A 55145-nucleotide genomic window follows, 5' to 3' on the forward strand; every position below is an offset into this window, starting at 1 on the left:
GAGGTCGCCGTTGGACGGCTGGGGCAGGCCGAGGTCGCTGCCGTACTCCTGGAAGATGTTGATCAGGCTGGCCGGGATCGGCCGGGTCTCCGGCGCCACCGAGAAGCTGAGCCCGACGGCGTGGCCAGGCGTCGGGTACGGGTCCTGTCCGACGATCAGCACCCGCACGTCGGCGAAGGGCTGTTGGAAGGCCCGCAGCACGTTCGGCCCGGACGGCAGGTAGGTACGGCCGGCGGCCAGTTCGGCGCGCAGGAAGTCGCCCATGGCGGCGACCTGCCCGCCGACGGGCTCCAGGGCGGTGGCCCAACCGGGCTCGACGATCTCGTTCAGTGGACGCGGTGCCATGGTGGCCACCCTATCGGCCTACACCGACAGCGCGTTCAGCGGATGATCATGCACACGAGCCCGGAGCCGTCCGGCCCGGCGGCCGACCACGACGGGCCACCCGCCACCGGCCACCCGCTCACCCCACCGGCCGGCCGCGCAGCACCACCAGCCGGGGGTCGGCGAGCACCCGGACGTCCGCCCGCGGGTCCTCCCCGTACACCACGAAGTCGGCCGACTCCCCCTCCTCCAGCCCCGGCCGCCCCAGCCACTCCCGCGCACCCCAACTGGCCGCCGACAGTGCCTGCGCCGGGCTCAGCCCCGCCTTCACCAGTTCCGCCACCTCCTCCGCGACCAGCCCGTGCGCCAGCGAGCCGCCCGCGTCCGTGCCGACGAACACCGGGATGCCGGCGTCGTGCGCGGCGCCGACGGTGGCGTAGCGGCGCTCGTGCAGCCGCCGCATGTGGGCCGCCCAGGCTGGGAACCTGCCCTCGCCGCCGGCCGCCAGGCCCGGGAAGGTGGCGATGTTGACCAGCGTCGGGACGATCGCCACGCCGCGCTCGGCGAAGGCCGGGATCAGTTCCTCGGTCAGTCCGGTGGCGTGCTCGATGCAGTCGATGCCGGCCGCCAGCAGGTCCGGCAGCGACTCGGCGGCGAAGCAGTGCGCGGTGACCCGCGCGCCTTCCTCGTGCGCCGCCGCGATCGCCTCGGCCAGCGCGTCGCCGGGCCAGCAGGCGGCGAGGTCGCCGCGCTCGCGGTCGATCCAGTCGCCGACCAGCTTCACCCAGCCGTCGCCGCGCCGGGCCTCCGCGCGGACGTACGCGGCGAGGTCGCCGGGCTCGATCTCGTGCGCGTAGTTGCGGATGTAGCGGCGGGTGCGGGCGATGTGCCGCCCGGCGCGGATGATCCGGGGCAGGTCCTCGCGCTCGTCGATCCACCGGGTGTCGGCGGCCGAGCCGGCGTCGCGGATCAGCAGGGTGCCGGCGTCACGGTCGGTGAGCGCCTGCTTCTCGCTGGTCTCCGCGTCGACGGCGCCGTGCGCGTCCAGGCCGACGTGGCAGTGCGCGTCCACCAGGCCGGGCAGCACCCAGCCGGTCACCGTCCGGACGTCCTCGGCGCCGGGCGGGCAGGTGAAGCTCACCCGGCCGTCCACGACCCAGAGTTCGTCCCGGACGTCCTCCGGACCGACCAGCACCCGACCCCGGACGTGCAGCACCGCGCCATCGCTCATGGCCCGCACTCTACCGACGGGGGTGTTCCCTGTAAGCAGCAAAGATGCGGCAGACTCGTTCCGGCACCCACCACCCCACGCCCGAAAGGCCGCTACCGTGAGCCCCTTCCTCGACCTCCCCCCGCTCAGCGCCGCCGAGTTCGCGGCGATCGAGGACCAGGTGGCCGCACTGCTGCACACCACCGCGGACGTCATCGTCACCCAGGGTGAGGCGCTGCTGCCGCTGGAGGCCGCGATCCGCGGCGCCGCGCACCCCGGCTCCACCGCGCTCAACATCGTCACCGGCCCGTACGGGCAGACCTTCGGCAACTGGCTGCGCTCCTGCGGGGTCGAGGTCGTGGACCTGGCCGTCCCCTTCGACAGCGCGGTCAGCGCGCAGCAGGTCGCCGACGCCCTCGCCGCCCGTCCGGCCGTCGACTTCGTCTCCCTCGTCCACGCCGAGGCCGCCACCGGCAACACCAACCCCGTCGCCGGGATCGCCGCCGCCGTCCGCGAGCACGGCGCCCTGCTGATGCTCGACGCGGTCGCCTCCGTCGCCGCCGAGCCGCTGCTCACCGACGAGTGGGGCGTCGACCTGTGCGTCATCGGGGGCCAGAAGGCCATGGGCGGCCCTGCCGGGGTCTCCGCCGTCTCCGTCTCCCAGCGCGCCTGGGAACGGATCGCCGCCAACCCGGCCGCCCCGCGCCGCTCCTACCTGTCCCTGCTCGACTGGAAGGAGCGCTGGACGGACGCCGGGCGCACCGTGCTCCCGCACGCCCCCGCCCAGTTGGAGATGCTGGCCCTCGGCGCCTGCCTCGACCGGATCGCCGCCGACGGCCTGCCCGCCGTCATCGCCCGCCACCGCGCCGCCTCCGCCGCCACCCGCGCGGGCGCCCGCGCGCTCGGCACCCTCGCCCCGTTCGTCACCGAGGACGCCCACGCGGCCCCGGTCGCCACCACCCTGCGCACCCCGGCCGGCGTGCACGCGGCCGAGCTCGCCGCCCGCCTCGACCCCGCCCTCCCCGTCCAGCCCGGCGGCGGCCCCCTCGCCGCCTCGATGCTCCGCGTCAACCACTACGGCCCCGCCGCCGCCCTGCCCACCGTCCACGCCTGCCTCACCGCCCTCGCCACCGCGACGGACGCGGACCCGGCCCCGGCCCTGGCCGCCGCGGAGGCGGCCTGGACGGCAGCCGTCCAGGGCTGACACCACGGCGCCGTCAAGGCCCGAGCACGCGGAGCGGCCCCCGGGACACTCGGTCCCGGGGGCCGCTCCGCCTCTCCCCCGGACAGGGCCTGGCCGCGCACGGCACGGCGGGTTTCGGCCATGGGCTCCCGGCACAGTTCCCGCAGCGTTCATCTGCGCGGCACGCCGATCTCACCGGGGACCGGCAGGCTCCGGCCAGGGGTGAAGTTGGCTATACAACTTCACCCGAGACGCCGCCGAGGAGGAGACCACCGTGACCGAGCTGCCGCCGTACTGGCTGCGCGACAACTGCCCGTGCGCCGAGTGCCGGGACCCCCGGAACGGGCAGAAACTGTTCCAGATCGACGACCTGCCGCAGGACCTGGCGGTCGCCGCGAGCACCGAGACCGACGGGGGCCTGGAGGTGCTCTGGTCGGACGGGCACCGCTCGCGGTACCCGCTGGAGTGGCTGGGCGCCGAGCGGGACGGCGACGGGCGGACGGAGGAGGGCAAGCGGCTCTGGGTGGCGGCGGACTTCGCGCGCGGGATCCCCGAGGCGCGGTGGGAGGCGTACCTGTCCGACCCCGCCGAGCAGGCCGCCGTCCTCACCGCCGTGCGCAGCAGCGGCTTCGCGGTGCTGCGCGGGGTGCCGGCGGTGGAGCGGCAGGTCCTCGCGGTGGCCGAGAGCTTCGGCTACGTCCGGGTCACCAACTACGGGGAGCTGTTCGACGTCCGGGTCGAGCCGGATCCGAACAACCTGGCGTTCACCAGCGTCGCGATCGCGCCGCACACCGACAACCCGTACCGGGACCCGGTGCCGACGCTCCAGCTCCTGCACTGCCTGGAGAACTCCGCGACCGGCGGCGACTCCGGCCTCGTGGACGGGTTCCGGGCGGCGGCGGCCCTCCGGGAGGAGGCGCCGGCGGACTTCGAGACGCTCACCCGCACGCCCGTCCCGTTCGTCTTCCGCGACCGCCGCACCGAACTGCGCGCCGACCGCCCGCTGATCGAGGTGGACGCCCTGGGCCGGATCCGCGAGGTGCGGTTCAACAACCGCTCGATCGGCACCCTGCGCGGGAGTTCCGCCGAACTGGCGGCCTTCTACGCCGCGTACCGCCGCTTCGCCGCGATCACCCTGCGCCCCGAGCTCCAGCTCACCTTCCGCCTCGACCGCGGCGACTGCCTGATCTTCGACAACACCCGGCTGCTGCACGCCCGTACGGCCTTCCAGCAGGACGGCCACCGCCACCTCCAGGGCTGCTACGCCGACCTGGACACGCTGGGCAGCACCCTCGCCGTGCTGCACCGGCGCGCCGCCGCGCTGGACGCGATCGCCGGGCTGTTCGCGGGCGAGGGCGCCGGGGAGTACCTGGGCGAGGAGGTCACCATGGCCGAGCACATGCTCCAGGCCGCCGCTGCCGCCGAGGCGGCCGGGGCGCCGGACCACCTCGTCGCCGCCGCGCTGCTGCACGACGTCGGCCACTTCCAGGGAGCGCTGCACGGAAGGGACTTGATGGAGGGTCAGGATAACCGGCACAGCGACACCGGCGCCGACTGGCTGGCACGGTGGTTCGGCCCGGAGGTGACCGAGCCGGTCCGGCTGCACGTGGCCGCCAAGCGCTACCTGTGCGCGGTGGAGCCGGACTACCGGCAGCGGCTGTCCGAGGCCTCGGAGTACACCCTCACCGTCCAGGGCGGCCCGATGGACGAGCGGCAGGCCGCCGCGTTCGCCGAACTCCCGGGCGCCGCCGACGCGGTGGCCGTCCGCCGCTGGGACGAGCAGGCGAAGACGGCCGGGGCGCCGACACCCGGCTTCGAGCACTACCGCCCGCTGCTCACCGCGCTCATGCACTGACGGCACCGGCCGGCACGCCCGGGAGGATGGCCGGGCTCGGCCCCGGACTCAGTCGCCCTCCCGGGCGTGCCGCGAAAGCGCCGACGCGGCCAGCGAGTTGTGGATGCTGAAGGCCACCGTCCCGGGCAGGTAGCGGTCCTGGGACCACTCCACCGGAGTGCCGGTCGGGTCCGTCGTGCGCCGCCGTTCGCGCAGCAGCGGGCCGCCGCGGCGGCAGCCGAGGAGCCGGGCGTCCTCGGCGTTGGCGGCCACGATGTCGATGGTGTGGTCGGCGTCGGTGAACAGGATGCCGTGCTCGCGCAGGACTTCGGTGTGCGAGACGACGTCCGCCGGCAGCTCGGCGACGATCTCGCCGACCCGCGGCGGGTAGACGGTCCGCTCGACCATCACGGGCGCGCCGGAGAGGGTGCGCAGCCGGACGGTCACGTACACCTCGGCGCCCGGCTCCAGGCGCAGTTGCTCGCGTTCGGCGGTGTCGGCGGGGCGGCGGACCAGCGAGTCCAGGATGCCGCCGGGCTCCTCGCCCATCGAGTACGCCCAGTGCGTGAAGCTGAGCAGTTCGGAGAAGCTCTGCACCCGGGCGCCCCCGAGCACGACGCGCCGGGTGCCGCGGCGGGAGGTGACCAGCCCGTCGGAGCGGAGGACGGCGAGCGCCTGGCGGACGGTGCCCCGGGAGACGCCGTACTGCTCGGCGAGCGCGCCCTCGGCGGGCAGCCGGCCGGCCTCGCCGTACGCGCCGGTGGTGATGGCCTCGCGCAGGTCGGCGGCGACCTTCCGGTACAGGGCGCCGGGAGCGCGCTCGGCGGGGCGCCCGGGCTCAAGTGCCACGTCAGTCAATGTCCCTCCTGGGGCGGTGTCCTGCGCAGCCGTACCGGCACGGACAGCCCGACCTTATCCCGCTGCGCCTTTGAAGCATCGCACCGAACGGATCACGCTCCGATGGCCGGATTCGACCGTTCCCGCAGCCGACCCCGGTTCTGGGCCGTCCGTTCACCTTCCCGTCATCGGACTCCGGCGTACTTACCTCCGTCAGCGAAGTTGGCTAGTCAACTCGGACGGCCTCGAACGGCTCCGGGCGGCTCCGAACGGCACCGGACACCTCAGAACGGCTCCGAACGGCCACTCGCACGATCCCCCGATCAGACAACCCCACCGCAGCTCACCCCCTTGCAGTACACCCGATCAGGAGACTGACCCGTGTCCGTGCACCGCGCCCGTTCCGCCGCCTTCGCAGCGGTCCTGACCGCCGCCGCGCTGTCCCTCACCGCCTGCGGCTCCGCCGGCTCCTCCACCGCGAAGTCCGGCGACGCCGCGGGCGGCAAGAGCGCCAAGACCGCCACCTCGGTCGCCGACTTCGGCGGGATGGACGGCCTGATCGCCGCCGCCAAGAAGGAGGGGAAGCTGCACGTCATCACGCTGCCTCGCGACTGGGCGAACTACGGCAAGCTGATGGACGACTTCAAGGCGAAGTACGGCATCGAGATCGAGGACGAGAACCCCGACGGCGCCAGCCAGGACGAGATCAACGCGATCACCTCCCGCAAGGGCCAGGACCGCGCCCCCGACGTCGTCGACCTCGGCTCGGCCTTCGCGCTCAGCGCCGCCAAGCAGGGCCTGCTGGCCCCGTACAAGGTCACCGACTTCGACAAGATCCCGGCCACCATGAAGAACGCCGACGGCCTGCACTACAACGACTACGGCGGCTACATGTCGATCGCGTGCGACGCCAAGAAGGTGTCCGCCTGCCCGAAGACCTTCGCCGACCTGCTGAAGCCCGAGTACAAGGGCATGGTCGCCCTGAACGGCAACCCGACCAAGGCCGGTGCCGCGTTCGGCGCCGTCTACGCGGCCGCGCTCGCCAACGGCGGCTCGCTGGACAACATCCAGCCCGGCATCGACTTCTTCGCCAAGGTCAAGCAGGCCGGCAACTTCAACCCGGTCGAGGTCACCCCGGCGACCATCGAGAAGGGCGAGACCCCGATCAGCATCGACTGGTCGTACCTGAACGCCGGCTACGCCGACAAGTTCAGGAGCAAGGGCATCGACTGGCAGGTGGCCATCCCCTCGGACGGCTCCTACGCGCAGTACTACAACCAGGCGATCAACAAGGACGCGCCGCACCCGGCCGCCGCCCGCCTGTGGGAGGAGTACCTGTACAGCGCCGAGGGCCAGAACGGCTTCCTGGGCGGCTACGCCACCCCGGCCCTGTTCGACGCCATGAAGACGGCCGGCACCCTGGACGCCGCGGGCGCCGCGAAGCTCCCGCCGGTCGAGAAGCCCTTCACCACCTTCCCGACCCAGGAGCAGACGGACACGGCCAAGAAGACCGTGACCGAGAACTGGGCCAAGGCGATCGCGGGCTGACCTGACGATGACCACGGCTCCCACCCCGGTGCCGGCCCCCGCCTCCGCCGCCCAGAGCGGCGGGGGCGCCCCCGGCCCCGCAGCAACCACCCCCGCCACCGCCGACGCCACAACGGCCGAGGCCACCGACACCGCGGCCGAGACCGCCGCGGCCAAGAGCACCGAGACCGCCAGGGCCCCCCGCCCCGGCAAGCCCCGGACCGGCCGCGGCCGCGCCTGGATGGCCGCCCTCCCCCTGCTCCTGTTCTTCCTGGTCGGCTTCGGCCTGCCCGCCGTCGCGATCGCCATCGGCGCGTTCACCACCTCGCCCGACGCCCCCGACGGCGGCGGCACCTTCACCACCGACAACCTCACCGGCTCACTGCAGGGCGCCTACTGGACCGCCCTGTGGGGCAGCGTCAAGCTCTCCCTGCTGACCGCGCTGATCGCCGCCGTGGTCGGCCTGCCGCTGGCCCAGGCCGTGGCCACCTCCCGGTTCCGGGTGTTCCGCGAGGCGGTGCTCTCCGCCTCCGGCGTGCTCGCCAACTTCGGCGGCGTGCCGCTCGCCTTCATGTTCGTCGCCACCCTCGGCAACGCCGGCGAGGTCACCAAGAAGTTCGGCCTCACCAGCCACGGCTGGAACCTCTACACCTTCACCGGCCTCTCCGTGGTCTACCTGTACTTCCTGGTGCCGCTGATGGTCATCACCATCACCCCGGCCCTGGAGGGCCTGCGCACCCAGTGGCGCGAGGCCGCGTACAACAACGGCGCCACCGTCGTGCAGTACTGGCGGCACGTGGCCCTGCCGGTCCTGGTGCCCTCGCTGCTCGGCGGCTTCGTGCTGCTGTTCGGCGCCTCCTTCGCCGCGTACGCCACCGCCGAGGCCATGGTGGGCAGTTCGGTGCCGCTCATCTCGATGCAGATCGGCGACGCGCTGTCCGGCAACGTCCTGGTCGGCCAGGGCAACCTCGCCCTCGCCCTCGGCCTCGACATGATCGTGGTCGCCTGCCTGGTGATGGCCGTGTACCTGCCCCTTCAGCGCCGGAGTGCCAAGTGGCTCGCCTGATCAATCGCATCCGTTTCGGCCGCGGCCTCGTCCTGCTGCTCTGCGGCGTCTACTTCGCCGTACCGCTGGCCTCCTCGGTGATCTTCAGCGTCGACGACAACAAGGGCGGCACCACCTTCCGGGCCTACACCGAGCTGCTGAACGCGCCCGGCTTCCTGGACAGCCTGGTGCTGAGCCTGGAGCTGGCCGGCGTCACGGTGGCGGTGCTGCTGCTCCTGCTGGTCCCGGCGATGCTCGCCGCCCGGCTCGGTGCGCCGAAGCTGCGCCCGGTGATCGAGGTGATGTGCTCGATGCCGCTGGTCGTCCCCGTGGTCGCGCTCACCACCGGCATCATCGGCGTGCTGCGCTGGGGCCCGGACTACCTCCAGGACACCCCGCTGTTCCAGACCATCGTGGCAATCCAGGACCCGAAGTTCCCGATCGTCCTGGTCATCGCCTACGTGCTGATGGCGCTGCCGTTCGCCTACCGGGCGCTGGACGCCGGGCTGCGCGGCGTGGACGTCGCCACCCTGGTCGAGGCCGCCCGCAACTGCGGGGCCGGCTGGCTGCGCGCGGTGTTCACCGTCGTCCTGCCGAACCTGCGCAGCGCGCTGCTGAACGCGGCCGTCCTCACCGTCGCCCTGGTGCTCGGCGAGTTCACCACCGCCTCCATCCTCGGCTTCGCCCCCTTCTCGGTGTGGATCAACTCCAACGGCAAGAGCGACGGCCAGATGTCCGTCGCCGTCTCGATGCTCAGCCTGCTGATCGTCTGGCTCGTCCTGCTGCTGATGTCCGCCGCCGGCCGCGGCCGCAAGGGCGCGCGGGCCTGAGGCGCCCCGCCGCACGGCCATCCCGCGCTCCGGCCGCACGGTCCTGAACCACCCCACGCTTTCCAGGAGTTACCAGCCATGACCACGGTTTCCGCCCCCGTCACCGGTGTCGCGCTCGCCCCCGGCGGCGCCACCGTCGAGTTCCGCTCGCTGCGCCGCTCGTTCGGCGCCACCACCGCCCTCGACGGCCTGGACCTGACCGTCCACCCGGGCGAACTGCTCGCCCTGCTCGGCCCGTCCGGCTGCGGCAAGACCACCGCGCTGCGCATCCTGGCCGGCTTCGAGCAGCACGACTCCGGCGAGGTCCTGGTCGACGGGCAGGACATCACCGCGATCCCCGCCCACAAGCGCGACGCGGGCATGGTGTTCCAGTCGTACAGCCTCTTCCCGCACCTGACCGCGCTGGACAACGTCGCCTTCGGGCTGCGGATGCGCGGCGCCGGCAAGGCCGAGCGCCGCAAGCGCGCCCAGGAGCTGCTGGAGCTGGTCGGGCTGCCGCACCGCGCCGAGCACTACCCGCACCAGATGTCCGGCGGCCAGCAGCAGCGCATCGCGCTCGCCCGGGCGCTCGCCCTGCAGCCGCGCGTGCTGCTGCTCGACGAGCCGCTGTCCGCGCTGGACGCCAAGGTCCGCCTCCAGCTGCGCGAGGAGATCCGCCGGCTCCAGCAGGAACTGGGGATCACCACCCTGTTCGTCACCCACGACCAGGAGGAGGCGCTGTCGATGGCCGACCGGGTCGCGGTGCTGCGCGCGGGCCGGCTGGAGCAGTGCGCCACCCCGTCCGAGCTGTACGGCCGCCCGGCCACCGCGTTCGTCGCCGAGTTCGTCGGCACCATGAGCCGCATCCCGTGCACCCGCACGTCCGACGGCGTCGAGGTGCTCGGCCGCCGGCACGCGGTGGACGGCGACCTGCCCGCCGACGGCGAACTCCAGGTGCTGGTCCGCCCGGAGAACGTCACCCTGACCCCGTCCGAGGCCGGCCCGGCCCTGGTGATCACCGCGTCCTTCCTGGGCGCCGTCACCCGGCTCACCGTCCGCCTCGACGACGGCACCGAGGTCAAGGCCGACCTGCCGACCGAGGCCGCCGCCGCGCTGCCGGCCGGCTCGCGCGCCGAGCTCCTGCTGCCGGAGCGTCCGGTGCTGGTGGACCGCCGCACCGTCTGAGAGCCTCGAACCCCATCTGCGTAGCACCATCTGATGAACCACCGAAGGTACCGCCATGCCTGAAGCCCTGACGCCCTCCTCCCCGACGCCATCCTCCCCGACGCCCGGCGCCCCGACGCCCGGCCCCTCGACGACCGAAGCTCCCCGCCCCGCCGCCGTCCTGTTCGACATGGACGGCACCCTGGTCGACACCGAGCAGCTCTGGTGGCAGGCCGCCGCCGAACTCGCCGACGAGCTCCACCACGCGCTCACCGACCAGGACGCCCCCGAAGTGCTCGGCCAGGCCGTCGAGCACACCGCCGCCCACCTGCACAGGGTCAGCGGCACCACCCTCACCGAGGCCGAACTCGCCGCCCGGCTCGGCGAGTCCTTCGCCGCCAAGGTCGCCGCCGAGACCGTCCCGCGCCCCGGCGCGCTCGCCCTGCTGGCCTCCCTGCGGGACGCGCGGGTGCCCACCGCGCTGGTCTCCGCCTCCCCGCGCCAGGTCGTCGACCTGGTCCTCGCCGCCATCGGCCGGGACTGGTTCGCCGTCACCCTGGCCGCCGAGGACACCCCGCGCACCAAGCCCGCACCGGACCCGTACCTCGCCGCCGCCGAACGGCTCGGCCTGGACCCGGCCACCTGCGTCGCCGTCGAGGACACCCCGACCGGAGTCGCCTCCGCCGCCGCGGCCGGCTGCGCCGTGCTCGCCGTGCCGTCCACCGCGACGCCGATGCCCGACGGCGGCCGGATCACCCTGCTCGCCAGCCTGGAACAGGCCAACCTCGCCCTGCTGGGGAAGCTCGGCGCCGCCCGGGCCGTTTGACCGGCATGCCCTATTTCCTGCTCTCCCTCGCCATCCTGAGCGAGGTCTGCGCGACCAGTTGCCTCAAGCTCACCGAGGGGTTCACCCGCCTCTGGCCGAGCGTGGGGGTGGCGGTCGGCTACGTGCTGTCCTTCGTGCTGCTCGGGCGCGCGCTCAAGCACATCCCGGTCTCGGTCGCCTACGCCGTCTGGTCGGGGGCCGGGACGGCGGCGGTCGCCGGAATAGGCGTGGTCGCCTTCGGCGAATCGCTGGGACGCCTCCAGTGGCTGGGGATCGCCCTGGTGATCGTCGGAGTGGTCGTGCTCAACCTCAAGAACAGTCACTGACGGGCCGCCCCCCGCCCGCGGCGCTGGTCAACTACCCTTTCGGAGCGGGAAGTCGGATGTGCCGACCGCCCGCTCCGAGTGGTTCGCTACCGTGGGCCCCATGAGCGACCCACGACCCCACCACTACCGCTTCGTCCACCGCGAGCTCGCCCGCCAGGTCCTCGAATTCGGCCCCCGGCTGACCGTCCCGGACGCCGGCGGCAGCCTCCTGCCCGTCCTCACCGGCATCTGGGACAACCTCGGCCAGACCCTCCCGCCCGAGGACCGGCTGCCCAGCCACGGTCTGGACTGCCAGCACCTGCGGGCCGACGGCCACCCCCTGCTGCTCGTCACCCTCCCCACCCCGACCAGCGCCACCGAGGCCCACTTCGTCGCCGCCGTCCACCCCCAGGGCACCAAGACCGTCCGCTACGTGACCCTGGAGCACGCGCTCAACCCCTTCGACAGCAGCCCCGGCACCGTCCTCGGCGAGTGGTCGTCCGAAGGCCACCTCAACCACGGCGAGGGCCCCTCCCCCGTCGCCGAACTGTTCGTCGCCGCGGTGGCGAAGCTCGTCACCCCGAAGAAGCGCGGCTTCTGGCGCCGCTGACCCCGACGCCGCCGCGCGCCGGCGCATCGTCAAGGTCCCGTCATCGCACCGTGAAGCACCCGTCACAACAGATCGCCCGCGCACCGACTGCGGCTATGCTCGGCCGGTCACGCCATCGACACATCGGGGGAGCAGTGGCCGACTTCACGGTCAGCACCGAGTTCCTCGCCAAGCTGGCCAAGGACCTCAAAGGCTGCGGCGACGAACTCGACCAGGGACTCAAGGCGCTCAAGGAAGCGAGTCGCAGCGGACTGGGCTACGACTTCCTCGACGAGGCCTGCGGACACTTCCAGGGCACGTGGGAGTACGGGCTGAAGAAGGTCCGGGAATGCGTCAAGATCCTTGACGACGGCCTGGAGAAGGTGCAGCAGGGCTACGACAGCACCGAACAGGACACCACCAAGGCCCTCACCCCCCAGGGGCGCTCATGACCGACCCCACGCCCGACTGGTCCGGCCTCGGCTTCAACCCGACCCCCGGCGACACCGCCGCCGTCACCGGCCTCAGCGGAAGCCTGCGCCGGGTCGGCCAGCACCTGACCGACGTCCACACCACGCTCTCGCAGCTCTCCGCCAACCAGGGCCAGTGGACCGGCGAGGCCGCCAAGGCCTTCGCCGGCCAGTTCGGCAAGCTCCCCGCGTACCTCCAGGACGCCGCCGACTCGATCACCGCCGCCTACCAGGCCCTCGACGTCTGGTACCAGGCACTGACCGAACACCAGCCCAAGGCCGCCGAGTTGGCCCGCTCCGCGGTCGCCGCCAAGCAGCAGAAGGAGCAGGCCGAACAGGCGCACACCGCCGCGGCCGCCGCCCCCGACCTCAAGCTCGCCGGCCAGACCTTCCCCGACGACGCCGGCCTCGCCGCCGCCGAACAGCGCTACACCAAGGCGAAGGACCACCTGGACGCGGCAGCCGCGCTCGTCAGCAGCGCCGCCAACGACCTCACCCAGCTCCAGAAGCAGGCCCACGAACTCGCCGGGGGCCACAAGTCCGACGCCCACAAGACCGCGGCCGCCATCCGCAAGGCCGCCGACAGCAAGGCCCCGCCGGAGCCCGGCTGGCTCAGCAAGGTCGGCAACTGGCTCAAGAACCACGGCGCCGACATGCTCACCGTGGCCGCCGGCATCTGCGGCGTCGCGGCGATCTTCTTCCCCGCCTTCGCGCTGCCGGCCCTCCTGCTGAGCGCCGCCGCGGCAGGCACGCACGCGACCAAGTACGCCCTTGAGGGCAAGCTGTGGCCGCCGCAGAAGAACATCGGCAACTGGCTGACGCTGGGCGGCGACGTGATCGGCGCGATTCCCGGAGTGGGCGTCGCGGCCAAGGGCCTGAACGCCACCCGGGGGGCGCGCGCCGCCGGTACGAGCGTGCGCGGCGCCATGAGCGCCGGTACGACCGAGGTCCGGGCCGCCGCCCGCGCCGTCGACCCGGCCAACCCGATCTTCACCACCGCGATCGAGAAGCCCGCCATCAAGCTCGGGGTCTCCAAGGCCACCGCGATGAACGTCTCCGACGGCGTCCAGGCCGCCACCACCTTCGGGCTCAACGTCCCGACGGCGTACGCCCTCAGCAAGGACAGTCCGAGCGACGGCCTCACCAACGCGGTCAACTACACCACCGGCGGCAACAACGTCATCGGGTCCGTCGGAGTCGGCACCGCCGGCGGCAAGGGCTCCGCCGTCATCGGCACCGTGTCCGCCGTCGGCAACCTGCTCGGCATGGGCGGATGGGCGGCCGGCTATGGCCGTTGAGACCACCGGGATTCCGCCGCTCTGGCTCACCCTGCCCGCGGGCTTCACCCCCCTCGACCTCGACGAGGACCTCGGCGACCGGATGGCCCGCACGGCGGAGGGCCTGGACGCGGCCTTCCCCGACGCCCGGCCCGAGCAGAAGCTCAGCACCGTGATCGCCGCCGAGACCGCGCTGCAGGCCCAACTGCGCGAGGGCGCGGTCCACGTCTCCAGCTGCCTGGTCCGGGCCGAGGACGGCGAGCCCATCCACGGCATGCTCACCGTCTTCGTCCGCCCGCAGGACCTCGGCGCGCCCGGCAGCTACCCCGCCCGGGTCGCCGAACAGCTGGCCGAAGCCTGGCCGGACGCCGACGTCGGCGTGGTGGACCTGCCGACCGGCCGCGCCGCGCTCGCCGCCCGCGACCTGGCCGTCCCGGTGCCCGGCGCGGTGTTCGGCGTGCCCGAGTCCACCGTCAACACGGTGCGCCAGCTCGAACTGCTGATCCCGCACCCGTGGAGCCCGCACGTGGTCGCCGCCGTCTTCACCACCGAGGACCTCGACCACTGGGACGAATGGCTGCCGCTGCTGGCCACCGCGTTCCGCGGAATCTCCTTCCACCCGCCCCGGGACGAGAGCGCCGACGCGCTGCCGCCCGACCAGTGGGACAACATCCGGAAGGCCTTCGGATGACGGCCTTCCCCCACGGCCAGGACCCGCGCGACGGGCTCCGCCGCCTCCGCGGCGCACTGGCCCTCATCGCCCTCTCCACCGCCATCCTCATCGGCGTCATCGCGCTGGACGTGTACGTCAACTCGTTCATCGCCACCATCGTGGGCTTCGCCTACCCCGTGGTCATGCTGCTCGCCCTCGCCCTACGACGCGACGCCGACAGCAACCCCGCGTTCCAGCGGAAGGCGTTCGCATGGGGCGCAGGCATCGCCGCCGTCGCCTTCGTCGCGTACCTGTCGGGCTCCGTCGCCTGGACCAACCTGATCCTGGGCTCGGGCCGGACCGTGAAAGCCGTGGTCCTCAACGAGAAGACGACCGACTCGCTCCACGGCTCCGGGCGGGCGTACGCCCTCGCCTCGACCGACCCGGCCGGCGAGATCCCCGGCGGCGACCTCGAAGAGAGCTCCACCCGGCTCAAGCCCGGCGACGTCATCACCGTCCGCATGGACCCGGCCGGCCGGGTCGCCCCCAAACTCCCCGGCGAAGTCGACTCCACCGCCTACCTGTCGACCTTCCTCGGCTGCAACATCCTGATCAGTGCCACCCTGCTCTGGTCCGTGCGCAGACCCACACCGTCGCGCGACTCCTCCGATACCGTGACCCAGATCTCTCCGTAGCCCGCAACCCCGCCGCTCCTCCGCGGATCTCTCCCTTCGCTCCTTCTCAACGCACGGACAGCACGGGGGGATGACGCCATGGCGGATGACGGACCGAGAGCCGGCGGCCCGGAGTTCAAGATCCGGCCGGGGGACCTGAAGGCGGCCTCGCCGACCTTCCAGGCTCAGAGCAAGGCACTCAAGGACGCCCTCGACACGCTCAGGCACAACCTCGCCGGCGCCGGCAGCCCGTGGGGCGACGACAAGCAGGGCAAGGAGTTCGCCCAGGCTTACAACGGCCCGCACGACCACGTGCTCTCCGCACTGGACATCCTGGTCAAAGGCCTCACCAGCATCCACGACGGGCTGAACGCCCACGCCGACGCCGACAACCACGTCCGCATGCTCACCGGCGCCGGCCTCACCTACGGCTACGACGCCACCTTCCAGACCGGCCCGGTCATGCCCCTCGACCTCGTTCTCGGCGCCGTCGGCAGCGCAACCGGACCGAGCGGCAAGGGGGTCGACACCGCGAAGCGGATCACCGACCCCGCCATCCGGCGTCGCCACCGATGACCGGGACCCCGCCCGAAGGCCGTCAGGATCCGGGCGTAGCCTTCCACCCCGTCGTAGGAAGATCGGGGGGATGCCATGGCCAGGGAGAGAAGCCGCCGCGGAACCGTCGCGCTGACGGGCGCGCTGGTGGCGGCGGTGCCGGTGGGGACGTTCGGGCTGGTGCTGCTGAGCACGTACGTCAGCTGGGGCCTGGCGTGGCTGCTCGGGTTGGTTGTCGGGGTCGCCTGGATCGTGGGCGTCGTCCGGCTGGTCGGGGTGGTGGGCTGTTGGGTGGCGATCGTGTCCGTCGCGCTGTGGGGCGGCGCGCTGGGGGAGGTGATCACGGCCCGGGACGCGGTGCTCCTGAACGCCACCGGGGTCACCACCTCCGCCCGGATCACGGCGGCGCACGATCACCCGGAGGCGAAGCACCCGGACTCGACGTACGACCTCGCCGACGAGTGGGGCATGCCGATCCCGAACGGCACGGTGTACGGGGGCCTTCACTCGCACGCGGTCGGCGACCGGCTCACCGTCCGCTACGACCCCAGGGGCGTAGCGGCCGCGCGCACCCCGGACGACATCGACCTCTCGAAGGACCTGGCCATCGCCGGCGGCCTGGACGCCGTCCTGATGGCGGCCGTCGGCGGTCTGGGCGTGGCCGTGGTCCGCAACGGTCGCCCACGTCGGGTCCCGTTCAGCCGGGCGGGCGGAGTCCGGGGCGCCCCCCACGACTCCGCCCACCCGTAGCGCGCTGGACCGACCGCCTCTAACCGAGCAGCCCCGGCAGTTCCGCGACCGAGCCCAGCACGTGCGTCGCCCCGTCGGCGCGCAGCCGGGCCTCGTCGTGGGCGCCGGTGAGCACGCCGGCGACGACGGACGCCCCGGCCCGTACGCCGGTCAGCATGTCGTAGCCGGTGTCGCCGGCGACGGCGATCTGCCGCACCGACTCGACTCCGGTCCGCAGCAGCGCGGTGAGCGCGAGGTCCGGGTAGGGGCGGCCGCGGCCGGCCTCGGCGGGGCTGAGGGTGAGGTCGGCGACGGACTGCCAGCCGAGGGCGGTGAGGATGCGGTCCTGGGTGGCCCGGGAGAAGCCGGTGGTGAGGGCGACCTTCCGGCCCTGGCCGCGCAGTTCGGCGATGGCTTCGGCGGCGCCGGGCAGGGCGGCGCAGTGCCCGGCGTCGACGAGGTCGTGGTAGGCGGCCTCGAAGGCGGTGTTGGCCCGCTGGGCCTTGTCCTCGTCCCCGAAGAGGTGCCGGAAGACGGAGATCTTGGATTCGCCCATGGTGGCGCGGACGTGTTCCAGCATGGGGCCGAAGCCCGGGCTGCCGGCCTCGACGCCGAGCGTCCGGGCGGCGGCGGTGAAGGCCTGTTCGACGAGGCCGTCGTCGGCCACGGTGGTGCCGGCCATGTCGAGGACGACCAGGCGGATATCAAAGGACATGTCAACTACCCTTACAGGTTTGCGAGTTCGGCGGTGGTTTCGGCGATGGCCGGGGAACAGGTCATGCCGCGGCCGCCGGGGCCGGTGACGAGCCAGACGCCGTCGCGGAGTCGTTCGCGGTGGACGACCCGGGTGGTGTCGACGCACTGCGCGTACACCCCGGCCCAGCGGCGGCGGACGCGCGGCAGGGGGCGGCCGAGCAGGTCCTCGGCCACGGCGACCAGGTGGTCGTACGGGTCCTCGACGACGTCGAAGCCGAACGGCTGGTCGTACTCGTGGGTGTCGCCGATGGTGAGGCCGCCGTCGCGCCGCTGGACCATGAGCAGCTGCATCTTGTGTTCGGCGGCGACGTCGGGCTGCGGCTGGGTGTCGCGGAGGCGGTCCAGGGCGGTGCCGGCGAAGGCCGGGTAGTAGCGGAAGCTGTCGCCGTCGGCGACGGAGGTGGTGAGGGTCTCGCCGAGCGGGTCGGTCTGCATCATCTGCAGCCGGACCCTGCGTACGGGCAGCGAGGGGGCGAGTTCGCGGACGAGGCCGCCGAGCCAGGCGCCGGTGCAGAGGATGACGAGGTCACCGGTGTGGATGTCGCCGTGGTCGTCGCGGACGGCGTTCTCGCCGATCACGTCGCGGACCTCGCGGCCGGGCAGGAAGGTGTAGCGGCCGGTGGTCTGGAGGGCGGCGCGCAGCGCGGGCTGGGCGGTGCGGGGTTCGACGGCGGCGTCGCGCTCGCACCACAGGGCGCCGAGGAGTTCGCCGCGCAGGGCGGGGTTGGCGGCCCTGGTCTGGTCGGCGTCGAGCAGCCGGTAGCCGCGGGCGGCGGCGTCGGGCAGGGTGAGTGCCTGTTCGGCGACGGCGAGTTCGGCCTGGGTGCGGATCGCGGTGAGCGATCCGTTGGCGCGGAAGCCGAGGTCGGGGACCCGGGCGCCGATGCCTTCCCACAGTTCGCGGGCGCGCAGCGCGGTGTCCAGTTCCTCGCCCTGCGCGCGGCCGCTGACCCAGACCAGGCCGAAGTTGCGCACCGAGGCGCCGCGCGCCTCGGTCTCGCGCTCCAGGTGGACGACCTCGTGGCCGCGTTCGACGGCCTGCCAGGCGTGCATGGTGCCGAGCACGCCTGCTCCTACGACGATGACTCTCATGCGGCCAGGCTGGTGCGCCCAGGTGTCCTGGGGGCGTCCCGGCAGCGTCCCGCAGATGAATCACCCGAAAAGTTGTACAGACAACCCTGGGGACCGGACAGGGCCTACGGCCGCAGCACCCGCGCCCGCAGGTAGTTGCGCCGCCCGAAGTTCGGCTCGTCCACCGCCGTCAGCTCCTCCACCTGGAACCGGTACAGCGCCGCCGCCCCGCCCCCGGTGAGGAACTGCCGCCGCACCTGCTCGTCCTGTGCGAAGGACGGGTACCGCCCCTGGTAGGCGGCCAGCGCCGCCTCGGCCTGCCGCCCCCAGGCCTCGCTCGCGCCGCCGGCCAGTTGCAGGCCGCGCAGCTGCTCGCCGAAGACCGGCGGCGGCAGGAAGACGGTGGCGGCGGCCCGGGCCTCCTCGGCGAGGTGGTGGCTGTGCCGGGTGGAGCGCTCGCTGACGAAGTACAGGACGAGGTCGTCGTCGTACGCGAAGAAGGCCAGGTTGGCGTGCGGGCCGTGCTCGTGGCCGGCGGTGGCGAGGGTGAGCACCATGGCCTCGGCGAGCAGGCCCTCGACGCCCTTGTGCGGCGACTCGCCCGGCCAGTCCCCCTGCGTGATGTCGAGTCGGTACGGCATTGGCACTCCCTCCGCTGGCACGCCCGGCGCTCCCGCGCCCCGGCACGACTGAGCCGGGCGGGTTCCCCGCGAAGGGGCCCCACGCCCGGCTCACATGCTCTACCCGCCACCCCGGCCAGACAAGGGTCGGACGGGCTACGGGGAGGCTACGGAATCAGCGCTGTCGGGTCTCGCCGCCAGTGCCGCCGACACCCGCCAACAGTGCCGTCGGCACCCGCCGTTCAGTGCTGCCGCGTCCCGTACGCGGCGTGGCGGCCGGCCGTCACCGGCACCGCGCCCGGGCCGAGCAGCGGGCGCAGCGCACCCGTCCGCATCCGGTCCACCAGCGGCCCGCAGCGGCCGGCGAGCGGCGCCAGCACCACCGCGACCAGGAGGCCGACCAGCGCGCCGACGGCCACGTCGTGCGGGTAGTGCACGCCGACCCAGACCCGGGAGGCGCCCATCAGCACCGCGAAGATCCCGGCGATCCAGCCGAGCCGCCGGTCGGCGAACCAGAGTGCGGTGGCGGCGGCGAAGGCGATCACAGTGTGGTTGCTGGGGAAGGACCAGTCACCGGCGCCGGGGCAGGTCTCCAGCGAGACGCTGCCGGGGATCTGGGCGCACGGCCGGACTTCTTCGACCATGCCCTTGAGCACCGAGTTGACGCCGTACGCGACGACGACGATCACCGGCGAGGCGAGCACCTTGGCCATCACGGCCGAGTCGGCGCCGCGCGCCCGCCACCAGGCGTAGAGCATGAAGACCGCGAACAGGCCGAGGCCGAGCGCCGACCAGACCTTGATCAGCTCGTCGAGCCAGTGCGGGGCGGCTTGCGCCCACCCGTTCACCCGGGTGTAGAGGCTGCCGTCGATGCCGCTGCCGTCGTAGACGGCGAGAGCCCGGGAAGACGTCACTTGTCACCTCCGTGACGGTGCGCCTTACGGGCGCGGAACAGTTCGAGAACAATGGGGAGCACGGAGACAACTACTACCAGACCGATGATCGGGAGCAGATATCTGTCGATGCTGGGGATCGACGATCCGAGCCCGTACCCGGCGAGCACGACGCCGACGGTCCAGACGGCGCCGCCGGTCACCTGCCAGAACGTGAACGAGCGGGCCGGCACTTCGAGCACGCCGCAGAGCGGGTTCAGCACCGTTCGGACCACCGGGATGAAGCGGGCGAGCACGATCGCCTTGCCGTGGCCGTACTTGCCCAGCAGTTCCTCGGCCCGCTCGACGCCCTCCAGCAGGCTCTTGCGCTCGGTGCGGCGCAGCAGCGCGCGGCCGCCGCGCTTGCCGATCAGGTAGCCGACCTGGGCGCCTGCCAGCGCGCCGACCAGGGCGGCGGGCAGCACCTGGTAGAGCTCCAGCTGCGGGCCCCTGGTGGCGCCGGGCACGCACAGCAGCCCCGCGGTGAACAGCAGCGAGTCTCCGGGCAGGAAGAAGCCCACCAGCAGGCCGGTCTCGGCGAAGAGCACGACGGCGATGCCGAGTGCGCCGAAGGCGGCGAGCAGCGAGGACGCGTCCAGCGGGTTCACCGCGAGGTGAGCGGCCGGATCGGCGAGGAACTGAAGCAAGGCTGGCGGACCTCCCGTACGTTGGGGGGCGGTTCACAGCGGAACCCGCCCCGACCGTCTACAGTGACGTAGACGGTCTACATGACTGTAGACGAAACCTGGAGGAAGCGCCGCCATGTCCGACGTACCGTCCGCCCGCCGGCCCGCCGGGGAGCTGGAGGCCGAGGTGCTGGCCGCGCTCTGGTCGGCCCGGCAGCCGATGACCCCGCAGGACGTCCAGTCGGCACTCGGCGGGGACCTCGCCCGCACCACCATCGCCACGATCCTCGCCCGCCTCCACGACAAGGGCACCGTGGAGCGCACCCGGGCCGGCCGCGCCTACGCGTACACCCCGACCGTCCAGGACACCGCGGGCCTCGCCGCCCGCCGGATGCACACCGAGCTCGGCCGCGAGGCCGACCGCTCCACCGTGCTCGCCCGCTTCGTCTCCGACCTCTCCGCCGAGGACGAGCAGCTGCTGCGCGACCTGCTCGGCGACGGCGCCCCGGGTCTCGACTCCACCCCGGGCATCGCCCCCGCCCCCGGCCACCGCACCTCCGGCCACGGCACCCCCGGGGCGGCCGGATCGTGATGATCGCCGTCTGGGCCCCGCTGCTGCTGCCGTTCCTGGCCGCCCCGCTGGCCCGCCGCCTCGCCGACGCGCTGCCGCCCCGGGCCGCCGCCTGGATGCTCGCCGGGACGTCCGCCGTGCTGGCCGGCGGCACCCTCTGCTCGCTCGGCCTGCTCGCCGCCGCCGGGCTGCTCCAGCTACCGCCGGTCGCCGCGATCGGCCACCTGTCGCTGCCCTGGCTCACCGCCGCCGCACCCGACGCGCCGGTGGCGGCCGCCGCGGCCGGTCTGGTGCTCGCCGCGCTGACCGCCCGGGCCGTCCGCACCGCCCGCCGCCACCGGCTGGAACTGCGCGAGGCCCGGGCCGCCCTCCCGGCCTGCCCCGCGCCGGACTGCCCCACGCCGACCGAGGGCCGGCATCCGGACACACGCCCCGGGCACGTCACCATGCGCCGGGCACGCACCCCGCAGGCCGTCCTGGCCGGCGCCCGCGCCCTGCTCCAGCCGAGCGAGCACCCGCTCGCCGTCCTCGACGACGAGCGCGCCGACGCCTTCGCCCTGCCGGGGCGCCTGCCCCTCCCCGGCCGGCCCGGCGAGCCCGGCCGGATCGTGGTCACCTCCGGCATGCTGCGCATCCTCACCGGGCCCGAGCGGGCCGCCCTGCTCGCCCACGAGCGCGCCCACCTGACCGCCCGCCACCACGTCTTCCTCGCCCTCGCCGAGCACGCCGCCGACCTCCACCCGGCGCTGCGGCCGCTCCGCGCGCCCCTCGGGTACCACCTGGAGCGCTGGGCCGACGAGGTGGCGGCCGCCCGGGTCGGCGACCGCGCCGTGACCGCCCGCGCGGTCGGCCGGGCCGCCCTGGCCGCCAGCCGCTCCCCCTGGCCGGCCCGGCCCCGGCTCGTCCCCGCCGCCCACTCCGGGCCGGTCCCGCGCCGGGTCGCCGCCCTGCTCCAGCCCCGCCCGGCGACCACCGCCACCGGCACCCGCCTGCGCGCGGTCGCGATCGCGCTGGCCGCCTGCCTGGCGCTGAGCACCGCCGCCTCCCTGGAGGCCACCGCCGACCTGCACCACACCGTCGAGGCGGCCCAGCGCGGCACCGGCGCGGAACGCTGACCGCTGACCGCTGACCGCTGACCGCTGACCGCGGCACGATCCACCGAGCCCGCACCAGGCCCACGCAAGGCCCTCACCAGGTCCCGTGCCAGGCCTCGCACCAGGCCCGCGTCAGGCTCACACCAGGCCCGCACCAGGACCCCCGCTAGTCATCACACCCCGGCATGTCCACGGTCATACCGTCCGGTATGCCGAGTTGGCAGACCCCGTCCCCAGACACTCACCGCCCCCGTACGCTTTCGTCAGCGCGTCGACCCCGGCGCGGCCTCGAACGGCGGCGAGGAGCAACGCGAGTGCGGCAGACCGGACGGCAGTCCCGACGACCAGAACGCCGCACCGCGCCGAGCACGGCCGAGCTGGCCAGGGTCCACGACCGCACCCTCGCCGAAGCCGCCGCCCGCGAACTCGCCCAGCCCCCCTACCCCGACCCCGGCTCCCCCGGCCTGCTCGAACCCCGCCCCGAGATCGGCGACTCCTGGGCCCGGCTGCGCCGCCTCGGGCTCGACCCCGACGCCGGTGCCGCCGCCGTCCACCTCGGCCCCGCCGAGATCGAGCAGCGCCGCCGCACCAGCGGCCTGGACGCGGTCCTGCCGGTGCTGCGCGACACCCTGCTCCAGCCGGTCGGCCAGAGCCCGCTGATCCTCGCCATCGCCGACGCCGACGGCCACGTGCTCTGGCAGGAGGGCGAGCGCGCCCTGCGCCGCAGCGCCGACCGGATCGGCTTCCTCACCGGCGCCCGCTGGATCGAGGAGAGCGTCGGCACCAACGGCATCGCCGTCGCACTGCGCGCCCAGCGCCCGATGCACGTCCACTCCGCCGAGCACTACCTGCGCAGCCACCACTCCTGGACCTGCGTGGCCGCCCCCGTGCACGACCCGGGCACCGGGCGGCTGGTCGGCGCGATCAACCTCAGCGGCCCGGCCCGCAACGTCCGCCCGTACCTGCTGCAGCTCACCGCCACCGCCGCCCGGCTCGCCGAGACCGAGCTGCGCGCCCACCGGCTGGAGGCGCTGCACCAACTGCGCACCCTGGCCGCGCCGGTGCTCGCCCGGGTGGCCGGCCCGGCCCTGGTGGTGGACTCCGCCGGGTGGACCGCCGCCGCGGCCGGGCTGCCGCCGCCCGGCCGGCTGCGGGTGCCGGTCGGCGGCTGGGGGACCGCCGCCGTGCACTGGGTGCCGGGCCTCGGCGAGTGCGCCCTGGAACCGCTCGCGGACGGCTGGCTGGTGCGACCGGTCCGGCCACCCGAGGCGGACGGCTCCGGCACGGTGACGGCCGAACAGTCCGAGCAGGCCGAGGGCGCCCGCCTCCGGCTCGACCTGCGCCGCCAGGACCGCCCGGAGCTGACCGTCCGGGGCGCGGCCGGCAGCTGGTCTCACCCGCTCAGCCCGCGCCACGCCGAACTGCTGCTCCTGCTCGCCACCGGACGCGAGGGCAGCACGGCCGCGCAGCTCGCGGAGGCGCTGTTCGGCGACCCGGGCCGGACGGTGACGGTCCGCGCCGAGCTGTCCCGGCTGCGCCGCTACCTGGGCGGCCTGCTGGCCCACCGGCCGTACCGCATCGCCGAGTCGGTGCTGGTCACGGTGGACGGGCCGGACGACCCGTACGACCTGCTGCCGGCCTCCTCGGCCCCGGCCGTCCGGCGGCTGCGGGCCGGGCTGGCCACGGGGACGGTCCGGCTGCCGGGTACGGCGCCCGTCCCGCCGCCGCGCGGGCCCGCCGGCGCCCCGACCGGGCCTCAGCCGCCGGCGAGCAGCGCGGCCAGCTGGGCGTCGGTCGGGCCGCAGGCGCGCTCCGCCTCGGCGGAGACCAGCACGTAGGTACGGTCCAGCCACGCCCGCACCCGGGGCTTGGAGGCCTCCAGCAGGGCGCTGCCGTGCGGTGATTCGAGCGCCAGGTGCAGCGTCGAGCCGTGGCACGGGCAGTACGCCGGCCACAGCTTGACGTCGCCCTGGCCGCTCAGCGCCTGGAGACCGTCGCGCAGCAGCTCGCGCGAGAACACCCAGTCGGCCTCGTCCGGCCGCCCCAGATGGAAGGTCAGCAGCACCTCGTACGGGCGCGCGGCCTCGAACCGGAACCGGGTGCGCACCTCGCCGACCACCTCCTCGCCCAGCGAGATCCGCAGCATCAGCACCTCCTCCACCGCCGCCGGAGCGGCGGTGGAGCCGTCCCCATCGCCGCCCGTGGGGGTGGCGGCGAGGGGTGCACTGGAGGCTGCGGACAGCGGGTCGGGCGGCATGACGGTCTCTCCGGGACGGCGTGGGATGACCTCAGCCTGAGCCACTTCCGGCCGGGCGGGCAAGGGTTGCAAGGAGGTTGCATCGATCCCCGTCCGGGCGGGTCCGGCCGCCCTCACCGACTTATCAGACGGATCGTCAACTTCCTTCTGTCGAACGGGTGTCCACGAAACGGATCAAAACCGTCCAGGCCGCGACGAGCCGCTGGTACGCTCTCCCCCTCCCGGCGCGGGCCCCACCCGGACCCCGGCCGACCGACCCCGGGCGGCCGATGCCGGCCCGGTGGCAGCGCATGGGAGAATACCGCGACCGCGACGGCGACTTCGGGGAGGGAGGGGTCCGGTGGCTGCGCGCGAGGACACTGCGCGGGACGTTCGGCACGAACCCGAACGGCACGGCCGGCACGGGCGGCCACGCCCGTTCGGCGGCCGGTTCCGGCTGCCCACCCTGCGCTTCTCCGGTGCCGCGATGGCGATGTCCACCGTCGTCGGCATCAGCATCGCCACCACCCTCCTGCTCAACGAGCAGCAGGGCGTGGGCCGGCGGGCCGGGGTCGCGCGCGTCGGCACCACCCCGCCGCCCACCCCCGCCGCGGGCGACCAGGCCGAGGCCGCCGCCGACCGGGCCCCGACCGCGCCGAACCCCACCGCGCCGAACCCCACCGACCTCCCGGCCACCGGCCGACCGCCCGCACCGAGCCCCTCGGCGCACCGCCCGGGGGCGGCGGAGGGCACGGCCGCCGGAGCTGCCTCGCCCAGCGCCTCGCCCAGCGCGCCCGGCACCCGGTCGGCACCCCCGGAACCCGCCGGCGGACAGGCCGCGGCCGAACCCATGGCCGACCACGGCCCCGGCACCCGGCCGGCCGGCACCGGCGAGCCCGCCACGCCGGCCGACGCCGCCGCGCCCTCGCCGTCGGCCCAGCCCGTCGCGCCCGCCGCCGAGCAGCCGGCCGACCCCTCTTCGCCCTCCCCCTCGCCGACCACGCCGCACGCGCCCGGACCCCGCCCGGCCGCCCCGGCGCAGCCCGCACCGCCGCCGCCCGGCGCGGTTGCCCCGGGCACCGACGGCCCGACCGCCGGCACCCCTGACCCGGACACCGACCCGGGCACCGACCAGGCCCTGACCGGCGTCGCCACGGTCACACCGCTCGGCCGGGACGGCCTCCGGCACCAGCTCGACCTCACCGCCACCGAGCCGCTCACCGCATTTCAGGCCGAATTCCGCCTCACCCCGGGCGAGTTGGCACCCGGAAGCGGCGCCGCCTGGACCGACCTGCCCGGCGCGGTCGTCACCGCCCAACAGGAGCGCGGCACCCTCGTCTACCGCTTCACCACCCCGGCCGGCATCGACGTCCCGCCCGGCCACTACGCCTTCGGCGTGCGCGGCACCCGCCCCGCCGCCGAACCCCCGGGGCCCACCGGCCCGTCCGGCCCGTCCCTCCCGTCCGGCCCCTCGCTCCCGTCCGGTTGGCCCGCTTCGTCCGGCCCGGTCCGCAAGGTCGCCGCGGCGGAGAGCTGGAGCGCCGCCGCCTTCGGCATCGACCGGCCCCGGGCGGTCGCCGCGCTCGGCGCCTTCGGCCCGGTCGCACCACAGCCGGCCGCGCCGCAGCCGGTCACACCGCGGCCCGCCGCGCCCGAGGCACCCGGGCTCCCGCCGCGCCCCGGCACGCCGACGGCCTTCACGCCCCGCTGACCTCCGGCCGCGCCGTCCCGCCGGCTTGCCACCTCGCAGCCTCGCCACCTCGCCGGGGTCTGCCGCCCACCCCCGTCGTCCGGCCGTACCGTCCGACGATCCGACAGGTCACCGCCCCGGACGGGCTCATCCCGACGCGCCCGTTCGTTACTGTGGGCAGCACCCGGCCCGGCGGTCCCAGCGGCCCCGGCCGGCCGCCGTTCCGCATCCGAGGAGGAGTCCGTGTCCACCGTCCTGACCCAAGGCGGCAACGCCCCGCTGACCGCCGCGCGGGTGACTGTCGAGGTCACCGCGCCCAAGGCGCTGGACGTCTCCGGCCTGCTGCTGACCGACGCCGGAAAGGTGCGCTCGGACGACGACTTCGTCTTCTTCAACGCCCCGCACGGCCCCGGCGTCAGCCACCGCCCGGCCGCCGCCGGAGCGCCGGACGCGATCACCGTCGACACCCTGGCCGTCCCGGCCGGCATCACCAAGATCGTGGTGACCGCCAGCCCCGCCGACCAGTCCTCCACCTTCGCCGGGATGGAGCCGACCGCCACCGTCCGCGACGCCGACACCGGGCAGGCCCTGGTCACCTTCACCCCGCCGCAGCTGGGCCAGGAGACCGCGCTCATCGTGGTCGAGGTCTACCAGCGCGGCGGCGCCTGGAAGGTGCGCGCGGTCGGCCAGGGCTACGCCAACGGCCTGGCGGGCATCGCCACCGACTTCGGCGTCTCCGTCGACGACTCCCCGGCCGCGGCCCCGGCCGCCCAGGCCCAGGCCCCGGCCCCGGCCACTCCCCCCGCGGCCCCGCCCACCCCTCCGGCCGCTCCCCCGGCTCCCCCGGCTCCCGCGGCTCACCCGGCTCCCCCCGTCGACCCGCGGATCGCCCTCGCCGCCACTCCGCCCGCGCCCCCCGTGCCCCCGGTCGCCCCGCCGGCCCCGGCCGCCCCCGCCAAGGTCACCCTGGACAAGGGCCGGGTCAACCTGGTCAAGGGCAGTTCGGTCTCCCTGGTGAAGAACGGCCGCCCGTTCCTCTCCTCGGTCCGGATGGCGCTCGGCTGGGAGCCCGCCGGCCGCGGCCGCAGCGTCGACCTGGACGCCTCCTGCCTCGCCTTCGACGCCCGGCGCAAGAAGCTGGAGACGGCCTGGTTCATGAAGCTGACCGTCTTCAAGGGCGCGATCGCCCACTCCGGCGACAACCTCACCGGCGGCGGAGCCGGCGACGACGAGTCGATCACCGTCCATCTGGACGGCCTGCCGGCCGAGGTCACCGGCCTGGTCTTCGTCGTCAACTCCTTCTCCGGCCAGCGGTTCACCGAGGTCAAGAACGCCTACTGCCGCCTGCTGGACGCCCGGACGGAGGAGGAGCTGGTCCGCTTCGACCTCACCCACTCCGAGCCGCACACGGGCGTGGTGATGTGCAAGCTGGTCCGGCAGTCGTCCGGCGAGTGGGTGATGACCGCGCTCGGCGAGTACGTCGATGCCAAGACCGCCCGGGCGATGGTCGATCCGTCCGCCGCCCTGCTCTGAACCGTCTCGCCCCCACCCCGCTCCGCCCCACCCCTCACCGACCCGCCCTGACGCCCAGGGCCGATCGGCCCAACGTCATGGCCGCACACGCGAATTCACCCTCCTGAGGGATCAAGTCGTCCACCCGCCGACTCGATTTACCTCTAGGGGGGTGAATCGCGCTCTCCCGCGCACTCGTTGAGGGAGAGACCGTGCCACGCTTCCTGTCCCGCCTCGCCGTCGCCGGCACCGCCGTCGCGCTCACCGCCGGCCTGATCACCCCGTCCGCCGCCCAGGCCGCCGCCGAGCCGTCCGGCCGCGTCCGGACGCTCGCCTGGGCCGCGCTCGGCGACTCCTACACGGCCGGCTTCGTCGAGGCCGCCGGCGCCGAGACCGAACCCCGCGACGGCTGCGCCCGCACCACCGGCTCCTACCCCGAGCTGATCCGCCGCGGCCTCGGCCCCCTGGTCGAACTGCGCAACGTCAGCTGTTCCGGCGCCACCGTCAAGGACGTCTACCAGACCAAGGAGGCCCCGCCCGGCCGCCCGCTCCCGCCGCTCGGGACCAACCCCGGCGCCCCCTTCCCACCGGTCCCGTCGCAGATCGACGCCGTCTCCCCGAGCGCCGACGTGATCACCGTCGAGATCGGCGGCAACACCCTCGGCTTCGCCGAGATCCTCAAGGGCTGCATCGAACTCGGCGCCGCGGTCCTCGGCCAGGGCACGCCCTGCAAGGACAAGTTCGACGCGAGCCTGCCCGACCGCTTCGACCAACTGCGCGGCGACTTCGACCAGATGCTCGGCGCCCTGCACGCCAAGGCCCCGTCCGCGCGACTGCTGGCCGTCGGCTACCCCCACCTCGTCCCCGAGGACGCCACCCGCTGCACCTACGGCGACCTGGAGCAGTTCGCCACCTTCACCACCGGCGACCTCGCCTGGGCGCGGACGGCCATCCTGGAGCCGCTCAACGCGATCATCGCCCAGCGGACCGCCGCCCGCGGCGACACCTTCGTCGACCTCTACCCCTCCACCACCGGCCACAGCGTGTGCGACCAGGACCACTGGCTGGACGGCGTGCTGACCAGCATCATCCCGCTGCGTTACGCCCTGGTGCACCCCAACGCCAAGGGCCAGGCCCACGCGGCCGCCCTGGTCGAGGACGCCGTCCTGAACTGACCGGCCGCACCGGAAGCGGCCGAACCCGGAAGCGGCCGAACCGGAAACAGCCGCGCCGGAAGCAGCCGCGCCGGAAACGCCCGCGCATCGAGAACCGATCGAAAACCAGTGGCAGGCCCTCCCGTCGCGGATCATGCTGAGCGGATGCTCATCCGCGAAGCCACCCCCGAGGACTGGCCTGCCGTCTGGCCCTTCTTCCACACCGTCATCGCCGCCGGTGAGACGTTCCCCTACCCCCTCGACCTCTCCTCCGACCTCGGCCGGGAGTGGTGGATGCTCGCCGCACCCCATCGCACGGTGGTCGCGGTGGATGAGGCCGGCACGGTCGTCGGCACCGCCAATATGACCCGTAACCGCCCCGGCAACGGCGCGCACGTGGCCAGCGCCAGCTACCTGGTCGACCCGGCGCACCACGGCCGCGGCATCGGGCGGGCCCTGGTCGAGTACACCCTCGACTGGGCTCGCGCCAACGGCTACCGCGCCATGCAGTTCAATGCCGTGGTCGCCAACAACCACCACGCCGTGAAGCTCTACCGGTCCCTCGGCTTCGACATCGTCGGCACCGTCCCCGAAGGCTTCCGCCACCCCGTCGACGGCTACGTCGGCCTGCACGTCATGCACCGGTCGCTGTAAGGGAGTTCGCTACTCCTCGATCGCCCCGCCGACCCGCCGCAGGTGCTGCCGGAAGCTGTACGACGGGTCGGCGGCGCGGCGCTCCAGGTACTCGTCGAAGGCGGTCTGCCGGCGCAGCGTGTCGCCGGAGGCGATCCGCCCGGCCTGCGCGCGCTCGGTCCCGGCGATCCCGGCGGCCGTATCCAGCACCTCCCCGGCCCGGTCGGCCGGGACGAACAGCACCCCGTCCGCGTCGCCGAACACCACGTCCCCGGCGCTCACCAGGTGCGGCCCGACCCGCGCCGCCACCGCCGCCACCCCCACCGGCGCCACCCTGAGCTCCACCCCCAACCGCACACACGCATCCGCCACCAACGGCGTCGACAACCCCGCGAACTCCTTCAGCATCCCCAACTCCTCTTACCAAAAGCCCAGTTCACGCTGCCTCGATCCTAATCCGGGGTTCCGCCTCACCCCATTGAGTGATCGTCATCTATCCACCCGACGTGCCACTCCGAGCTCACCTATTCTGTTGGCGCGTCCAACCAATCGCCCGCGAGCGGGCCCAGGTCAGCCTCTTCAGCAATCCCCACCGCGACGAGTACACCGAGGTGCACCTGGCAGCCTTCGGCGAACCGCTCGCCCTCCCCGCCCCGTTCGAGTTCGAGTTGGACACCAAGGACTTCCTCTAGAAGTCCCGGGAACGCGACAAACGGCCCGCACCCCCCTTCCACCGGGGGTGCGGGCCGTCGTCGTGCGGGTGCGCGCGGGTCAGCCGCGGGTGGCCATGGCGCGCAGGAAGAAGGTGAGGTTGGCCGGGCGCTCGGCGAGGCGGCGCATGAAGTAGCCGTACCACTCCTGGCCGTAGGGCAGGTACACGCGCATGGTGTTGCCCTCGCCGGCGAGGCGCAGCTGCTCCTCGGGGCGGATGCCGAACAGCATCTGGTACTCGAAGGAGTCGCGCTTGCGGCCGTTCCACTGGGCGAGCTGGCCGGCGATCTTGATCATGTTGGGGTCGTGCGAGGCGATCATCGGGTAGCCCTCGCCGGCCATCAGGACCTTGAGCGCGCGGACGTACGCGAGGTCGACCTCGTGCTTGCCCTGGAAGGCGACCGACTCGGGCTCCTTGTAGGCGCCCTTGCACAGGCGCACGCGCGAGCCGGGGCCGGAGAACTCGCGGCAGTCGGCCTCGGTGCGGCGCAGGTAGGCCTGGAGCACGACGCCCAGCCAGGGGAAGTCCGCCCGCAGCTCGCGCGCGATGCCGAGGGTGGAGTCGGTGGTGGTGTGATCCTCCATGTCGAGGGTCACCGTGGTGCCGGCGTCGGCGGCGGCCTCGCAGATGCGGCGGGCGTTCTCCAGCGCGATCTTCTCGCCGTCCACCGGGAGGAACTGGCCGACGGCCGACAGCTTGACCGACACCTCGGCGCCGGCCGCGAGGCCGGTCTCCTTGAGCGCCTTGAGCAGGTGCTCGTAGGCCTCGGCGGTGCCGGCGGCCTGGGCGGCGTCCTGGGTGTCCTCGCCGAGGTGGTCCAGGGTGACCTTGCGGCCGGTGGCGATCAGGTCGTCGGTGGCGGTGACGGCGTCGTCGAGGACGTCACCGGCGACGAAGCGCTCGACTATCGCGTGGGTCGGCGGGAACTTCTCGACCACGGTGCGGACCTGCGGCGACCGGGAGGCCGCGAGAAGGGCGGAACGGAGCATCGTGACTCCTGGAGCTGGTGCTTCTAAGGGTGGCAGAAGGGGGCCGGGGCGGCGGGCGGCGGGTATGTGACACCGCCGCCCCGGCGGGCGGCGCCCGGCTGCGGGGCCGGGCGTCGCGGGTGACCGAGTGGTCAGGCGACCGGAGTGGTCAGGTGACCGGCGCGGCCACGTGACCTGGACGGTCAGGCGACCGGAACGGTCGGGAGGGGCACTCAGCCCATGTGCGGGTAGCGGTAGTCCGTCGGCGGGACGAAGGTCTCCTTGACCGAGCGGGTCGAGGTCCACCGCGCCAGGTTCTGCTTGGCACCGGCCTTGTCGTTGGTGCCGGAGGCCCGGCCGCCGCCGAAGGGCTGCTGGCCGACGACGGCGCCGGTCGGCTTGTCGTTGATGTAGAAGTTGCCGGCCGCGAAGCGCAGCTTGTGCATGGCGTCCTGGGCGGCCGCGCGGTCCTGGGCGATGATCGCGCCGGTCAGGCCGTAGGCGGAGGCCGACTCCATCTGGGCCAGCATCTCGTCGTACTTGTCGTCCTGGTAGACGTGCACGGCGAGGATCGGGCCGAAGTACTCCTCGCGGAAGTACTCGGACGCCGGGTCCTCGCAGACCAGGACGGTCGGGCGGACGAAGTAGCCGACCGAGTCGTCGTAGGTGCCGCCGGCCAGGACCTCGACCGCGGGGTCGGCCTGGGCGCGGTCGATGGCGGCCTTGTTCTTGGCGAAGGCACGGTCGTCGATGACGGCGGACATGAAGTTCGCCAGGTCGGTGACGTCGCCCATGGTGAGGCCCTCGACCTCGGCGGCGAACTCGTCCTTGAGACCGGCCCAGATCGAGGCCGGGACGTAGGCGCGGGAGAGCGCCGAGCACTTCTGACCCTGGAACTCGAAGGCGCCGCGGGTCATCGCGGTCTTCAGCACGGCCGGGTCGGCGGACGGGTGGGCGACCAGGAAGTCCTTGCCGCCGGTCTCGCCGACGATCCGCGGGTAGGTGCGGTAGCCGGCGATGTTCTCGCCGACGGAGCGCCACAGGTGCTGGAAGGTGGCGGTGGAGCCGGTGAAGTGGATGCCGGCCAGCGCCGGGTGCTTGAGCGCCACGGCGGAGACGTCCAGGCCGTCGCCGGTCACCATGTTGATGACGCCCTTGGGCAGGCCGGCCTCCTCCAGCAGCTGCATCAGCAGGTGCGCGGAGTACTGCTGGGTCGGGGACGGCTTCCAGAGCACCACGTTGCCCATCAGCGCGGGCGCGGTCGGCAGGTTGCCGGCGATCGCGGTGAAGTTGAACGGGGTGATCGCGTAGACGAAGCCCTCCAGCGGGCGGTGGTCGCTGCGGTTCCACACGCCGTCCGAGGAGATCGGCTGCTCGGCCATGATCTGGCGGGCGAAGTGCACGTTGAAGCGCAGGAAGTCGACCAGCTCGCAGGGCGTGTCGATCTCGGCCTGCTGGGCGGTCTTGGACTGGCCGAGCATGGTGGCGGCGGCCAGGGTCTCGCGCCAGGGGCCGGCCAGCAGGTCGGCGGCCTTGAGGAAGATCGCGGCGCGGGAGTCGAAGGAGAGCGCCTGCCAGGCCGGGGCCGCGGCCAGGGCAGTGTCGATGGCCTCCTGCGCGTCGGCCTGGGTGGCGTTGCGCAGGGTGCCGAGCCTCGCCGCGTGGTTGTGCGGCTGGACGACGTGGATCTCGGCGCCGCCGCCCATGCGGCGCTCACCGTTGATCGTCATGGTCAGCTGGACCGGCTCCTGGCCGCCCAGCTCCTTCAGCTTGGCCTCCAGACGGGCCCGTTCCGGGCTGCCCGGGGCGTAGCTGTGGACCGGCTCGTTCACCGGCGCGGGGACCTGGGTCACAGCGTCCATAGAGCGCACGCTCTCCTTCGTTGATGCGGGGGGATGCCGGCGCGGGTCGCACGTCGGCCACAGCACGAACGCTATTCCTGCCCCTGGGGCCACTTGATTGGCCGGAAGGCTAAATTCCCCCGTACGGCGTTGTCCGGCCCGACGAAGGGGTCACGGCGCAATCACGGCGCGGTCACGGCGCGCCGTTGCCGGCCCGTCGCGCCGGAGGCCACCGGGAGCACCGGCCGGTCCCAGTCGATCCGGTGGCCGTGCACCGGGCGGAGCATCTTCTCCGGGCTCAGGAAGGTCCGCATCGCGATCGGCGCGAGCAGCCGGAACAGCGCCCGGCCGACCGGCCCGGAGGACTTCTGGTTGTTGGTGCGCGCCGCGTCGGCCGCGATCTTCTCGACCCGGGGCCGGCGCAGCGCCTCGTAGGCGGCGAAGGCGGCGGTGTGGTCGGGCAGGTCCCGCAGGCAGCGGGCGAGTTCGACGGCGCTCTCGACGGCCAGCGAGACGCCCTGGCCGGAGCTGTTGGAGGGGGCGTGCGCGCAGTCGCCGACCAGCACCATCCGGCCGCGGTACCAGTGCGGGACGGACGGCATGATCTCCAGCCGCGGGAAGACCTCGACGGTGTCGGCGGCGGCCTCGCGCAGCACGTCCCGGGCGGGCAGGTCGTCGGCGTGCAGGTCGCGGACCCGGCGCAGCCACTGCTCCGGGCTGACGGCGCGGACCTGTTCGGCGGTCAGCTGATCGGGCTGCGGGATGTTGCTGAACCAGGCCGTCCCGGCGCCGTCCGGCAGCCCCCAGTAGCCGAAGAAGGCGCGGGCGCCGTTGGCGAAGTGCATGGTCTCGCCGTGTCCGGCCCGGCCGGGCAGCCGGTGCGGGCTGTAGCCGCCGACGCCGAGCAGGCCGGTGTACCGCGCACCGGGTGCGGCCGGGTCGATCAGGGTGCGGACGGTGGAGCGGGTGCCGTCGGTGCCGATCAGCAGGTCGCCGGTGGCGGTGTCGCCGTCGGCGAAGCGGGCGGTGATGCCGTCGGCGCCCTCCTCGGCGCCGACCAGCCGTTTGCCGTACCGGACTTCGATGCCGCTCTCGCGCAGCCGCCGCTGGAGCACCTCGTACAGTTCGGCGCGGCGCATGACCCGGCCGGGCGGCAGGTCGGGGAGGCCGGCGAACTCGGCCAGCACGCCGCCCCGGCCGTCCTCGATCAGCATCGGGCCGATCGGCTGCCCGATCGCGCCGACCTCCGCCCCGAGCCCGACGGTCGCCAGGGCGTCGAGCCCGTTGGGGGCGATCATGAAGGTGCCGCCGATGCCCTCGGCGGAGGACTCGTAGGCCTCGAAGACGACGGCTTCGACGCCGGCCTTGCGCAGGGCCAGTGCCGTCACCGGCCCGGCGATCCCGCCGCCGATGACGAGGGCCCTCTTCTCCCCGTTGCTCGTACTCATTCCAGGCTCCCGAAGATCTCGTGCCAGGTCCGGATGAACTCCGGCTCCTTGAGTCGACCGACGAGGTGCTCGACGAAGCGGCCCTCGGCCTCCAGCGCGCCGACCCGGTGCTCCTCCTCGATCAGGAAGATCCAGGCCACGCCGTCGTCCGAGGCCTTCCGCAGGGCCGCCCGGATGCCCGCCACCTCGGCGGCCAGCGCGGCCCGCCGCTGTTCCAGCAGTTCCACGGCCTCGGCCGGCGGGACCACCATGAGCAGCGACAGCGCGACCCCGAACGCGGGGTACTCGTGCTGCGGTTCGGCGACGAGTTCGCGCATCCAGTCGGTGAGCTCCGCCCGGCCCTCGGGGGTGACGGCGTAGACGGTGCGCTCCGGTCGCTGGGTGTCGCGGACGGTCTCCTGTTCGGCGACGAACCCGGCCTTCCGCAGTTGCTCCACGACCATGTACAGCGAGCTGCGGTTGTACTTGATGTTGCGGTCCTTGCCGTGCTCCTTGAGTCGGCGCCCCATCTCGTACGGGTGCATCGGCCCGGCCACGAGTTCGGCCAGGACCGCGAGGGCCAGCGGGTTCGACACCTTGCGTCGCTTCGCCACGAGACGTCCTCATCTCTTGGTCAGTACTGACTATCCAATCCTGAATAGTCAGAGTCAACTATTTACGAAAGCCGGGCCACGACTCTGTCCGCCCGGCTAAAATCAACCACACGGCATTGTCCGAGCGGATGAAGGAGGCCCGATGACGACCCCCGGCCTCCCCGCCACCCCCGGACTCCCGCCCGTCCCCGGACTCCCGCCCACCTCCGGCCTCCCGCTCCGCCGGCTGCTGATGTCCCTCGGCGAACCCCTGGTCGAACTCCAGGCTGCCCCGCAGGGCCTGGACGTCCCGGTCCGCGACGTCGCGATCCTCGACCCGGAGGACCCGCCGACCGCCGCCCCCGGCGAACTCGTCCTCGCGATCGGCGCCCGCGGCCGCGCCGCCCTCCCCGCCCTGCGCGCCGCCGGACGGGCCGGCGCCGCGGCGGTCGCGGTCAAACTGGACGGCCCCGGCCAGGCGGACGCACTGCGCGAGGCCGCCACCGAGGCGGGCGTCGCCCTGCTCTCGGTCCGCCGCGAGACCCGCTGGGAGCACCTCGACTCGCTGGCCCGCGCGATCATCGCCGGCCCGGACGCCCCGGACACCCCCGGCGCCCCCGAACCCAACGCGGGCGACCTCTTCTCCCTCGCGCAGACCGTCGCCGTGCTCACCAACGGCATCGTCTCGATCGAGGACACCTCCAGCCGGGTGCTGGCGTACTCCCGCTCCTCCGACTCGGACGAGGTCGACGACCTGCGCCGGCTCTCCATCCTCGGCTGGCAGGGCCCCGAGCCGTACCTGTCCAAGCTCCGCGAGTGGGGCATCTTCCAGCACCTGCGCACCTCAGACGCCCCGATCGCGGTCGAACCGCACCCCGAACTCGGCCTGCGCCGCCGCCTGGCGATCGGCATCCGGGCCGGGGCGCAGCCGCTCGGCACCATCTGGGTGCAGGAGGGGGCGCAGCCGCTGGCGCCGCTCGCCGATCAGGCCCTGGTCGGCGCCGCCCGGGTGGCCGCCGCCCAACTGGTGCGCCGCCGACGCGAGTTGTCCGCCGACACGCGACTCACCCGGACGCTGCTCACCGGCCTGCTGGAGGGCTCCACCGGCCCGCAGTCGCTCGCCACCCACCTGGGGCTGGACCTGCGGCGCCCGGCCACCGTGCTCGCCTACAGCGCGCACACCACCGAGGCGCTGCACCGCTCCGACGTCACCGGCCTGATCTCAGTGCACGCCGCCGCCCGACACCGCACCGCACTGCTCGCCCCGATCGAGTCCCGGGTGTACGTGCTGCTGCCCGAACTCCCGCCCGGCCTGCCGATGGCCACCGTGCGCGGCTGGGCGGACGAGGTGGTGGCGGCCGCCCGGGAGCACCTCGGCGTCCCGCTGCGCGCCGCGATCGGCTCGACCGTGGACGGCCTGGCCCAGGTGCCGGACTCCCGCGCGCAGGCGGACCGCATCCTGGACGCGATGGGCCGCGGCGGGGTGGACCTCGACGTGGCGGCGCTGATCGACGTCCAGGCCGAGGTGCTGGTCAGTGAGATGCTCGCGCTGCTCCAGGAGCGCTCCGGCCTGCGCGACCCCCGGCTCACCGCGCTCGCCGCGTACGACCGCCGGCACGGCACCCGGCTCGCCGAGTCGGTGCTGGCCTGGCTGGACGCGCTCGGCGAGGTCCGGGTCGCCGCGGACGCCCTGCACATCCACCCCAACACCCTGCGCTACCGGGTGCGCCGCGCCGAGCAGTTGACCGGCATCGACCTCGCCCAGCCGCAGCAGCGCCTGCTGGCGATGCTGCAACTGAGGCTGCCCGCGGACGAATGACCGCGGGCAGCCTCGACTCTCAGTGGCTCACTCGCCGTAGCCCTGGCCGCGCTTGTGCTCGTTCAGCCGGTGCCACGGGCCGGTGATGGCCAGCTGGATGCCCGGGGTCTGGATGTTGGCGAAGAGGGTCTTGCCGTCGTCCGAGAAGGTCACCCCGGTGAACTCGCTGAACTCCGGCTTCTCGGCGGTGCCGATGTTCAGCTCGTTGCGGGCAACGGAGTAGGTCAGCCCGTCCTCGGTGGCGCCGAACAGGTGCGACACGCCCTCGCCGTCCTCGGCGATCACGATGCCGCCGTACGGCGAGACGGTGATGTTGTCCGGGCCGTCGAAGTTGTCGTGGTCGCCCCAGACGTCGGTGTTGACGCCGAGCAGCACCTTCAGGGTGATGGTGCGGCGGGTCGGGTTGTAGAACCAGACCTGGCCGTCGTGCTGCACCGGGCTCTCCGAGCGGGCGAAGCTGGAGACGAAGTAGAAGCCGCCGTCACCCCACCACATGCCCTCCAGCTTGCGGGCGCGGGTGACCTCGCCGTCCTTGAACTGCTTGCGGACCGAGACGGTCCTGGCGTCGCGGTCCTGAACCTTGACCCAGTCCGCGCCGTAGGTGGTGCCGACCTTGGTGGCGCGGGAGAGGTCGTCGACGAACTTGCCCTGGGAGTCGAAGACCTTGAAGGCCTCCAGCACGCCCGCGTCGGCGGCCAGCTTGCGCAGCTGGTAGCGGCCGTGCTTGAAGCCGGCCGGCGGGGTCCAGCGGAACAGCAGGCCGTTGGGGTTCGAGGCGTCCTCGGTCAGGTAGACGTGGCCGCGCTTCGGGTCCACCACGACGGCCTCGTGCGCGTACCGGCCGAAGGCCTTCACCGGCTGCGGGTCGCGGTTGTAGTCGTCGTCGAACGGGTCGACCTCGAAGATGTACCCGTGGTCCTTGGTGAAGCCGTTCTTGCCGGCCTTGTCCTCGGTCTCCTCGCCGGACAGCCAGGTGCCCCACGGGGTCACGCCGCCCGCGCAGTTGGTGGAGGTGCCGGCGATGCCGACCCACTGCTCGACCGAGCCGTTCCGCTTGGCGTGCACGATGGTGCAGCCGCCGGCCGCGCCCGGGTCGTAGACGTGGCCCTCGGTCAGCGGCACCGGGTACGGCCAGTTGGCGCGGGCACCGGACAGCTCGTGGTTGACGACCAGCAGGTTGCCGCCGCGCTCGTCCTCGAAGGCGGAGGTGCCGTCGTGGTTGCTCGGGGTGAACTCGCCGGTGCGCAGCCGGGTGACGCCGGCGCGGTTGACGACCTTGTACGCGAAGCCCTTGGGCAGCGACAGCAGCCCGGCCGGGTCCTGCACCAGCGGGCCGTAGCCGACGGCGGCGCGCGCGGCACCGGTGTCACCCGTCGCGGACGCGGCCGGCAGCTCGCCGCCGGCCGGGGCGGCGATCGCGCCCGGAGCGCTGGCCAGCGCCTCCGCGCTGCCGGCGATCAGCACGCCGGCCCCGACGAGGGTGGAACGGTTGACGAAGTCCCGGCGGGACAGCGGCATGGCAGCAACTCCTGAGGAATCGGCCGCCGGACCGGGGGCGGGCCCGGTGCCCGGCGGGCGGGGCGTCGAGACGGGGCGTCGACGACCAGCAGACTCCGCCGCGGGGATGAACCCGGCATGAAGCCCACCTCACGCCCAGGCGGCCATTTGCCGACCGATGACCGACACATGACCTCCGCTTTGCCTACGGCACCTGCCGGGGGTCACCCCGACCGCGTCGTCCGCCACTGCTCCCAGGCCGACAACCACAGCTGCTCGGCGAGCCGGTGCTCCTCCCAGACCTCCGGCCCGCCGCCCCGCCGCTCCCGCCAGAGCTGCTCCCAGGCCCGCTGCGCCGGCAGGCTCGCCACCTCGCTGGCGAACACCGTGTACCGGACGACCTCCTCGACGGCCGCCCCGCCCTCCGGCGTGCCGATCAGCCAATGCGTGTACCGGGCAAGCCGGTTGAGGTGGTTGACCATCGCGGTCAGCGCCGTCACCGCCTCCTCCCGGGTCTCGGTGGCGAGCCGCATCTGCTGGCGCACCGCCACCTCCCAGCGCACCTCGTAGGCGTCCCCGCGCGGGCGCCGCGGCGTCCGCCCGGCCCGGACCTGCGCCTCGACGGCGGCGGACTCGGCGACGCTCTGCGCGATCAGCTCCCGGTGCGCCTCCAGCCCGACGGCGGGCGGCAGTTCGCGCTCCTCCACCGGGACCTGCCGGGCCCGCCGGGCGGCCAGCTCGCCCAGCAGCTCGGCCCGGCCGCGCAGGTACGGCTCGAAGTCCGCGATCCCGCCGAGCTCCACGCCGCCGGGCGGCACCCCGCGCCCGCACACCGTCACGGTCAGCCCGCCGATCCGCAGCCGCCCGGCCCAGACCGGTGCCGCCCCGTCGGCGGCCGACGCTCCCGGCCAGAGCACCGGCCGGTCCTCGTGCACCTCCACCGGGTACGGCTCGCCGTCCACCGTGATCCACTCGCGCAGCGCCCGCACCCGGCCCGGCCCGTCGCCCTCGTCGACCCCGAGGTGGTCGTAGACCCGGTCCCGTTCGTCCTCGACCACGTCCTCCAGCTCGGGCAGGTCCTCGCCGTGCTCCGCGCCCGGCCGGTAGGTGCGCACGCTGACGTACGGGCCGGCCACCGAGCTCCAGTCGCCGGACTGCACCTCGACCCAGGCGAGTTCACCGCCGGAGGTCTCGAAGGCGGCCAGCGCCTCGCCCCAGCCGCCCGTCGCGCCGCCCCCGCGCGACAGCCCCGCGACGACGCCGTACACCGGGAAGTCGGCCGCGGCCACCGTCCGGCGGGAGAAGTCCTCCACCGCGGCGAGACGCTCCTCCCTGCTCCTCGGGTCCGGGACGCGCGCAGGGTCCGTCCGCCCGACGTTCCACTCCGGGGGCCTGCCGCCACTCTCCCGCATCATCCTGTGCCGCACCCCCGAGTCCTCGCGCCCGCACCGCCGACGCCACCTTAGTGCCCGGGACCTGCCGGGTCATCAGCTCGGGTGCCGGGCACCGGCGCAGGCCGCGTCGGGACGCCCGGTCGCCAACGGGCACGGGCCGTGTCAGGAGGCGCGGTTGTCAGCCGCCCTCCCTACCCTGGCGGCATGACAGCAGACAGCAGCTTCCCGGCCCGGATCAGCATCGTCACCCTCGGGGTCTCCGACCTCGACCGCAGCGCCCGCTTCTACGAAGGCCTGGGCTGGCGGCGGTCCTCCGCCTCCAGCCCGGAGATCGTCTGGTTCCGCACCGCCGACTCGGCGCTCGGCCTCTTCCCCACCGAGGAGCTGGCCGCCGACGCGGGCGTGCCCGCCACCGGCGAGCCCGCCTTCCGCGGCGTCACCCTCGCGGTGAACCTGGAGTCCCCCGCGCTGGTGGACGCCGCGTTGAAGACGGCGGTCGAGGCCGGCGCCGTGGTGGTCAAGCCGCCGGTCCCGACCAGCTGGGGCGGCTACTCCGGCTACTTCGAGGACCCGGACGGCCACCTCTGGGAGCTGGCCCACAACCCGTTCTTCCCCTTCGCCGAGGACGGCTCCCTGGATCTCCCCTGACCCGCCCGCCCATCAGCCCGCCGAAGCCCCCCCCCCGTCGGCCCGTCAGCCCTTGGACCGCGCCTTGAAGGCCGCCTTGCGCGCCTCCTTGGCCACCGCCCGGTCCAGGTGCAGCTCCCCGACGGCCTCCAGGACGTCCGCCGTGTACGGGTGGTCGACCCGCCAGAGCTCGCCGAAGTAGGACGCCGGGTTGCCGGTCACCGGCAGGTCCGCGATCAGCTCGCGCAGCAGCTCGGCGTCGCCGCCGCTGTCCAGCAGCTGGGCGGCGAAGGTGTCGACCACCGTCCACAGCGCCATCGTCCGCTCCGGCACCGGCACGTCCGTCGCTCCCTTCGAGGTCAGCCAGGCCCGGGCGGCGCCGCCCAGCTCGGGGTCGTCCAGTACGTCGCGCACGGCCGGCTCGGCGGCCGTGCCCAGCATGTTCAGCGCCGAGACGCCGAGCATCCGCCGCATCGGGGCGTACGCGTCGTCGCCGCGCGCCGCCGCCAGCAGCTCGCGCGCCGCCGCCACCGGCTCCCGGCCGGTGATCCAGACCCGCAGCTCCTCGTCCGGCAGCACGTTGGCGGCCTCGCACACCGCGCGCAGCAGCTCGGCCGCGTCGCCCTGGGCCAGCTCGCCGACCAGCGGCGCGTCGTAGCCATCCTCCAGCAGCCACTGCCGGATGCCGTACTGGCCGAGCGGGGTGAGCCGGACGAGACCGAAGCGCGCCGACTCCTCCTCGTCCAGCGGCGCCTCGCCGACGAGGGCGGGCTCCTCGCCCTCCGGGCCCTCCTCCTCGCCGAACAGCTCCGGGTCGATCGGCCGGTACTCCAGCAGGCCCAGCTCGGCCAGGTCGCCCAGCATCGGGTCCAGTGCGACCATCACATCGGTGATGTCGCCCAGCAGCTCCTCGCTCGGCTCCTCGCCCTCCGGCACCACCAGCAGCGCGGCCAGCACGCCCAGCGGCACGGTCTCGTTGCCCGGATCGGCGAAGGCGGTGGTCTCGTACAGCACCTGCAACGCCTCGTCCAGCAGCTCGGCGGCGGCGTCCCGGGCCTCCTCGACCTCGCTCAGGGCGTCCTCGTCCTCCTCCCCGGCCTCGCCGGCCTCCCCGCCCTCGGCGGCCCGCGCGGCCTCCTCCTCCGGCAGCGAGTCGGCCTCCACGGCCAGCTCCCGGACGATCCCGGCGGCGGTCAGCCACAGCTCCAGGACGGTCTCCGGGTCACCCTCCTCGGCGGGCTCCAGATCCGGGCCCGGCACGGCGACGTGCTCACCGGCCGCCGTCGTCCCGATCTCCACCAGGTCCAGGTCGCAGGCCAGCGACCAGGCCCGCATCGCCTCGACCTCCGCCTCCTCCGGCACCTCCCCCTCGGCGGGGGCCAGGCCCAGCAGCTGCGCCGCGGGAGCCCGGTCCTCCTCCACCAGGTCGCCGAACTCGTCCACCACCCGGTGCGGGGCGGCCCAGCGGGCCAGCGCCAGCGCGTACCCGAACATCGGCACGGCCTTCGCCAGGGCGGCCAGCTCCTCCTCGGCGGGCAGCTTCACCGGCGGTACCAGGACCGCCGCGTCGTCCAGGTCCTCGTCGTCCAGCCCGTGCGCGGCGAACGCCCCGTAGAGGTCCTGGAGCTCCAGGTCGGCGGGCAGAACCGGCTCGGCCGCACTCTCCCCCGGCGAAGCCCCGGCGTTCTTCCGACGTCGTCCGGCCATCGTTGTGCGTTCTCCCTCAGCCAGCGGTCCGCCTATCAGCTCAGCGTCCCGATCCACCACCTCAGCGTATAGGCCGGGCACCCCCGATGCCCGGCCTCAAGGGGCGCGCGCCGCAACCGTGCGCCCACCCTTTATCCTTCGCATTGGCACCGTGCACACCCCGCGCGGGCCACCGGGCAATGAAGCCCTTCGCCCTCCCCGCCCGACACCGGGCAGGAGGGGCCCACTCAGCTCACCCGCTCCACCAGGGAGCCCCGCACCGCGGCCACCACCACAGCGCCTCAGGACGGGCGCGCCGGCACACCCCGCCGACCCGGTGGTGCCCTGCCACAGGAGATCCCTTACATGGCGGACCTCTCCCCCGCCGGCTCCGGCCTGCGCACCGCGCAGCTCGACGGACGCCGACTCTCGGAGGCCCTGCTTCCCCTGGAGCTCGCGCCCCGCGCCCAGCTCCAGCTCGCCGCGGTCAGCCGCTGGAACGCGCTGCGCGGTGTCCGCGTCGGCCTCGTCGCCGCCGCCCTGCTGCTGATGCTGATCGGTGCCAACCTGGCGACGCCGATCTACCCGCTCCTCCAGCAGCGCCTCGGCCTCGGCCCGCTCGACACCACGATCCTCTTCACGATCTACGTGTTCGCGCTGGTCCCCGTACTCGCCGTGGTCGGCCACTGGTCCGACCACCTCGGCCGCCGCGCCCTGATCCTGCCCGCCGTCGCCCTGGCCGCCGCCGGCGACGTCGTGTTCGCCACCTCGGGCAGCTTCTGGCAGCTCGCGGCCGGCCGGGCCGTCCAGGGCATCGCCGTCGGCCTCTCCACCGGCGCCGCCGGGGCCGCCCTCGGCGACCTGCTGCCCGACCACCCGACGCTCGCCGCCAAGCTCACCCTGGCCTGTTCCGCCGGCGGCGTCGCGCTCGGCCCGGTGGTCGGCGCCCTGCTCGCCGACGGCGCGGACCCGCTGCTGACGCCCTTCCTGCTGCACGCCATCGCCCTGCTGGCGCTCTGCGTGCCGCTGGCCCTCGTCCACCCGCGGATGCCCGGCCGCAACCGCCCGCCGACCACCCCGCCCCGCATCACCACCCCGGCCCACCTGCGCCCGCGCCGACTCGCCCTGCCGGTCGCCGGCCGCCGCGAGTTCCTGCTCGCCGCCTCGGCCGGCTTCATCTCGTACGCGGTGTTCGGCGTCTACCTGGCGCTCGCCCCGGCCTTCTCCGCCAAGCTGCTGCACACCTCCTCGCACCTGACCGGCGCGATCGTGGCCGCCCTGCTGCTCGGCTCCTCCGCGCTGGCCCAGTTGGTCGTCCCGCCGACCTCCGACCGTCTGGTGATCGCCCTCGGCATGACCGGCCTGGCCGCCGGCCTGGCCCTGGTCGTCGCCGCCCAGTACACCGGCACGCCCGCCCTGCTCTTCATCGGCAGCATCCTCGGCGGCGCCTGCCAGGGCATCGCCTTCCGCTCCCTGTTCACCAGCGCGGCCGCCGCGATGGACCCGGAGCGCCGCGGTTCCGAGCTCTCCGCCCTCTGGGTCATCGTCTACCTCGGCAGTTCCCTCCCCATCGTGATCGTCGGCGCCCTGGTCCAGCACTACGGCCTCCTCCCCGCCGTCAGCGGCTTCGCCGCCGTCGCCGCCCTCCTCTGCGCGGCCCTGGCCCTCGCCGTGGCCCGCAAACCCAGGCAGTCCTGACCTACCGCAGCCAAAAACGCCGCCGCCCGGGACCGAAGTCCCGGGCGGCGTTCGTACAGGGCTACTCAGCCCAAGGGGCCCAGTCACCGGTGTTGATCTCAAGATCAAAGGGCTTGGGCAACCGAACTGGCTCGCCGAACTTCCACTGACCCAGCACCTGGTAGGTCCCCTCGCCGCGGTCCGGCTCGCCGAACAAGGTGACGCCGGGCTGCCGCGGGTCACGGTCGACCAACAGGTAGTACGGGATCCCGGTGCGTGCGTAACCACTCCATTTGGTGGGCTTCACCTGTCGACCGAACATGGGGCGCCGGTCATGGCGCGCGTTGGACGCGGAGGTCACCTCCACCACCAGCTCAAGATCGACCGGGTGGACGTACAACACATCCTTGGCCCGCTTCTCTGCATCGACGTCCCTGCTCACGATCACCATGTCCGGGATGTAACCGCCCTCGATCTCGACCAGGTCCAGGTTGACCGTCCGGACGGCGCGCCATTGGAACTTCGCGTCAGCGATTTTGCCTGCCAGCACCGACTCCTGAATGTCCGTGAGGATCCCCTCATGGAGGTACACCGGGGCTGGTGACACAACGATCTCCCCTCCGATCACCTCAACCCGTGTGCCGTCATCCGGGAGCCGGAGATACTCGCCGAGTTCTCCCCGGACCCACATGGCGTACGGCGAGTCAGGCAGAAGCAACTGCGCGAACGCAACTACCGACATGACTTCGCTCCCTCCGAGGTCGCGGCTCCAGCCTGGCCGCCCGCTGGCAGATATACCACTGCCGCACAAACCTTTCCCCCGAAGGAGAGGTTTGCGCGGCAGCGGGTTGACGGAAAAGCCGTCCGTCAGACGTTGAAGCCGAGGGCGCGGAGCTGGTCGCGGCCGTCGTCGGTGATCTTGTCGGGGCCCCACGGCGGCATCCAGACCCAGTTGATGCGCAGGTCCTGGACCAGGCCGTCGGTGGCGGTCTTGGCCTGGTCCTCGATGACGTCGGTCAGCGGGCAGGCCGCCGAGGTGAGCGTCATGTCGATGGTGGCCACGTCGGACTCGTCGATGTGGATGCCGTAGATCAGGCCCAGGTTGACGACGTCGATGCCCAGTTCGGGGTCGACGACGTCCATCAGGGCCTCGGTCAGGTCCTCCACGGACACGGTGCCGGCGGTGGTGCCGACGATGACGACGCCGTTCGGCTGGTCCTCCGCAGCGGAGGGGGTTTCGTCACTCATGGTCTGTCCTCCTCTGCGGGTCAGTCGTTCACGGCGGGGTGCTGGGCGAGCGCCTGGGCGGTGGCGTCCTTCCAGGCCATCCAGCTGAGCAGGGCGCACTTGACCCGGGCGGGGTACTTGGAGACGCCGGCGAACGCGACCGCGTCCTCCAGCACCTCCTCGTCGCCCTCGCCCTGGCCCTTGCTCTGCATCAGCTCCAGGAAGGCCTCCTGGACGGTCTGCGCCTCGCCGACGGTCTTGCCCACGACCAGGTCGTTCAGCACCGAGGCGCTGGCCTGGCTGATCGAGCAGCCCTGGGACTCGTACGAGACGTCGGCGACCGTCGAGCCGTCGAGCCGCACCCGCAGGGTGATCTCGTCACCGCAGGTCGGGTTGACGTGGTGCACCTCGGCGTCGCCGTCCCGCAGCCCCTTGCCGTGGGGGTTGCGGTAGTGGTCCAGGATGATGTCCTGGTACATCGAGTCGAGCTTCATGTCCTGCCCTGTCCCGTCAGCCGAAGAAGTTCCGGACGTGGTGCAGGCCGTCGATCAGCGCGTCGACCTCGCCCGGCGTCGAGTACAGGTAGAACGACGCCCGCGTGGTCGCCGGAATTCCGTACCGCAGGCAGACCGGCCGCGCGCAGTGGTGGCCGACGCGCACGGCGATGCCCTGCTCGTCCAGCACCTGGCCCACGTCGTGCGGGTGGATGTCGCCGAGGGTGAAGGAGATCGCGGCGCCGCGGTCGACGGCCGTGCGCGGGCCGATGATCCGCAGGTCCGGGACCTCCAGCAGGCGCTCGACCGCGTACGCGGTGATCGCGTGCTCGTGCGCGGCGATCTTCTCCATGCCGATGTCCGACAGGTAGTCGATGGCCGCGCCGAGCCCGACCGCCTGGGCGATCGGCGGGGTGCCGGCCTCGAACTTGTGCGGCGCCGGGGCGTAGGTGGACGAGCCCATGGTGACGGTCTCGATCATCTCGCCGCCGCCGAGGAACGGCGGGAGGTCCTCCAGCAGCTCCTGGCGGCCCCAGAGCACGCCGATGCCGGTCGGGGCGAGCATCTTGTGACCGGTGAAGGCGACGAAGTCGGCTTCCAGCGCCTGGACGTCCAGCACCATGTGCGGGGCGGCCTGCGAGGCGTCGATGACGACCAGCGCGCCGACCGACTGGGCCTTGCGGACGATCGTCTCGACCGGGTTGACGGTGCCGAGCAGGTTGGAGACCAGGGTGAAGGAGACCACCTTGGTCTTCTCGGTGATCAGCTCGTCGATGTCGGACAGGTCGAGCCGGCCCTCGTCGGTGAGCCCGAACCACTTCAGCTTCGCGCCGGTGCGCTGCGACAGCAGCTGCCAGGGAACGATGTTGGAGTGGTGCTCCATCTCCGTGATGACGATCTCGGAGTCGGCGTCCACCCGGTACGGCTCGTCGGCCCAACCGAGCATGTTGGCAACGAGGTTGAGCGACTCGGAGGCGTTCTTGGTAAAGATCACCTCGTTGCGGCTGGGCGCGTTGACGAAGGCCGCGACCTTGTCCCGCGCGCCCTCGTAGAGCGCCGTGGCCTCTTCGGCGAGCACGTGCACGCCGCGGTGGACGTTGGCGTTGTGCCGCTCGTAGTAGGCGGTCAGGGCTTCCAGCACCTGGCGCGGCTTCTGCGAGGTGGCCGCGTTGTCCAGGTAGACGAGCGGCTTCTCCTCGTGCAGCACACGCTGCAGGATCGGAAAGTCCTTGCGGATCGCGTCGGTGTCGAGCAGACCCGTGAACGGATGCGTCACTCGGACGCGCCCCCCTTCACATACGCCTCGTAGCCCTCGTTCTCCAGCTTGTCGGCCAGCTCGGCACCGCCGGACTCGACGATGCGGCCGCCCGCGAAGACGTGGACGTAGTCGGGCTTGATGTACCGCAGGATGCGGGTGTAGTGGGTCACCAGCAGGGTGCCGACCTCGCCGGTCGAGCGGACCCGGTTGATGCCCTCGGAGACGATCCGCAGCGCGTCGACGTCCAGGCCGGAGTCGGTCTCGTCGAGGATCGCGATCTTCGGCTTGAGGAGCTCCAGCTGGAGGATCTCGTGGCGCTTCTTCTCGCCGCCGGAGAATCCCTCGTTGACGTTGCGCTCGGCGAAGGCCGGGTCCATCTGGAGGGCGGCCATCGCCTCCTTGACCTCCTTCACCCACAGACGCAGCTTGGGGGCCTCGCCGCGGACGGCGGTGGCGGCGGTGCGCAGGAAGTTGCTCACCGAGACGCCCGGGACCTCGACCGGGTACTGCATGGCCAGGAAGACGCCGGCCTTGGCGCGCTCGTCGACGGACATCTCCAGGACGTCCTCGCCGTCCAGCAGCACCGAGCCGCCGGTGACGGTGTACTTGGGGTGGCCGGCGAGCGAGTAGGCCAGGGTGGACTTGCCGGAGCCGTTCGGACCCATGATCGCGTGGGTCTCGCCCTGCTTCACGGTCAGGTCGACGCCCTTGAGGATCTCGCGCGGGCCGTTCTCGGCCTCGACGGAGACGTGCAGGTCGCGGATTTCAAGCGTTGCCATGGGTACTCAGGACTCCTGGTTGACGGAGACGAGCACATCGTCCCCTTCGATCTTTACGGGGTAGACAGCGACCGGCTTGGTGGCGGGCAGGCCGGAGGGCTTGCCGGTGCGCAGGTCGAAGCTGGAGCCGTGCAGCCAGCACTCGATCATGCAGTCCTCGACCTCGCCCTCGGAGAGCGAGACGTTCGCGTGCGAGCAGGTGTCGTTGATCGCGAACACCCCCTCGTCGGTGCGGACGACGGAGACCGGCACGCCGTTGAGGTCCACGCGCTTGGGCACGTCCTCCTGGAGGTCGCTCAGCGCGCAGGCACGGAGGAAGGTCATCTGGATCAGACCGCCGCTTCCAGCTCGGCCTCGATCTTCTCCATCAGCTGGTCCTGGATCTCGGCGACGCCGATCTGCTGGACGAGTTCGGCGAAGAAGCCGCGGACCACCAGGCGGCGGGCCTCGTCGGCCGGGATGCCGCGGGACCGCAGGTAGAACAGCTGCTCGTCGTCGAAGCGGCCGGTCGCGGAGGCGTGGCCGGCGCCGACGATCTCGCCGGTCTCGATCTCCAGGTTGGGGATCGAGTCGACCCGGGCGCCGTCGGTGAGCACCAGGTTGCGGTTGAGCTCGTAGGTGTCGGTGCCCTCGGCGGCGGCGCGGATCAGCACGTCGCCGACCCAGACGACGTGGGCGTCCTGGCCCTGCAGCGCGCCCTTGTAGACCACGTTGGAGCGGCAGTGCGGGGTGTCGTGGTCGATGACCAGACGGTGCTCCAGGTGCTGGCCGGCGTCGGCGAAGTAGAGGCCGAACAGCTCGGCCTCGCCGCCGGGCGCGGCGTAGTTGACCCGCGGGTGGATCCGGACGACGTCGCCGCCGAAGGTGACGACCACGGACTTCAGCGAGGCGTCCCGGCCGACCAGCGCGGTCTGCTGGGCGACGTGGACGGCGCTGCGGTCCCAGTCCTGGACGGAGACGAAGGTGAGCTTGGCACCGTCGCCGACGAGCAGCTCGACGTTGGCGGCCCGGGTGCCGGTACCGGTGTGGTTGATCACCACGACGGCCTCGGCGAACGGCTTGACGTCGACCACCACGTGGGCGAAGCGGGTGCCGCCCTCGCCGTGCACGTCGATCTTGACCGGCCCGGTGAGCACCGCGTCCTGGGGGACGGTGACCACGAGCGCCTGCTCGAAGGCGCTGAACGCCTGCGCGGCGACCCGGTCGACGGGCTTGCCGGCCTTGCCCAGACGGGCGTCGTCGCGGCCGACGGTCTCGGCGGTGACGCCGTCCGGCAGGCTCAGCTCGACCTTGTCCTCGCCCTTGGCCGCCTCGGCGGCGGTGCCGTCGTGCAGGCCGCCCAGGCGGTGCATCGGGGTGAACCGCCAGTCCTCCTCGCGGCCGGTGGGCACCGGGAAGTCGCCGACCTCGAACGAGGGCTTGACGGCGACCCGGGCGTCGATCGGCTGCTGGACGGTGGCGCGGCCGGTGCCGGGGCCGGCGAGCTGGGCGCCGGCGCCGGCGGTGCCGACCTCGATCGACCCGGCGGTGGTGGAGCCGGTGGTGGTGTTGACGTCAGCCATGGCTGTCGTAGTGCTCTCTTCCTCGAAAAGCTCGAAAAGTCGGTGGGCGGTCAGCGGCTGGACGTCAGCCGACCGCACCCTCCATCTGCAGCTCGATCAGCCGGTTGAGCTCCAGCGCGTACTCCATCGGCAGCTCGCGCGCGATCGGCTCGACGAAGCCGCGGACGATCATCGCCATCGCCTCGAACTCGGTCATGCCCCGGCTCATCAGGTAGAACAGCTGGTCCTCGCTGACCTTGGAGACCGTCGCCTCGTGGCCCATGGACACGTCGTCCTCGCGGACGTCCACGTACGGGTAGGTGTCCGAGCGGGAGATGGTGTCCACCAGCAGCGCGTCGCACAGCACGTTGGACTTGGCGCCCTTGGAGCCCTCGCCGATCTCGATCAGACCGCGGTAGGAGGTCCGGCCGCCGCCGCGCGCCACCGACTTGGAGACGATGTTGGAGGAGGTGTTCGGCGCCATGTGCACCATCTTGGCGCCGGCGTCCTGGTGCTGGCCCTCGCCCGCGAAGGCGATCGACAGGGTCTCGCCCTTGGCGTGCTCACCCATCAGGTAGACGGCCGGGTACTTCATGGTGACCTTGGAGCCGATGTTGCCGTCGACCCACTCCATGGTCGCGCCCTCGTACGCCACGGCGCGCTTGGTGACCAGGTTGTAGACGTTGTTCGACCAGTTCTGGATGGTCGTGTAGCGGCAGCGGCCGCCCTTCTTGACGATGATCTCCACGACCGCGGAGTGCAGCGAGTCGGAGGAGTAGATCGGCGCGGTGCAGCCCTCGACGTAGTGGACGTACGCGTCCTCGTCGACGATGATCAGCGTCCGCTCGAACTGGCCCATGTTCTCGGTGTTGATCCGGAAGTAGGCCTGGAGCGGGATGTCGACGTGGACGCCCTTGGGCACGTAGATGAACGAGCCGCCGGACCACACCGCCGTGTTCAGCGCGGCGAACTTGTTGTCGCCGGCCGGGATGACGGTGCCGAAGTACTCCTTGAAGATCTCCGGGTGCTCGCGCAGCGCGGTGTCGGTGTCCAGGAAGAGGACGCCCTGCTCCTCCAGGTCCTCGCGGATCTGGTGGTAGACGACCTCGGACTCGTACTGGGCGGCGACACCGGCGACCAGGCGCTGCTTCTCGGCCTCCGGGATGCCCAGCCTGTCGTAGGTGGCCTTGATGTCCGCGGGCAGGTCCTCCCAGGACTCGGCCTGCTTCTCGGTGGAGCGGACGAAGTACTTGATGTTGTCGAAGTCGATGCCGGAGAGGTCGGAGCCCCAGGTCGGCATGGGCTTCTTGCCGAACAGCTTCAGGCCCTTGAGACGCAGGTTCAGCATCCACTCGGACTCGTTCTTCTTCGCGGAGATGTCGCGGACGACCTCCTCGCTGAGCCCGCGCTTGGCCGCGGCACCGGCGGTGTCCGGGTCGGCCCAGCCGTACTCGTAGGTGCCCAGGCCCTCGAGCTCGGGGTGCGAAACGGTGTCAGTCATGCGAGCTTCCTAACGCGCGGACGCTGAATCTTCGGTGGACGTACCGGCAGTCGGCACTGCATCGGAGCCGCGGCCCGCGGAACGCCGGGCAGGCGACGATGCGGCACCGGGTGCCGGCACATAGGTGGTGCAGACCCCGTCGCCGTGGGCGATGGTGGCCAGCCGTTGCACATGGGTGCCCAGCAGCTGGGAGAAGACCTCGGTCTCCGCCTCGCAGAGCTGCGGGAACTGCTCGGCGATGTGCGCGACCGGGCAGTGGTGCTGGCAGAGCTGGGCGCCTGCCGGGGCCTTCGCCACGGCCGGCGGGACCCGCCGCACCGTGGCAGCGTACCCGTCCGCGCTCAGCGCCTGGGCGAGCGCCTCGGTGCGCTCCCCCGCCTCGGCCAGCCGCAGGAGCTCCAGGTACCTCTCGCCCTGCTTGCCGAACCGGGCCCGGGCGAAGGCGGCGACCGCCTCCTCGCCCGCCTTCCCGCCGCCGACCGAGTCGGAGATCCAGCGCAGCGCGTCGGCGGCGAGCTGGTCGTACGCCTGGTAGAAGGCGTCCCGGCCGCCGTCGGTGAGGGCGAAGACCTTGGCCGGGCGGCCCCGGCCACGGCTGCCGTAGACCCGCTGCTCGCGGGACTCGACCAGGCCGGCGGCGGCTAGTCCGTCCAGGTGGCGGCGGACGGCGGCGGCGGTGAGGCCGAGCCGGGTCGCCAGGTCGGCGGCGGAGGAGGGGCCGTGGTCGAGGATCGACCGGGCGACCCGGTCCCGGGTGGCCCGGTGGCCCTCCAGCAGCACCTCGGCCGCCGTCACGGGCACGTCGCACCCGGGGGCCGACTCGGCCTCCTGGGGCGTGGCGTGCTCGCGCATGTTTTTCACAACACCAGTGTTGCGTAATTACTTCCGACAGGACAAGCCGTGATGCAGGCCTCACTCGTGTCATCTGTCACGCAGGTAAGCCTTACCTGACCTGCAAAAACGATCATCGAGGGCGCCGTCCGGGCCCGGCGTCGGGGCCTCTTACACTCGCCGGTATGCACTCCGAACCCGCGGTGAAGATCGCCGGGCTGGTCAAGCACTACGGCGACAAGCCCGCGGTGGACGGCCTCGACCTCACCATCGCACGCGGCGCGATCACCGCCGTCCTCGGCCCCAACGGCGCCGGCAAGACCACCACCATCGAGACCTGCGAGGGCTACCGCCGCCCCGACGCCGGCACCGTCCGCGTCCTCGGCCTCGACCCGGTCGCCCAGAACGCCGCGCTGCGCCCCCGGATCGGCGTCATGCTGCAGTCGGGCGGCGTGTACGCGGGCGCGCGCGCCGTCGAGATGCTGCGTCACACCGCCGCACTGCACGCCCACCCGCTGGACGTCGACGCGCTGGTCGAACGGCTCGGCCTCGGCTCCTGCGGCCGCACCGCCTACCGGCGCCTGTCCGGCGGCCAGCAGCAGCGGCTCGCCCTGGCCATGGCCGTCGTCGGCCGCCCCGAGCTGGTCTTCCTGGACGAGCCCACCGCCGGACTCGACCCGCAGGCCCGGCGCGCCACCTGGGAACTGGTCCGCGACCTGCGCCGGGACGGCGTCACCGTGGTCGTCACCACCCACCACATGGACGAGGCCGAACAGCTCGCCGACCAGGTCGCCGTCATCGACCGCGGCCGGGTGATCGCCACCGGAAGCCCCGAGGAGCTGTGCCGCGGCGGCGCCGAGAACGCCCTGCGCTTCGACGGCCCGCCCGGGCTCGACCTCGGCCCGCTGCTCAAGGAACTGCCCGAGGGCGCCACCGCCACCGAGACCACCCCCGGCGGCTACCGCGTCGAGGCGCCCGTCGACCCGCAGCTGGTGGCCACCGTCACCGGCTGGTGCGCGGCCTCCGGCGTCCTGCCCGAACGGCTGTCCGTCCAGCGCCGCAGCCTCGAAGACGTCTTCCTCGACCTGACCGGACGGGACCTGCGCTCGTGAGTACGACCACCGACTACTCCCCCAAGCCCGGCGCGGCCCCGGTCGGCCGGATGCTGCTCGCCCAGACCGCCTTCGAGACCAGGATGCTGCTGCGCAACGGCGAACAGCTGCTGCTCACCGTGGTCATCCCGACCGTGCTGCTGGTGCTGTTCTCGGCCGTGGACATCGTCGCGGTGGACGGGCCCGGCAAGCGGGTCGACTTCCTGGCCCCCGGCCTGCTCGCGCTGGCCGTGATGTCCACCGCCTTCACCGGGCAGGCCATCGCCACCGGCTTCGAGCGCCGCTACGGCGTGCTGAAGCGGCTCGGCGCCAGCCCGCTCCCGCGCTGGGCACTGCTGACCGCCAAGACCGGCTGCGTCCTGGTCACCGAGGCGCTGCAGGTCGCGCTGCTGTCGGCGATCGCGCTGGCGCTCGGCTGGTCCCCGCACGGCAACCCCCTGTCGGTCGTCGCGCTGCTGGTGCTCGGCACCGCGGCCTTCTCCGGCCTGGGCCTGCTGATGGCCGGCACGCTCAAGGCGGAGGCCACGCTGGCCGCCGCCAACCTGGTGTTCATCCTGCTGCTGCTGGCCGGCGGGGTGATCGTGCCGCTGAGCAGGTTCCCCTCGGCCGTGCAGTCGGTGCTGGAGCTGCTGCCGATCTCCGCGCTCTCGGACGGCCTGCGGTCGGTCCTCCAGCACGGCGCCGGGGTGCCCTGGTCCGACCTCGGCATCCTGGCCGGCTGGGCCGTCCTCGGCCTGGCCGCCGCGGCCCGCTTCTTCCGCTGGGAGTAGCCCCCGGCCCCGCACGTGAACCGCTACGTACACGAGGCCGCACCGCACGTGAGGCCGCACCGCACGGGAACCGCCCCCCGGCCGCTTCGGCCGGGGGGCGGTCTCACGTCACCGACGGAACGTCAGCTCTGGCTGCCGCGACGCTTGCGGGCCAGCAGGACGAGCGCGCCACCGACCAGCAGCACGCCGCCGCCGGCCGCCGCGATCATCGGGGTGGCGTCGTTGCTACCGGTCTGGGCGAGCGCCGGGCCACTGGTGGTGGGCGTCGGGACCGGGGTCGGGGTCGGCGTCGCGGTCGCGGTCTTGCTCGCGGTGGGCGAGGCCGACGGGGTCGGGGTCTTGGTGGGCGTGGGAGTCGGCGTCGGAGTCGTGGTCTGCGACGGGGTCGGGGTGGGAGTCGGGGTCGAGGTCTTGGTGGGCGTGGGGGTGGGAGTCGGCGTCGGAGTCGGCGTGTGGCACGGCTCGATCGTCTTGGTCTCGTTGATGTTCCAGCCCTTTTCGTTGGGCGTCTCCGTCGTGTTCACCACGAGGTTCGCCTTGACGGGGGCCGTGTGGTCCTTCACCGGGAAGGTGCCGTGGAACTCCGCGGGGAAGGCCTTGGCGTCCAGGACCTTCTCGCCGTCGATGGTGAGGCTGACGGTGTTCTTCACGTCGGGCTTCGGGCTGTAGTTGATCAGATCGATCACGATCTTGTCGCAGGTCACCGACCAACTCGGCACGTGCGCCGAGGCGTTGGTTGCCAGCGCCAGAGGCAGGAGAATTCCGGCCGCCGCCGTCCCGGCGAGTGCCGCCGCGCCGATCCGCATGTGCCGCTGCTGTCGCGCCATTTACGCTGTTCCCCTCAGAACGGTCTTGCGCAGCAGGCGTGTTGAAGGTTTCGCGGTGGCCCGCTACGACTGTCCGGGGGACTCTACCGGCACTCCCGCACCTCTCCACACCCCGCCGTACGACCGAATTTCGTCTGTTGGTCCGTCGTCTGATGTGTATGACCAGCCCATCACAGCTGCCACCTCGCGGAACGCGGATTCGGCAAACTTGAATGAACTTCGTCACCTGACTGAAATACGTGCGCCCTCGGTGATCAGGTTCAATCACCAAGGGCGCAACACCGGTCGACCGGCGAAATGATCAGGCCTTCTTCGCCGCCCGACGCCGGGTGACGACCACGATCGCGCCACCGGCCGCGAGCACCACCGCGCCGCCGATCGCCAGCGGCACGACGGGCCCGGAGCCGGTGTGCGCGAGGTTGCCGCCCGCGTTCGCCTGGGCGGACGGGCTCGCCGAGGCCGAGGCCGAGGCGGCCGGCACACCCGCCGAGGCGGTGGCCGACGGGCTGGCCGAGGCACCCGCGCTCGGCTTGCCGCTCACCGGGGCGGAGGGCGTGTCCGAGGGGCTCGCCGAGGTCCCGGGCGTGGCCGAGGTGCCGGGAGTCCCGGGCGTCCCGGGCGTGGTGGAGGCCGACGGCGTCCCGCTCGGCACCACCGGCGGCACGGTGGGCGTGGTGGACGGCGTCGGGACGACGACGCCGGGCAGGCAGCCGGCGAACGGGTAGTGGTGCGTCTCCGCCCCGCCCTTGCCGGTCAGCGAGGCCGCGATGACCGAACCGTTGACCGGGCCGCCGCTGCCGAGGTCGAAGGCGGCGTTCGGCGCCAGCACGGTGCCGGCCCAGGCGGCCTTGCTGTTCTTGACCACCTTGGTCGCGGTGGGGAAGTTCCACAGCAGCTTGGCGCGGATCGCCCCGCCGGCCGCGCTCTGCAGCTTGTCGTCCAGGACGAAGGACGCCTTGGCCTCGTCCCACAGGTGGAAGCCCGTGGTCCCGGCGGCCGCCATGTCGTACGAGCCGCCGGTCACGGTGACCACGGTGACGGACCCGGCCGGCACCTTGAGGAAGACGTCCTTGGCGCCCTGGAGCTTCGCGGCGTCGACGGTGAAGCTGTTGTACTTCGCGTCGCCGCCGGTGAACGTGAGCTTGGCCCCGTCGGCCTGGACGGTGGCGCCGGCGGTCTGCGGCGCGGCGGCCAGCGCGGTGGAGGCGGCGCGCAGCTTGGCGAACTCGGCCTTGAAGTCGATCGGGGAGGCGCCCTGGGCGATGGCGCCCTGGTGGGCCTGGACGACGGCGCCGTCGGCCTTGGAACCGTAGACGCCGCTGCCCTTCATCACCTGGGTGTTGCGGCCGGTGATGCGGCCGGCGACCACCAGCGCGTTCTTGCCGGGCAGGGCGTCGACCTCGGCGGGGGTCAGCTCCTGGCCGACCGAGAAGCCGCCGGTGAAGTCGGCGTTGCCGCCCACCGCGACGGCGCCCTCGGCGTCGGGGGTGTGGGTGTCGTCGCCCTCGATGAACTCGCCGTAGAGGTTGGCGACCCCGAGGCTGCGGCACTCCTGGCCGGGGTCGGCGGCGTGGGCGGCGGCGGGGGCGATCAGGCCGGCCAGTGCGAGCGAGCCGCCGACTGCGAGCGCGGCGGCGGACGTGGGTATGCGCATGTGCA

Annotated in this window: 56 protein-coding genes and 1 pseudogene (1 of these 57 only partly in view); 29 read left to right on the forward strand and 28 right to left on the reverse strand. The window is 73.1% G+C overall.

Annotation, left to right across the window (positions count from 1 at the left end; translation table 11 throughout):
• Positions 1-345 carry the 5' portion of a uracil-DNA glycosylase gene (locus AC07BF_RS03950; protein WP_400807513.1) on the reverse strand. It extends 333 nt beyond the left edge of the window, so the window shows 345 of its 678 coding nt (coding positions 1-345); the start codon lies at positions 343-345; its stop codon lies off the left edge, out of view.
• Between the two features lie 118 nt (positions 346-463).
• Positions 464-1555: an amidohydrolase family protein gene (locus AC07BF_RS03955; RefSeq protein ID WP_363580543.1), complete on the reverse strand. Its 1092-nt coding sequence runs from the start codon at positions 1553-1555 to the stop codon at positions 464-466.
• Positions 1556-1652: 97 nt separating this feature from the next.
• Here AC07BF_RS03955 and AC07BF_RS03960 point away from each other — a divergent pair, with 97 nt between their 5' ends.
• The 3 genes and pseudogenes from AC07BF_RS03960 to AC07BF_RS03970 all read left to right on the forward strand — a co-directional run bounded on the left by AC07BF_RS03960 (position 1653) and on the right by AC07BF_RS03970 (position 4572).
• Entirely contained in the window at positions 1653-2738 is a 1086-nt protein-coding gene (locus AC07BF_RS03960) for a pyridoxal-phosphate-dependent aminotransferase family protein (protein ID WP_363580541.1), read from the forward strand.
• A 247-nt stretch (positions 2739-2985) separates the two neighbouring features.
• Positions 2986-4020 (forward strand): annotated as a pseudogene (gene tmpA / locus AC07BF_RS03965) (2-trimethylaminoethylphosphonate dioxygenase); the annotation flags it as partial.
• Positions 4015-4572, forward strand: coding sequence for a phosphonate degradation HD-domain oxygenase (locus tag AC07BF_RS03970; RefSeq protein WP_478332929.1), 558 nt, complete (start codon positions 4015-4017; stop codon positions 4570-4572). The pseudogene tmpA and the gene AC07BF_RS03970, both read left to right, overlap by 6 nt.
• A gap of 48 nt (positions 4573-4620) precedes the next feature.
• On the opposite strand, the gene AC07BF_RS03975 is transcribed toward AC07BF_RS03970, so the two are convergent.
• The gene (locus tag AC07BF_RS03975; RefSeq protein WP_363580537.1) at positions 4621-5400 is read right to left on the reverse strand and encodes a GntR family transcriptional regulator; all 780 of its coding nucleotides are present in this window, start codon (positions 5398-5400) and stop codon (positions 4621-4623) included.
• Positions 5401-5769: 369 nt separating this feature from the next.
• Here AC07BF_RS03975 and AC07BF_RS03980 point away from each other — a divergent pair, with 369 nt between their 5' ends.
• The 13 genes from AC07BF_RS03980 (at position 5770) to AC07BF_RS04040 (ending at position 16031) form a co-directional block, all read left to right on the forward strand.
• Entirely contained in the window at positions 5770-6936 is a 1167-nt protein-coding gene (locus tag AC07BF_RS03980) for an ABC transporter substrate-binding protein (RefSeq protein WP_363618622.1), read from the forward strand.
• A gap of 7 nt (positions 6937-6943) precedes the next feature.
• Complete coding sequence (locus AC07BF_RS03985) at positions 6944-7981, forward strand: ABC transporter permease (RefSeq protein ID WP_478332899.1); 1038 nt, start codon at positions 6944-6946, stop codon at positions 7979-7981.
• Positions 7981-8790: an ABC transporter permease gene (locus tag AC07BF_RS03990; RefSeq protein WP_387818562.1), complete on the forward strand. Its 810-nt coding sequence runs from the start codon at positions 7981-7983 to the stop codon at positions 8788-8790. Before AC07BF_RS03985 ends, AC07BF_RS03990 begins: the two co-directional genes overlap by 1 nt.
• Positions 8791-8868: 78 nt before the next feature.
• The gene (locus AC07BF_RS03995; protein ID WP_363580531.1) at positions 8869-9954 is read left to right on the forward strand and encodes an ABC transporter ATP-binding protein; all 1086 of its coding nucleotides are present in this window, start codon (positions 8869-8871) and stop codon (positions 9952-9954) included.
• Positions 9955-10009: 55 nt separating this feature from the next.
• Positions 10010-10759, forward strand: coding sequence for an HAD family hydrolase (locus AC07BF_RS04000; RefSeq protein ID WP_478332900.1), 750 nt, complete (start codon positions 10010-10012; stop codon positions 10757-10759).
• Between the two features lie 5 nt (positions 10760-10764).
• Complete coding sequence (locus AC07BF_RS04005; protein ID WP_363580527.1) at positions 10765-11085, forward strand: DMT family transporter; 321 nt, start codon at positions 10765-10767, stop codon at positions 11083-11085.
• Between the two features lie 100 nt (positions 11086-11185).
• Positions 11186-11674: a hypothetical protein gene (locus AC07BF_RS04010; protein ID WP_363580525.1), complete on the forward strand. Its 489-nt coding sequence runs from the start codon at positions 11186-11188 to the stop codon at positions 11672-11674.
• 134 nt (positions 11675-11808) lie between these two features.
• Positions 11809-12105, forward strand: coding sequence for a hypothetical protein (locus AC07BF_RS04015; protein WP_363580523.1), 297 nt, complete (start codon positions 11809-11811; stop codon positions 12103-12105).
• Positions 12102-13421 carry a putative T7SS-secreted protein gene (locus AC07BF_RS04020; RefSeq protein ID WP_478332901.1) on the forward strand — a complete coding sequence of 440 codons (1320 nt, stop codon included), beginning with the start codon at positions 12102-12104 and terminating at the stop codon, positions 13419-13421. The genes AC07BF_RS04015 and AC07BF_RS04020 overlap by 4 nt, the downstream gene beginning before the upstream one ends.
• Positions 13411-14091 (forward strand): hypothetical protein, encoded by a 681-nt coding sequence (locus AC07BF_RS04025; RefSeq protein WP_363580519.1) that lies wholly within the window; start codon positions 13411-13413, stop codon positions 14089-14091. Before AC07BF_RS04020 ends, AC07BF_RS04025 begins: the two co-directional genes overlap by 11 nt.
• Positions 14088-14747 (forward strand): hypothetical protein, encoded by a 660-nt coding sequence (locus AC07BF_RS04030; RefSeq protein WP_400986501.1) that lies wholly within the window; start codon positions 14088-14090, stop codon positions 14745-14747. Before AC07BF_RS04025 ends, AC07BF_RS04030 begins: the two co-directional genes overlap by 4 nt.
• Before the next feature lie 78 nt (positions 14748-14825).
• On the forward strand, positions 14826-15302 hold the full coding sequence (locus tag AC07BF_RS04035) for a WXG100 family type VII secretion target (RefSeq protein ID WP_400986503.1): 477 nt from the start codon (positions 14826-14828) through the stop codon (positions 15300-15302).
• A gap of 75 nt (positions 15303-15377) precedes the next feature.
• Positions 15378-16031 carry a hypothetical protein gene (locus AC07BF_RS04040; RefSeq protein WP_478332902.1) on the forward strand — a complete coding sequence of 218 codons (654 nt, stop codon included), beginning with the start codon at positions 15378-15380 and terminating at the stop codon, positions 16029-16031.
• Between the two features lie 19 nt (positions 16032-16050).
• On the opposite strand, the gene AC07BF_RS04045 is transcribed toward AC07BF_RS04040, so the two are convergent.
• From AC07BF_RS04045 to AC07BF_RS04065, 5 genes are all read right to left on the reverse strand, one after another.
• Positions 16051-16725 carry a phosphonatase-like hydrolase gene (locus tag AC07BF_RS04045; RefSeq protein WP_363580511.1) on the reverse strand — a complete coding sequence of 225 codons (675 nt, stop codon included), beginning with the start codon at positions 16723-16725 and terminating at the stop codon, positions 16051-16053.
• A gap of 11 nt (positions 16726-16736) precedes the next feature.
• Entirely contained in the window at positions 16737-17858 is a 1122-nt protein-coding gene (locus AC07BF_RS04050) for a TIGR03364 family FAD-dependent oxidoreductase (RefSeq protein ID WP_400807492.1), read from the reverse strand.
• A gap of 104 nt (positions 17859-17962) precedes the next feature.
• On the reverse strand, positions 17963-18478 hold the full coding sequence (locus AC07BF_RS04055; RefSeq protein ID WP_350880400.1) for a pyridoxamine 5'-phosphate oxidase family protein: 516 nt from the start codon (positions 18476-18478) through the stop codon (positions 17963-17965).
• A gap of 221 nt (positions 18479-18699) precedes the next feature.
• Positions 18700-19371 carry a phosphatase PAP2 family protein gene (locus AC07BF_RS04060; RefSeq protein WP_371519329.1) on the reverse strand — a complete coding sequence of 224 codons (672 nt, stop codon included), beginning with the start codon at positions 19369-19371 and terminating at the stop codon, positions 18700-18702.
• Entirely contained in the window at positions 19368-20036 is a 669-nt protein-coding gene (locus tag AC07BF_RS04065) for a DedA family protein (RefSeq protein ID WP_363580503.1), read from the reverse strand. The genes AC07BF_RS04060 and AC07BF_RS04065 overlap by 4 nt, the downstream gene beginning before the upstream one ends.
• A 115-nt stretch (positions 20037-20151) precedes the next feature.
• Here AC07BF_RS04065 and AC07BF_RS04070 point away from each other — a divergent pair, with 115 nt between their 5' ends.
• The 3 genes from AC07BF_RS04070 (at position 20152) to AC07BF_RS04080 (ending at position 23518) form a co-directional block, all read left to right on the forward strand.
• Entirely contained in the window at positions 20152-20607 is a 456-nt protein-coding gene (locus AC07BF_RS04070) for a BlaI/MecI/CopY family transcriptional regulator (protein WP_363580501.1), read from the forward strand.
• Entirely contained in the window at positions 20607-21701 is a 1095-nt protein-coding gene (locus AC07BF_RS04075; RefSeq protein ID WP_363627936.1) for a M56 family metallopeptidase, read from the forward strand. Before AC07BF_RS04070 ends, AC07BF_RS04075 begins: the two co-directional genes overlap by 1 nt.
• Before the next feature lie 293 nt (positions 21702-21994).
• Entirely contained in the window at positions 21995-23518 is a 1524-nt protein-coding gene (locus AC07BF_RS04080; protein ID WP_400807487.1) for a GAF domain-containing protein, read from the forward strand.
• On the opposite strand, the gene AC07BF_RS04085 is transcribed toward AC07BF_RS04080, so the two are convergent.
• On the reverse strand, positions 23437-23937 hold the full coding sequence (locus AC07BF_RS04085) for an SsgA family sporulation/cell division regulator (protein WP_400807484.1): 501 nt from the start codon (positions 23935-23937) through the stop codon (positions 23437-23439). The two genes, AC07BF_RS04080 and AC07BF_RS04085, sit on opposite strands and share 82 nt — an antisense overlap.
• 340 nt (positions 23938-24277) lie before the next feature.
• Between AC07BF_RS04085 and AC07BF_RS04090 the strand changes: the two genes are divergently transcribed.
• From AC07BF_RS04090 to AC07BF_RS04105, 4 genes are all read left to right on the forward strand, one after another.
• Entirely contained in the window at positions 24278-25627 is a 1350-nt protein-coding gene (locus AC07BF_RS04090) for a hypothetical protein (protein ID WP_371519325.1), read from the forward strand.
• Positions 25628-25861: 234 nt separating this feature from the next.
• Positions 25862-27139, forward strand: coding sequence for a TerD family protein (locus tag AC07BF_RS04095; RefSeq protein ID WP_400807619.1), 1278 nt, complete (start codon positions 25862-25864; stop codon positions 27137-27139).
• A 191-nt stretch (positions 27140-27330) separates the two neighbouring features.
• Positions 27331-28293, forward strand: coding sequence for an SGNH/GDSL hydrolase family protein (locus AC07BF_RS04100; protein WP_363580491.1), 963 nt, complete (start codon positions 27331-27333; stop codon positions 28291-28293).
• A 144-nt stretch (positions 28294-28437) separates the two neighbouring features.
• Positions 28438-28926 (forward strand): N-acetyltransferase family protein, encoded by a 489-nt coding sequence (locus tag AC07BF_RS04105; RefSeq protein ID WP_478332903.1) that lies wholly within the window; start codon positions 28438-28440, stop codon positions 28924-28926.
• 9 nt (positions 28927-28935) lie between these two features.
• On the opposite strand, the gene AC07BF_RS04110 is transcribed toward AC07BF_RS04105, so the two are convergent.
• Complete coding sequence (locus AC07BF_RS04110) at positions 28936-29313, reverse strand: hypothetical protein (protein WP_478332904.1); 378 nt, start codon at positions 29311-29313, stop codon at positions 28936-28938.
• 98 nt (positions 29314-29411) lie between these two features.
• On the opposite strand from AC07BF_RS04110, the gene AC07BF_RS04115 reads away from it, so the two are divergent.
• Complete coding sequence (locus tag AC07BF_RS04115) at positions 29412-29597, forward strand: hypothetical protein (protein ID WP_478332905.1); 186 nt, start codon at positions 29412-29414, stop codon at positions 29595-29597.
• Positions 29598-29676: 79 nt separating this feature from the next.
• On the opposite strand, the gene AC07BF_RS04120 is transcribed toward AC07BF_RS04115, so the two are convergent.
• The 4 genes from AC07BF_RS04120 to AC07BF_RS04135 all read right to left on the reverse strand — a co-directional run bounded on the left by AC07BF_RS04120 (position 29677) and on the right by AC07BF_RS04135 (position 34467).
• Complete coding sequence (locus AC07BF_RS04120; RefSeq protein WP_363580483.1) at positions 29677-30606, reverse strand: proline dehydrogenase family protein; 930 nt, start codon at positions 30604-30606, stop codon at positions 29677-29679.
• 212 nt (positions 30607-30818) lie between these two features.
• Positions 30819-32447: an L-glutamate gamma-semialdehyde dehydrogenase gene (gene pruA, locus AC07BF_RS04125; protein WP_363580481.1), complete on the reverse strand. Its 1629-nt coding sequence runs from the start codon at positions 32445-32447 to the stop codon at positions 30819-30821.
• A gap of 161 nt (positions 32448-32608) precedes the next feature.
• Positions 32609-33874 carry an FAD-dependent oxidoreductase gene (locus AC07BF_RS04130; RefSeq protein ID WP_400807477.1) on the reverse strand — a complete coding sequence of 422 codons (1266 nt, stop codon included), beginning with the start codon at positions 33872-33874 and terminating at the stop codon, positions 32609-32611.
• Positions 33871-34467 (reverse strand): PadR family transcriptional regulator, encoded by a 597-nt coding sequence (locus AC07BF_RS04135; protein WP_063349534.1) that lies wholly within the window; start codon positions 34465-34467, stop codon positions 33871-33873. Before AC07BF_RS04135 ends, AC07BF_RS04130 begins: the two co-directional genes overlap by 4 nt.
• A gap of 142 nt (positions 34468-34609) precedes the next feature.
• Between AC07BF_RS04135 and AC07BF_RS04140 the strand changes: the two genes are divergently transcribed.
• Entirely contained in the window at positions 34610-36265 is a 1656-nt protein-coding gene (locus AC07BF_RS04140; protein WP_363580475.1) for a PucR family transcriptional regulator, read from the forward strand.
• 27 nt (positions 36266-36292) lie between these two features.
• On the opposite strand, the gene AC07BF_RS04145 is transcribed toward AC07BF_RS04140, so the two are convergent.
• Both AC07BF_RS04145 and AC07BF_RS04150 read right to left on the reverse strand, forming a co-directional pair.
• Positions 36293-37783, reverse strand: a complete 1491-nt coding sequence (locus tag AC07BF_RS04145) for an alkaline phosphatase PhoX (protein ID WP_363580473.1) — start codon at positions 37781-37783, stop codon at positions 36293-36295.
• Positions 37784-37986: 203 nt separating this feature from the next.
• Positions 37987-39075 carry a hypothetical protein gene (locus AC07BF_RS04150; RefSeq protein ID WP_478332906.1) on the reverse strand — a complete coding sequence of 363 codons (1089 nt, stop codon included), beginning with the start codon at positions 39073-39075 and terminating at the stop codon, positions 37987-37989.
• Between the two features lie 285 nt (positions 39076-39360).
• Here AC07BF_RS04150 and AC07BF_RS04155 point away from each other — a divergent pair, with 285 nt between their 5' ends.
• Positions 39361-39804 carry a VOC family protein gene (locus AC07BF_RS04155; protein ID WP_363618678.1) on the forward strand — a complete coding sequence of 148 codons (444 nt, stop codon included), beginning with the start codon at positions 39361-39363 and terminating at the stop codon, positions 39802-39804.
• 45 nt (positions 39805-39849) lie between these two features.
• On the opposite strand, the gene AC07BF_RS04160 is transcribed toward AC07BF_RS04155, so the two are convergent.
• Entirely contained in the window at positions 39850-41490 is a 1641-nt protein-coding gene (locus AC07BF_RS04160; protein WP_478332907.1) for a hypothetical protein, read from the reverse strand.
• 345 nt (positions 41491-41835) lie between these two features.
• Here AC07BF_RS04160 and AC07BF_RS04165 point away from each other — a divergent pair, with 345 nt between their 5' ends.
• Positions 41836-43167, forward strand: a complete 1332-nt coding sequence (locus AC07BF_RS04165) for an MFS transporter (protein ID WP_478332908.1) — start codon at positions 41836-41838, stop codon at positions 43165-43167.
• A gap of 61 nt (positions 43168-43228) precedes the next feature.
• On the opposite strand, the gene AC07BF_RS04170 is transcribed toward AC07BF_RS04165, so the two are convergent.
• The 9 genes from AC07BF_RS04170 to AC07BF_RS04210 all read right to left on the reverse strand — a co-directional run bounded on the left by AC07BF_RS04170 (position 43229) and on the right by AC07BF_RS04210 (position 50798).
• Complete coding sequence (locus AC07BF_RS04170; RefSeq protein WP_400986517.1) at positions 43229-43888, reverse strand: Uma2 family endonuclease; 660 nt, start codon at positions 43886-43888, stop codon at positions 43229-43231.
• Positions 43889-44013: 125 nt separating this feature from the next.
• Entirely contained in the window at positions 44014-44394 is a 381-nt protein-coding gene (locus AC07BF_RS04175; protein WP_350880450.1) for a metal-sulfur cluster assembly factor, read from the reverse strand.
• A 20-nt stretch (positions 44395-44414) separates the two neighbouring features.
• On the reverse strand, positions 44415-44867 hold the full coding sequence (sufU, locus tag AC07BF_RS04180) for a Fe-S cluster assembly sulfur transfer protein SufU (RefSeq protein ID WP_063349529.1): 453 nt from the start codon (positions 44865-44867) through the stop codon (positions 44415-44417).
• A 16-nt stretch (positions 44868-44883) separates the two neighbouring features.
• Positions 44884-46143, reverse strand: coding sequence for a cysteine desulfurase (locus AC07BF_RS04185; protein ID WP_350880453.1), 1260 nt, complete (start codon positions 46141-46143; stop codon positions 44884-44886).
• Complete coding sequence (gene sufC / locus AC07BF_RS04190; protein WP_030290237.1) at positions 46140-46904, reverse strand: Fe-S cluster assembly ATPase SufC; 765 nt, start codon at positions 46902-46904, stop codon at positions 46140-46142. The genes AC07BF_RS04185 and sufC overlap by 4 nt, the downstream gene beginning before the upstream one ends.
• A 6-nt stretch (positions 46905-46910) precedes the next feature.
• Positions 46911-47228, reverse strand: a complete 318-nt coding sequence (locus AC07BF_RS04195; RefSeq protein WP_063349526.1) for a bifunctional 3-phenylpropionate/cinnamic acid dioxygenase ferredoxin subunit — start codon at positions 47226-47228, stop codon at positions 46911-46913.
• Positions 47229-47233: 5 nt separating this feature from the next.
• Positions 47234-48466, reverse strand: a complete 1233-nt coding sequence (gene sufD / locus AC07BF_RS04200; protein ID WP_363580460.1) for a Fe-S cluster assembly protein SufD — start codon at positions 48464-48466, stop codon at positions 47234-47236.
• Between the two features lie 64 nt (positions 48467-48530).
• Positions 48531-49946 (reverse strand): Fe-S cluster assembly protein SufB, encoded by a 1416-nt coding sequence (gene sufB / locus AC07BF_RS04205; protein WP_063349524.1) that lies wholly within the window; start codon positions 49944-49946, stop codon positions 48531-48533.
• A 9-nt stretch (positions 49947-49955) separates the two neighbouring features.
• On the reverse strand, positions 49956-50798 hold the full coding sequence (locus AC07BF_RS04210) for a helix-turn-helix transcriptional regulator (protein ID WP_350880459.1): 843 nt from the start codon (positions 50796-50798) through the stop codon (positions 49956-49958).
• A 164-nt stretch (positions 50799-50962) separates the two neighbouring features.
• Here AC07BF_RS04210 and AC07BF_RS04215 point away from each other — a divergent pair, with 164 nt between their 5' ends.
• Both AC07BF_RS04215 and AC07BF_RS04220 read left to right on the forward strand, forming a co-directional pair.
• A complete protein-coding gene (locus AC07BF_RS04215) occupies positions 50963-51889 on the forward strand; it encodes an ABC transporter ATP-binding protein (RefSeq protein WP_363580457.1) in 927 nt (308 codons plus the stop codon).
• Between the two features lie 50 nt (positions 51890-51939).
• Positions 51940-52659, forward strand: a complete 720-nt coding sequence (locus AC07BF_RS04220; RefSeq protein ID WP_363580676.1) for an ABC transporter permease — start codon at positions 51940-51942, stop codon at positions 52657-52659.
• A 122-nt stretch (positions 52660-52781) separates the two neighbouring features.
• Here the strand turns inward: AC07BF_RS04220 and AC07BF_RS04225 are convergent, their stop codons facing one another.
• Both AC07BF_RS04225 and AC07BF_RS04230 read right to left on the reverse strand, forming a co-directional pair.
• The gene (locus AC07BF_RS04225; protein ID WP_363580455.1) at positions 52782-53486 is read right to left on the reverse strand and encodes an LAETG motif-containing sortase-dependent surface protein; all 705 of its coding nucleotides are present in this window, start codon (positions 53484-53486) and stop codon (positions 52782-52784) included.
• A gap of 301 nt (positions 53487-53787) precedes the next feature.
• The gene (locus AC07BF_RS04230; protein WP_478332909.1) at positions 53788-55140 is read right to left on the reverse strand and encodes a choice-of-anchor A family protein; all 1353 of its coding nucleotides are present in this window, start codon (positions 55138-55140) and stop codon (positions 53788-53790) included.
• Positions 55141-55145 lie beyond the last annotated feature (5 nt).

The sequence above is a fragment of the Kitasatospora sp. NPDC043950 genome (genome assembly GCF_056435345.1).

Coding starts and splice junctions, on each gene's coding strand:
- AC07BF_RS03955 (WP_363580543.1), bottom strand. CDS start 1,555: ATGAGCGATGGCGCGGTGCTGCACGTCCGGGGTCGGGTGCTGGTCGGT.
- AC07BF_RS03985 (WP_478332899.1), top strand. CDS start 6,944: ATGACCACGGCTCCCACCCCGGTGCCGGCCCCCGCCTCCGCCGCCCAG.
- AC07BF_RS03995 (WP_363580531.1), top strand. CDS start 8,869: ATGACCACGGTTTCCGCCCCCGTCACCGGTGTCGCGCTCGCCCCCGGC.
- AC07BF_RS04000 (WP_478332900.1), top strand. CDS start 10,010: ATGCCTGAAGCCCTGACGCCCTCCTCCCCGACGCCATCCTCCCCGACG.
- AC07BF_RS04005 (WP_363580527.1), top strand. CDS start 10,765: ATGCCCTATTTCCTGCTCTCCCTCGCCATCCTGAGCGAGGTCTGCGCG.
- AC07BF_RS04010 (WP_363580525.1), top strand. CDS start 11,186: ATGAGCGACCCACGACCCCACCACTACCGCTTCGTCCACCGCGAGCTC.
- AC07BF_RS04020 (WP_478332901.1), top strand. CDS start 12,102: ATGACCGACCCCACGCCCGACTGGTCCGGCCTCGGCTTCAACCCGACC.
- AC07BF_RS04025 (WP_363580519.1), top strand. CDS start 13,411: ATGGCCGTTGAGACCACCGGGATTCCGCCGCTCTGGCTCACCCTGCCC.
- AC07BF_RS04030 (WP_400986501.1), top strand. CDS start 14,088: ATGACGGCCTTCCCCCACGGCCAGGACCCGCGCGACGGGCTCCGCCGC.
- AC07BF_RS04035 (WP_400986503.1), top strand. CDS start 14,826: ATGGCGGATGACGGACCGAGAGCCGGCGGCCCGGAGTTCAAGATCCGG.
- AC07BF_RS04040 (WP_478332902.1), top strand. CDS start 15,378: ATGGCCAGGGAGAGAAGCCGCCGCGGAACCGTCGCGCTGACGGGCGCG.
- AC07BF_RS04045 (WP_363580511.1), bottom strand. CDS start 16,725: ATGTCCTTTGATATCCGCCTGGTCGTCCTCGACATGGCCGGCACCACC.
- AC07BF_RS04050 (WP_400807492.1), bottom strand. CDS start 17,858: ATGAGAGTCATCGTCGTAGGAGCAGGCGTGCTCGGCACCATGCACGCC.
- AC07BF_RS04055 (WP_350880400.1), bottom strand. CDS start 18,478: ATGCCGTACCGACTCGACATCACGCAGGGGGACTGGCCGGGCGAGTCG.
- AC07BF_RS04070 (WP_363580501.1), top strand. CDS start 20,152: ATGTCCGACGTACCGTCCGCCCGCCGGCCCGCCGGGGAGCTGGAGGCC.
- AC07BF_RS04075 (WP_363627936.1), top strand. CDS start 20,607: ATGATCGCCGTCTGGGCCCCGCTGCTGCTGCCGTTCCTGGCCGCCCCG.
- AC07BF_RS04085 (WP_400807484.1), bottom strand. CDS start 23,937: ATGCCGCCCGACCCGCTGTCCGCAGCCTCCAGTGCACCCCTCGCCGCC.
- AC07BF_RS04105 (WP_478332903.1), top strand. CDS start 28,438: ATGCTCATCCGCGAAGCCACCCCCGAGGACTGGCCTGCCGTCTGGCCC.
- AC07BF_RS04110 (WP_478332904.1), bottom strand. CDS start 29,313: ATGCTGAAGGAGTTCGCGGGGTTGTCGACGCCGTTGGTGGCGGATGCG.
- AC07BF_RS04120 (WP_363580483.1), bottom strand. CDS start 30,606: ATGCTCCGTTCCGCCCTTCTCGCGGCCTCCCGGTCGCCGCAGGTCCGC.
- pruA (WP_363580481.1), bottom strand. CDS start 32,447: ATGGACGCTGTGACCCAGGTCCCCGCGCCGGTGAACGAGCCGGTCCAC.
- AC07BF_RS04130 (WP_400807477.1), bottom strand. CDS start 33,874: ATGAGTACGAGCAACGGGGAGAAGAGGGCCCTCGTCATCGGCGGCGGG.
- AC07BF_RS04140 (WP_363580475.1), top strand. CDS start 34,610: ATGACGACCCCCGGCCTCCCCGCCACCCCCGGACTCCCGCCCGTCCCC.
- AC07BF_RS04145 (WP_363580473.1), bottom strand. CDS start 37,783: ATGCCGCTGTCCCGCCGGGACTTCGTCAACCGTTCCACCCTCGTCGGG.
- AC07BF_RS04155 (WP_363618678.1), top strand. CDS start 39,361: ATGACAGCAGACAGCAGCTTCCCGGCCCGGATCAGCATCGTCACCCTC.
- AC07BF_RS04160 (WP_478332907.1), bottom strand. CDS start 41,490: ATGGCCGGACGACGTCGGAAGAACGCCGGGGCTTCGCCGGGGGAGAGT.
- AC07BF_RS04165 (WP_478332908.1), top strand. CDS start 41,836: ATGGCGGACCTCTCCCCCGCCGGCTCCGGCCTGCGCACCGCGCAGCTC.
- AC07BF_RS04170 (WP_400986517.1), bottom strand. CDS start 43,888: ATGTCGGTAGTTGCGTTCGCGCAGTTGCTTCTGCCTGACTCGCCGTAC.
- AC07BF_RS04175 (WP_350880450.1), bottom strand. CDS start 44,394: ATGAGTGACGAAACCCCCTCCGCTGCGGAGGACCAGCCGAACGGCGTC.
- sufU (WP_063349529.1), bottom strand. CDS start 44,867: ATGAAGCTCGACTCGATGTACCAGGACATCATCCTGGACCACTACCGC.
- sufC (WP_030290237.1), bottom strand. CDS start 46,904: ATGGCAACGCTTGAAATCCGCGACCTGCACGTCTCCGTCGAGGCCGAG.
- AC07BF_RS04195 (WP_063349526.1), bottom strand. CDS start 47,228: ATGACCTTCCTCCGTGCCTGCGCGCTGAGCGACCTCCAGGAGGACGTG.
- sufD (WP_363580460.1), bottom strand. CDS start 48,466: ATGGCTGACGTCAACACCACCACCGGCTCCACCACCGCCGGGTCGATC.
- sufB (WP_063349524.1), bottom strand. CDS start 49,946: ATGACTGACACCGTTTCGCACCCCGAGCTCGAGGGCCTGGGCACCTAC.
- AC07BF_RS04210 (WP_350880459.1), bottom strand. CDS start 50,798: ATGCGCGAGCACGCCACGCCCCAGGAGGCCGAGTCGGCCCCCGGGTGC.
- AC07BF_RS04215 (WP_363580457.1), top strand. CDS start 50,963: ATGCACTCCGAACCCGCGGTGAAGATCGCCGGGCTGGTCAAGCACTAC.
- AC07BF_RS04220 (WP_363580676.1), top strand. CDS start 51,940: ATGCTGCTCGCCCAGACCGCCTTCGAGACCAGGATGCTGCTGCGCAAC.
- AC07BF_RS04225 (WP_363580455.1), bottom strand. CDS start 53,486: ATGGCGCGACAGCAGCGGCACATGCGGATCGGCGCGGCGGCACTCGCC.
- AC07BF_RS04230 (WP_478332909.1), bottom strand. CDS start 55,140: ATGCGCATACCCACGTCCGCCGCCGCGCTCGCAGTCGGCGGCTCGCTC.